The organism is Streptomyces sp. NPDC004051, assembly GCF_053604275.1.
Genome location: NZ_JBSGHG010000034.1, coordinates 1 through 53690, shown reverse-complemented (window position 1 = coordinate 53690; position 53690 = coordinate 1). Strand labels below are relative to the sequence as shown.

General features: G+C 70.9%; 60 protein-coding genes and 3 pseudogenes (1 of these 63 running past the window's edge). 24 read left to right on the top strand and 39 right to left on the bottom strand.

Features of this window, described 5'->3' with window-relative positions; translation table 11 throughout:
- Nucleotides 1–201, top strand: partial view of a tyrosine-type recombinase/integrase gene (locus ACWEQO_RS27460; protein ID WP_452985649.1) — the 3' end only. Its footprint begins 912 nt before the window's first position; 201 of the gene's 1113 nt are visible here — the last part of the coding sequence; the start codon falls outside the window, past its left edge; its stop codon occupies nucleotides 199–201.
- Between the two features lie 36 nt (nucleotides 202–237).
- On the opposite strand, the gene ACWEQO_RS27455 is transcribed toward ACWEQO_RS27460, so the two are convergent.
- The 4 genes and pseudogenes from ACWEQO_RS27455 to ACWEQO_RS27440 form a co-directional block, all read right to left on the bottom strand.
- Entirely contained in the window at nucleotides 238–1077 is an 840-nt protein-coding gene (locus ACWEQO_RS27455; protein WP_452985630.1) for an IS5 family transposase, read from the bottom strand.
- Nucleotides 1078–1310: 233 nt separating this feature from the next.
- On the bottom strand, nucleotides 1311–1715 hold the full coding sequence (locus ACWEQO_RS27450; protein WP_065000110.1) for a type IV toxin-antitoxin system AbiEi family antitoxin domain-containing protein: 405 nt from the start codon (nucleotides 1713–1715) through the stop codon (nucleotides 1311–1313).
- Nucleotides 1712–2571: pseudogene (locus tag ACWEQO_RS27445) on the bottom strand (IS5 family transposase). Before ACWEQO_RS27445 ends, ACWEQO_RS27450 begins: the two are co-directional and overlap by 4 nt.
- A 92-nt stretch (nucleotides 2572–2663) precedes the next feature.
- Nucleotides 2664–3566, bottom strand: coding sequence for a hypothetical protein (locus tag ACWEQO_RS27440; RefSeq protein ID WP_452985648.1), 903 nt, complete (start codon nucleotides 3564–3566; stop codon nucleotides 2664–2666).
- A gap of 180 nt (nucleotides 3567–3746) precedes the next feature.
- On the opposite strand from ACWEQO_RS27440, the gene ACWEQO_RS27435 reads away from it, so the two are divergent.
- A complete protein-coding gene (locus ACWEQO_RS27435) occupies nucleotides 3747–4025 on the top strand; it encodes a heavy-metal-associated domain-containing protein (RefSeq protein WP_384670026.1) in 279 nt (92 codons plus the stop codon).
- An 80-nt stretch (nucleotides 4026–4105) separates the two neighbouring features.
- Nucleotides 4106–6376 (top strand): heavy metal translocating P-type ATPase, encoded by a 2271-nt coding sequence (locus ACWEQO_RS27430; protein ID WP_384670028.1) that lies wholly within the window; start codon nucleotides 4106–4108, stop codon nucleotides 6374–6376.
- A gap of 461 nt (nucleotides 6377–6837) precedes the next feature.
- Here ACWEQO_RS27430 and ACWEQO_RS27425 read toward each other — a convergent pair whose 3' ends face one another.
- Nucleotides 6838–7479 (bottom strand): DUF2218 domain-containing protein, encoded by a 642-nt coding sequence (locus ACWEQO_RS27425; RefSeq protein ID WP_384670030.1) that lies wholly within the window; start codon nucleotides 7477–7479, stop codon nucleotides 6838–6840.
- Nucleotides 7480–7657: 178 nt separating this feature from the next.
- Here ACWEQO_RS27425 and ACWEQO_RS27420 point away from each other — a divergent pair, with 178 nt between their 5' ends.
- Complete coding sequence (locus tag ACWEQO_RS27420; protein WP_384670032.1) at nucleotides 7658–8326, top strand: TetR/AcrR family transcriptional regulator; 669 nt, start codon at nucleotides 7658–7660, stop codon at nucleotides 8324–8326.
- A gap of 187 nt (nucleotides 8327–8513) precedes the next feature.
- Here the strand turns inward: ACWEQO_RS27420 and ACWEQO_RS27415 are convergent.
- The 5 genes and pseudogenes from ACWEQO_RS27415 to ACWEQO_RS27395 all read right to left on the bottom strand — a co-directional run.
- Nucleotides 8514–8627: pseudogene (locus tag ACWEQO_RS27415) on the bottom strand (IS5/IS1182 family transposase); the annotation flags it as partial.
- Between the two features lie 197 nt (nucleotides 8628–8824).
- Nucleotides 8825–9580, bottom strand: coding sequence for a cytochrome c biogenesis CcdA family protein (locus ACWEQO_RS27410; protein WP_384670034.1), 756 nt, complete (start codon nucleotides 9578–9580; stop codon nucleotides 8825–8827).
- Nucleotides 9581–9583: 3 nt separating this feature from the next.
- A complete protein-coding gene (locus ACWEQO_RS27405; RefSeq protein ID WP_452985629.1) occupies nucleotides 9584–9724 on the bottom strand; it encodes a hypothetical protein in 141 nt (46 codons plus the stop codon).
- A 319-nt stretch (nucleotides 9725–10043) separates the two neighbouring features.
- Nucleotides 10044–11630, bottom strand: coding sequence for a multicopper oxidase family protein (locus ACWEQO_RS27400; RefSeq protein WP_452985628.1), 1587 nt, complete (start codon nucleotides 11628–11630; stop codon nucleotides 10044–10046).
- Nucleotides 11631–11712: 82 nt separating this feature from the next.
- On the bottom strand, nucleotides 11713–12120 hold the full coding sequence (locus tag ACWEQO_RS27395) for a hypothetical protein (protein ID WP_452985627.1): 408 nt from the start codon (nucleotides 12118–12120) through the stop codon (nucleotides 11713–11715).
- A gap of 829 nt (nucleotides 12121–12949) precedes the next feature.
- Between ACWEQO_RS27395 and ACWEQO_RS27390 the strand changes: the two genes are divergently transcribed.
- Nucleotides 12950–13360 carry a four-helix bundle copper-binding protein gene (locus tag ACWEQO_RS27390; protein WP_452985626.1) on the top strand — a complete coding sequence of 137 codons (411 nt, stop codon included), beginning with the start codon at nucleotides 12950–12952 and terminating at the stop codon, nucleotides 13358–13360.
- Nucleotides 13361–14097: 737 nt separating this feature from the next.
- Entirely contained in the window at nucleotides 14098–14976 is an 879-nt protein-coding gene (locus ACWEQO_RS27385) for a F510_1955 family glycosylhydrolase (RefSeq protein ID WP_452985625.1), read from the top strand.
- Between the two features lie 480 nt (nucleotides 14977–15456).
- Here the strand turns inward: ACWEQO_RS27385 and ltrA are convergent, their stop codons facing one another.
- Complete coding sequence (gene ltrA / locus ACWEQO_RS27380) at nucleotides 15457–16851, bottom strand: group II intron reverse transcriptase/maturase (RefSeq protein WP_452985624.1); 1395 nt, start codon at nucleotides 16849–16851, stop codon at nucleotides 15457–15459.
- 327 nt (nucleotides 16852–17178) lie between these two features.
- On the opposite strand from ltrA, the pseudogene ACWEQO_RS27375 reads away from it, so the two are divergent.
- A pseudogene (locus ACWEQO_RS27375) lies at nucleotides 17179–17688 on the top strand (DUF4158 domain-containing protein); the annotation flags it as partial.
- Nucleotides 17689–17832: 144 nt separating this feature from the next.
- Nucleotides 17833–19407 carry a transposase gene (locus tag ACWEQO_RS27370; protein WP_452985647.1) on the top strand — a complete coding sequence of 525 codons (1575 nt, stop codon included), beginning with the start codon at nucleotides 17833–17835 and terminating at the stop codon, nucleotides 19405–19407.
- Between the two features lie 38 nt (nucleotides 19408–19445).
- Here ACWEQO_RS27370 and merB read toward each other — a convergent pair whose 3' ends face one another.
- Nucleotides 19446–20093: an organomercurial lyase MerB gene (gene merB, locus ACWEQO_RS27365; RefSeq protein ID WP_452985623.1), complete on the bottom strand. Its 648-nt coding sequence runs from the start codon at nucleotides 20091–20093 to the stop codon at nucleotides 19446–19448.
- 28 nt (nucleotides 20094–20121) lie between these two features.
- Nucleotides 20122–21561, bottom strand: a complete 1440-nt coding sequence (gene merA / locus ACWEQO_RS27360; RefSeq protein ID WP_452985622.1) for a mercury(II) reductase — start codon at nucleotides 21559–21561, stop codon at nucleotides 20122–20124.
- 117 nt (nucleotides 21562–21678) lie between these two features.
- Between merA and ACWEQO_RS27355 the strand changes: the two genes are divergently transcribed.
- The gene (locus ACWEQO_RS27355) at nucleotides 21679–22056 is read left to right on the top strand and encodes an ArsR/SmtB family transcription factor (protein WP_452985621.1); all 378 of its coding nucleotides are present in this window, start codon (nucleotides 21679–21681) and stop codon (nucleotides 22054–22056) included.
- Between the two features lie 19 nt (nucleotides 22057–22075).
- Complete coding sequence (locus tag ACWEQO_RS27350; RefSeq protein WP_452985620.1) at nucleotides 22076–22384, top strand: mercury transporter; 309 nt, start codon at nucleotides 22076–22078, stop codon at nucleotides 22382–22384.
- A gap of 148 nt (nucleotides 22385–22532) precedes the next feature.
- Here ACWEQO_RS27350 and ACWEQO_RS27345 read toward each other — a convergent pair whose 3' ends face one another.
- Nucleotides 22533–22940: a MerR family DNA-binding protein gene (locus tag ACWEQO_RS27345; RefSeq protein WP_452985619.1), complete on the bottom strand. Its 408-nt coding sequence runs from the start codon at nucleotides 22938–22940 to the stop codon at nucleotides 22533–22535.
- A gap of 100 nt (nucleotides 22941–23040) precedes the next feature.
- On the opposite strand from ACWEQO_RS27345, the gene ACWEQO_RS27340 reads away from it, so the two are divergent.
- From ACWEQO_RS27340 to ACWEQO_RS27330, 3 genes are all read left to right on the top strand, one after another.
- The gene (locus ACWEQO_RS27340) at nucleotides 23041–23187 is read left to right on the top strand and encodes a hypothetical protein (RefSeq protein WP_452985618.1); all 147 of its coding nucleotides are present in this window, start codon (nucleotides 23041–23043) and stop codon (nucleotides 23185–23187) included.
- 252 nt (nucleotides 23188–23439) lie between these two features.
- On the top strand, nucleotides 23440–24456 hold the full coding sequence (locus tag ACWEQO_RS27335; RefSeq protein ID WP_452985617.1) for a recombinase family protein: 1017 nt from the start codon (nucleotides 23440–23442) through the stop codon (nucleotides 24454–24456).
- Complete coding sequence (locus tag ACWEQO_RS27330) at nucleotides 24449–24781, top strand: hypothetical protein (RefSeq protein WP_452985616.1); 333 nt, start codon at nucleotides 24449–24451, stop codon at nucleotides 24779–24781. The genes ACWEQO_RS27335 and ACWEQO_RS27330 overlap by 8 nt, the downstream gene beginning before the upstream one ends.
- A gap of 686 nt (nucleotides 24782–25467) precedes the next feature.
- On the opposite strand, the gene ACWEQO_RS27325 is transcribed toward ACWEQO_RS27330, so the two are convergent.
- Nucleotides 25468–25875 carry a MerR family transcriptional regulator gene (locus ACWEQO_RS27325; RefSeq protein ID WP_452985615.1) on the bottom strand — a complete coding sequence of 136 codons (408 nt, stop codon included), beginning with the start codon at nucleotides 25873–25875 and terminating at the stop codon, nucleotides 25468–25470.
- Nucleotides 25876–25975: 100 nt separating this feature from the next.
- Between ACWEQO_RS27325 and ACWEQO_RS27320 the strand changes: the two genes are divergently transcribed.
- Nucleotides 25976–26122, top strand: coding sequence for a hypothetical protein (locus tag ACWEQO_RS27320; protein ID WP_384669763.1), 147 nt, complete (start codon nucleotides 25976–25978; stop codon nucleotides 26120–26122).
- 239 nt (nucleotides 26123–26361) lie between these two features.
- Here the strand turns inward: ACWEQO_RS27320 and ACWEQO_RS27315 are convergent, their stop codons facing one another.
- The 5 genes from ACWEQO_RS27315 to ACWEQO_RS27295 form a co-directional block, all read right to left on the bottom strand.
- On the bottom strand, nucleotides 26362–26646 hold the full coding sequence (locus ACWEQO_RS27315) for a hypothetical protein (protein ID WP_452985614.1): 285 nt from the start codon (nucleotides 26644–26646) through the stop codon (nucleotides 26362–26364).
- 211 nt (nucleotides 26647–26857) lie between these two features.
- Complete coding sequence (locus ACWEQO_RS27310) at nucleotides 26858–28804, bottom strand: copper-translocating P-type ATPase (protein ID WP_452985613.1); 1947 nt, start codon at nucleotides 28802–28804, stop codon at nucleotides 26858–26860.
- 18 nt (nucleotides 28805–28822) lie between these two features.
- Nucleotides 28823–29431, bottom strand: coding sequence for a heavy-metal-associated domain-containing protein (locus tag ACWEQO_RS27305; RefSeq protein ID WP_452985612.1), 609 nt, complete (start codon nucleotides 29429–29431; stop codon nucleotides 28823–28825).
- Nucleotides 29432–29671: 240 nt separating this feature from the next.
- Complete coding sequence (locus ACWEQO_RS27300; RefSeq protein ID WP_452985611.1) at nucleotides 29672–30592, bottom strand: M56 family metallopeptidase; 921 nt, start codon at nucleotides 30590–30592, stop codon at nucleotides 29672–29674.
- Nucleotides 30589–30957 carry a BlaI/MecI/CopY family transcriptional regulator gene (locus ACWEQO_RS27295; RefSeq protein WP_384669769.1) on the bottom strand — a complete coding sequence of 123 codons (369 nt, stop codon included), beginning with the start codon at nucleotides 30955–30957 and terminating at the stop codon, nucleotides 30589–30591. Before ACWEQO_RS27295 ends, ACWEQO_RS27300 begins: the two co-directional genes overlap by 4 nt.
- 390 nt (nucleotides 30958–31347) lie before the next feature.
- Here ACWEQO_RS27295 and ACWEQO_RS27290 point away from each other — a divergent pair, with 390 nt between their 5' ends.
- Nucleotides 31348–32385, top strand: coding sequence for an NlpC/P60 family protein (locus tag ACWEQO_RS27290; RefSeq protein WP_452985610.1), 1038 nt, complete (start codon nucleotides 31348–31350; stop codon nucleotides 32383–32385).
- 70 nt (nucleotides 32386–32455) lie between these two features.
- On the opposite strand, the gene ACWEQO_RS27285 is transcribed toward ACWEQO_RS27290, so the two are convergent.
- Nucleotides 32456–32731: a hypothetical protein gene (locus tag ACWEQO_RS27285; RefSeq protein ID WP_452985651.1), complete on the bottom strand. Its 276-nt coding sequence runs from the start codon at nucleotides 32729–32731 to the stop codon at nucleotides 32456–32458.
- An 80-nt stretch (nucleotides 32732–32811) separates the two neighbouring features.
- Here ACWEQO_RS27285 and ACWEQO_RS27280 point away from each other — a divergent pair, with 80 nt between their 5' ends.
- A complete protein-coding gene (locus tag ACWEQO_RS27280) occupies nucleotides 32812–33129 on the top strand; it encodes a metal-sensitive transcriptional regulator (RefSeq protein WP_452985609.1) in 318 nt (105 codons plus the stop codon).
- Between the two features lie 144 nt (nucleotides 33130–33273).
- On the opposite strand, the gene ACWEQO_RS27275 is transcribed toward ACWEQO_RS27280, so the two are convergent.
- The 5 genes from ACWEQO_RS27275 to ACWEQO_RS27255 all read right to left on the bottom strand — a co-directional run bounded on the left by ACWEQO_RS27275 (nucleotide 33274) and on the right by ACWEQO_RS27255 (nucleotide 38043).
- Nucleotides 33274–34170, bottom strand: coding sequence for a F510_1955 family glycosylhydrolase (locus tag ACWEQO_RS27275; protein ID WP_452985608.1), 897 nt, complete (start codon nucleotides 34168–34170; stop codon nucleotides 33274–33276).
- 92 nt (nucleotides 34171–34262) lie between these two features.
- Nucleotides 34263–34901: a DUF305 domain-containing protein gene (locus ACWEQO_RS27270; RefSeq protein ID WP_452985607.1), complete on the bottom strand. Its 639-nt coding sequence runs from the start codon at nucleotides 34899–34901 to the stop codon at nucleotides 34263–34265.
- 124 nt (nucleotides 34902–35025) lie between these two features.
- Nucleotides 35026–35427, bottom strand: a complete 402-nt coding sequence (locus ACWEQO_RS27265; RefSeq protein ID WP_452985606.1) for a DUF6153 family protein — start codon at nucleotides 35425–35427, stop codon at nucleotides 35026–35028.
- Nucleotides 35428–35568: 141 nt separating this feature from the next.
- Complete coding sequence (locus tag ACWEQO_RS27260; protein WP_452985605.1) at nucleotides 35569–35709, bottom strand: hypothetical protein; 141 nt, start codon at nucleotides 35707–35709, stop codon at nucleotides 35569–35571.
- Between the two features lie 87 nt (nucleotides 35710–35796).
- Complete coding sequence (locus tag ACWEQO_RS27255; protein ID WP_452985604.1) at nucleotides 35797–38043, bottom strand: heavy metal translocating P-type ATPase; 2247 nt, start codon at nucleotides 38041–38043, stop codon at nucleotides 35797–35799.
- Between the two features lie 349 nt (nucleotides 38044–38392).
- Between ACWEQO_RS27255 and ACWEQO_RS27250 the strand changes: the two genes are divergently transcribed.
- The 4 genes from ACWEQO_RS27250 to ACWEQO_RS27235 all read left to right on the top strand — a co-directional run bounded on the left by ACWEQO_RS27250 (nucleotide 38393) and on the right by ACWEQO_RS27235 (nucleotide 41624).
- Nucleotides 38393–39601 carry an MFS transporter gene (locus ACWEQO_RS27250; protein ID WP_452985603.1) on the top strand — a complete coding sequence of 403 codons (1209 nt, stop codon included), beginning with the start codon at nucleotides 38393–38395 and terminating at the stop codon, nucleotides 39599–39601.
- Between the two features lie 113 nt (nucleotides 39602–39714).
- The gene (locus tag ACWEQO_RS27245) at nucleotides 39715–40164 is read left to right on the top strand and encodes a hypothetical protein (protein WP_452985602.1); all 450 of its coding nucleotides are present in this window, start codon (nucleotides 39715–39717) and stop codon (nucleotides 40162–40164) included.
- 117 nt (nucleotides 40165–40281) lie between these two features.
- Entirely contained in the window at nucleotides 40282–40938 is a 657-nt protein-coding gene (locus ACWEQO_RS27240) for a DUF3105 domain-containing protein (RefSeq protein ID WP_452985601.1), read from the top strand.
- Between the two features lie 11 nt (nucleotides 40939–40949).
- Nucleotides 40950–41624 carry a DUF305 domain-containing protein gene (locus tag ACWEQO_RS27235; RefSeq protein WP_452985600.1) on the top strand — a complete coding sequence of 225 codons (675 nt, stop codon included), beginning with the start codon at nucleotides 40950–40952 and terminating at the stop codon, nucleotides 41622–41624.
- Between the two features lie 95 nt (nucleotides 41625–41719).
- On the opposite strand, the gene ACWEQO_RS27230 is transcribed toward ACWEQO_RS27235, so the two are convergent.
- Genes ACWEQO_RS27230 through ACWEQO_RS27220 form a run of 3 tightly spaced genes read right to left on the bottom strand, consistent with a single transcriptional unit; the run spans nucleotide 41720 to nucleotide 44600 of the window.
- Nucleotides 41720–42244 carry a signal peptidase II gene (locus tag ACWEQO_RS27230; RefSeq protein ID WP_452985599.1) on the bottom strand — a complete coding sequence of 175 codons (525 nt, stop codon included), beginning with the start codon at nucleotides 42242–42244 and terminating at the stop codon, nucleotides 41720–41722.
- A complete protein-coding gene (locus ACWEQO_RS27225; protein ID WP_452985598.1) occupies nucleotides 42241–44202 on the bottom strand; it encodes a heavy metal translocating P-type ATPase in 1962 nt (653 codons plus the stop codon). Before ACWEQO_RS27225 ends, ACWEQO_RS27230 begins: the two co-directional genes overlap by 4 nt.
- Nucleotides 44199–44600 (bottom strand): ArsR/SmtB family transcription factor, encoded by a 402-nt coding sequence (locus tag ACWEQO_RS27220; RefSeq protein ID WP_452985597.1) that lies wholly within the window; start codon nucleotides 44598–44600, stop codon nucleotides 44199–44201. Before ACWEQO_RS27220 ends, ACWEQO_RS27225 begins: the two co-directional genes overlap by 4 nt.
- Nucleotides 44601–44606: 6 nt before the next feature.
- On the opposite strand from ACWEQO_RS27220, the gene ACWEQO_RS27215 reads away from it, so the two are divergent.
- Nucleotides 44607–45275, top strand: a complete 669-nt coding sequence (locus ACWEQO_RS27215; RefSeq protein ID WP_452985596.1) for a class I SAM-dependent methyltransferase — start codon at nucleotides 44607–44609, stop codon at nucleotides 45273–45275.
- Here ACWEQO_RS27215 and ACWEQO_RS27210 read toward each other — a convergent pair.
- The 9 genes from ACWEQO_RS27210 to ACWEQO_RS27170 all read right to left on the bottom strand — a co-directional run bounded on the left by ACWEQO_RS27210 (nucleotide 45233) and on the right by ACWEQO_RS27170 (nucleotide 49869).
- Entirely contained in the window at nucleotides 45233–45493 is a 261-nt protein-coding gene (locus ACWEQO_RS27210) for a hypothetical protein (RefSeq protein WP_452985595.1), read from the bottom strand. The genes ACWEQO_RS27215 and ACWEQO_RS27210 overlap by 43 nt on opposite strands.
- A complete protein-coding gene (locus ACWEQO_RS27205) occupies nucleotides 45486–45728 on the bottom strand; it encodes a helix-turn-helix domain-containing protein (RefSeq protein ID WP_452985594.1) in 243 nt (80 codons plus the stop codon). Before ACWEQO_RS27205 ends, ACWEQO_RS27210 begins: the two co-directional genes overlap by 8 nt.
- Complete coding sequence (locus ACWEQO_RS27200; RefSeq protein ID WP_452985593.1) at nucleotides 45725–45883, bottom strand: hypothetical protein; 159 nt, start codon at nucleotides 45881–45883, stop codon at nucleotides 45725–45727. The genes ACWEQO_RS27205 and ACWEQO_RS27200 overlap by 4 nt, the downstream gene beginning before the upstream one ends.
- A gap of 191 nt (nucleotides 45884–46074) precedes the next feature.
- Nucleotides 46075–46734: an SCO family protein gene (locus tag ACWEQO_RS27195; RefSeq protein WP_452985592.1), complete on the bottom strand. Its 660-nt coding sequence runs from the start codon at nucleotides 46732–46734 to the stop codon at nucleotides 46075–46077.
- Between the two features lie 5 nt (nucleotides 46735–46739).
- Nucleotides 46740–47129, bottom strand: a complete 390-nt coding sequence (locus ACWEQO_RS27190; RefSeq protein ID WP_452985591.1) for an ArsR/SmtB family transcription factor — start codon at nucleotides 47127–47129, stop codon at nucleotides 46740–46742.
- Nucleotides 47130–47168: 39 nt separating this feature from the next.
- Nucleotides 47169–47915: a cytochrome c biogenesis CcdA family protein gene (locus tag ACWEQO_RS27185; protein WP_452985646.1), complete on the bottom strand. Its 747-nt coding sequence runs from the start codon at nucleotides 47913–47915 to the stop codon at nucleotides 47169–47171.
- Nucleotides 47916–47924: 9 nt separating this feature from the next.
- On the bottom strand, nucleotides 47925–48518 hold the full coding sequence (locus ACWEQO_RS27180) for a TlpA family protein disulfide reductase (RefSeq protein ID WP_452985590.1): 594 nt from the start codon (nucleotides 48516–48518) through the stop codon (nucleotides 47925–47927).
- 41 nt (nucleotides 48519–48559) lie between these two features.
- Nucleotides 48560–49204 carry a vitamin K epoxide reductase family protein gene (locus tag ACWEQO_RS27175; protein WP_452985589.1) on the bottom strand — a complete coding sequence of 215 codons (645 nt, stop codon included), beginning with the start codon at nucleotides 49202–49204 and terminating at the stop codon, nucleotides 48560–48562.
- Nucleotides 49201–49869, bottom strand: coding sequence for a DsbA family protein (locus ACWEQO_RS27170; protein WP_452985588.1), 669 nt, complete (start codon nucleotides 49867–49869; stop codon nucleotides 49201–49203). The genes ACWEQO_RS27175 and ACWEQO_RS27170 overlap by 4 nt, the downstream gene beginning before the upstream one ends.
- Nucleotides 49870–49974: 105 nt before the next feature.
- On the opposite strand from ACWEQO_RS27170, the gene ACWEQO_RS27165 reads away from it, so the two are divergent.
- Complete coding sequence (locus ACWEQO_RS27165) at nucleotides 49975–50307, top strand: recombinase family protein (protein ID WP_452985587.1); 333 nt, start codon at nucleotides 49975–49977, stop codon at nucleotides 50305–50307.
- Between the two features lie 75 nt (nucleotides 50308–50382).
- On the opposite strand, the gene ACWEQO_RS27160 is transcribed toward ACWEQO_RS27165, so the two are convergent.
- Nucleotides 50383–50694 carry a hypothetical protein gene (locus tag ACWEQO_RS27160; RefSeq protein WP_452985586.1) on the bottom strand — a complete coding sequence of 104 codons (312 nt, stop codon included), beginning with the start codon at nucleotides 50692–50694 and terminating at the stop codon, nucleotides 50383–50385.
- A gap of 95 nt (nucleotides 50695–50789) precedes the next feature.
- Here ACWEQO_RS27160 and ACWEQO_RS27155 point away from each other — a divergent pair, with 95 nt between their 5' ends.
- Both ACWEQO_RS27155 and ACWEQO_RS27150 read left to right on the top strand, forming a co-directional pair.
- Nucleotides 50790–52223, top strand: a complete 1434-nt coding sequence (locus ACWEQO_RS27155) for an IS701 family transposase (protein ID WP_452985645.1) — start codon at nucleotides 50790–50792, stop codon at nucleotides 52221–52223.
- An 80-nt stretch (nucleotides 52224–52303) separates the two neighbouring features.
- Nucleotides 52304–53127, top strand: a protein-coding gene (locus ACWEQO_RS27150) for an IS5 family transposase (RefSeq protein WP_452985585.1) whose coding sequence is annotated in 2 segments (ribosomal slippage) — nucleotides 52304–52634 and nucleotides 52634–53127 — 825 coding nt in all. Because the reading frame shifts where the segments join, the coding sequence is not laid out codon by codon here.
- Nucleotides 53128–53690: the final 563 nt, after the last annotated feature.

The following is a 53690-nucleotide window of genomic DNA, read 5'->3' as shown; positions in this document are numbered from 1 at the left end:
GAGGACGGTGTCGGCATGTACGGCTTCCGGCACTACTTCGCCTCGAACGCGCTTGGGAACGGGATACCGATCACCGATGTGGCGGAATGGATGGGCCACAAGTCGATCGAGGAGACGTATCGCACCTACCGGCATCTGATGCCGGGGAGCATCACCAAGGCGGCGCGGGTGTTGGACGCTGGACTGTGGGGCGCGGCCTGAGTGGGCGTTTAATGTGACCGAGTTGCTACTTATGCCCTAGTAGGTTCCTCGCCAGGTTGGCGTGACCTCGTCCGTTATGCGCTTGGCGAGGTTGTCGATCGAAGCGATGTGGATCATGGCTTCAGAGCTGGCGGCGAGGGTCTCGTAGTCGCGGGCAAGTCGTCTGTGCATCATGATCCAACCGATGCTCCGCTCCACCACCCAACGTCTTTTCAGGACGTGAAAGCCGCGGGTTCCTGGGTTTTTGTCGACGATTTCGACATCGATCCCAAGTTTCGCCCCGTGTTCGACGACGGTCTTCTTGAAGCCGGTGTCGACCCAGCTCTTGGCGATGGTCGGATAGGTGTTTTTCGCCTGGTCGAGGAGGCGTATTCCCAGGGCGTTTTCGGAGAGGCCGGCGGCGGTGACGGTCACGGCGAGGATCAGGCCGATGGTGTCGGTGAGGATGCCGCGTTCCCGGCCGACGATCTTCTTCGCGGCATCGGTTCCCTGGCTGGTCACGGGCACGTTGGTGGAGGTCTTGACGCTCTGGGTGTCGATGACGGAGGCCGTCGGCTCGGGCTTCCGGCCTTCCTTGACTCGGGCCAGGGCGGTGAGGTCGTAGTTGAGCTGGGTGAAGATTCCCTCGTCGCGCCAGGTGGCGTAGTAGAAGTAGACGGTGCCGTGGCCGGGGAAGTCGTGCGGGAGGTATTTCCAGGGGATTCCGGTGCGGTTGAGGTAGAGGATCGCGTTGAACACGTCACGCAGGTCGACTTTCGCCGGCCGGCCGGTGGGGCGACGTTCGAGACGGGCATTGCGCCAGGCCGTCAACGTCGGTTCGATCAGGGCCCATCGGGCGTCCGACAGGTCGCTGGGGTACGGCTTGCGCTCACTCACAGCACAGCCTGAGCATGGGCATGCCGGAATTTCTCGTTCCGCTGATGGCTGGGAGGTTCTGCTGTATCTCTACGTCAGACGGGTTTCCGAACCCAGAAGCGGATGAGACGGGTGGCGAGGCTACCGCCCCGCCGGGCGATGTCCTTCGCGCATCGGGCCATCCGTGATGAAGCGGGACACTCACATAAGGCGCGTATGGCACTTGACCTGCATAAACGCCCTCTGAGAGGGCGTTAAGTCCGTTTTTTGTAGCGGCCGCGTCCGGGTTGTTCGAGGAGTCCCTGGCGGACGAGTCGTCCCAGGCGGGAGCGGGTGACGTTGATCGAGGGTTCGTCGGTGGGCAGGCCGAGGTGTTCGTGCAGATCGCGGACGCGGAACACCCTCCCGGGGTGCTCGTTGAACGTGGTCACGATGCGCTGGTAGACGGTGGCGGTGGCGGTCTCCGCGGGGGCCGTCGCGTGGTCGGGCGGGGTGAGGCCGTCGATGACCTTGCGGGTGGCGGCGAGCTCGGCCAGGCGGGCTGCGGTCTCCGCAAGGGCGGTGGTGAGCCGCTCGATCTGCTCGCGCAGGGTGTCGGCGCGGGCTGCGGTCTCATCGTGTTCGGTCTGCAGCAGCCGCAGGAGTTCGCTGACGTTCACGCGGCCAGCTCCACGTCGTCCCGCCAGGTGGGGGTGGGGGTGGGGGTGGTGAGGCGGCGGAGCATGCCGGCGGTGGAGGCCCAGTAGACCCGGGAGGCCGCGTTGTCGGGTCGGTGGTCGCAGTCGCGGGCGAGGCGCCGGTGCAGCATGAGGGTGCCGTTGGCCTGCTCGACCACCCACCGCTTCGGTTGCGGGACGAAGCCCTGGCCTTCGTCGTCGGGGTTGCGCCGGACCACCTCGACGGTGATGTCCTTCACCGCCCCGTGGATGATCACGGCGTCCTTGAAGCCCTGGTCGACCAGGACCTTTTCCAGGCGCATCCCGCATCGTTCGGCCGCCTGGTCCAGCAGGGCGATGCCGGCCTCGTTGTCGTGCGCGCTCGCGGCGAGGATCACCACACCGATGATCAGGCCCAGCACATCGACGACGAGTCCCCGCTTCCTGCCGGGCGTCTTCTTGTTCGCGTCCAGTCCCGTCGTCTCCTTCGGCACCCCGGCCGCCACGCGGACGGACTGGGTGTCGATGATCACCAGGGACGGGTCCTCTAACCGTCTGGACCGCTCCCGCACCTGGCAGCGCAGGATCTCCTGGATCCGCTGGTCAAGGCCGTCCTGGCGCCACAGGGTGAAGTAGTAGAACACCGCCGACCAGGCCGGGAGGTCGTGGGGCAGGAGCCGCCACCGACAGCCCGTCCGGTTCTGGTAGAGCAGCGCGTTCACGACCTCGCGCAGGTCGCAGGAGCCCGGGGCCCCGGTCGCCGACCGCGCCCCCGCTCCTGCTTCCACGCGGTGACCAGCGGCTCGATCAACGCCCACTGCTCGTCGGTCAAGTCGGTTGCGTACGGCATCCGTTCCATGCCCGCGACCCCATCATGCACACGACACGACGTGGGGGAGGAACCGCCCCATCACTCACGAACGGGCGACACCACATCATCAGGAACGGGACTTAACACCCTCTGATGGTGAAGGCTGCGGTGCGGACGGTGCCGTTGTGCTGGAAGTCGAGGAAGAGGCGGTAGGTGCCAGCGCTGGGCGCGGTGGCGGTGAAGGAGACATCGGGGCCGGGCTTGGTGGTGCCGTCGCCGGGTTCGCCGTTGGGGTGGACGTGGAGGTAGGCGAGGTCGCCGGAGCGCAGGGCGACCAGGTGACCGTAGGCGCCGAGGTAGGGCTGAAGGTCGGTGACCGGACGGCCGTCCCGGCTGACGGTGAGGGTGAGTTCGGCCGCCTTACCGGGGTGCAGGTCGCCGTCGAGGGTGACGGTGTAGCCGTCGACGGTGGTGGTGGCGGCGGGTTCGGGCAGGGCGGGGGCCTGGTAGGTGCCGGAGGCGGCGAGGTCGGCGCCCAGGGTGAGGTTGGTGGTGTCTTCGGTGGCTGGGGTGAAGTCGGCGAAGAGGCGGTAGGAGCCGGCGGCGGGCAGGGTGACGGGGGTGCTCCAGGTGCCGTCGGCGGCCCGGGTGGGGTGCAGGTGCCGGTAGGTGACCAGGTCGCGTGAGGCGAGGATGAGGTGCAGTTCCTTGCCGTGCTCGCGGCGGTAGGTGGTGACCTGTTGTCCCTCCTGGTCACGGATGGCGAAGCGGAGCTCGTTGTCCTCTCCCGCGGTGAGACGGGGGGTCTTCAGGTCGAGGGTGTATCCGGCCCGGGAGATCTGCAGGCCTGCGGGCGCTGTGTCCGCGTGGCCACTGTGTCCGCCGGCGCTGTGACCTGGGGATGCGGGCCGGTTGTGCCCGGCGTGGGCTGCCGGCTCCGGGTCGGAGGCGAGGGGGCCGGTGGCCGCGCCGACACCGTAGGCGGCGGCGAAGGTCGCCGCGAGGACGGCGGTGAAAGCAGTGATCTTGACGCCGGTGTTCATGACGGTCCCTTTCTCGGCGGTGTCGCCGCGTTCCTTGGCTGACACCCCTGACTATATACCCCCCAGGGGTATGCGTAGGAGACGCGGAGACGTTTGCCAAACATACCCCGAGGGGGTATACCTAATGGCGTCATCGGTACCCCCCGGGGGTACACCCGTGCTCATCTCTGGGAGGAACCCATGTCCTGCTGCACCTCCGACGGCAGCTGCTCCACCAACGCCGCCACGGCTGCGACCACCGAGGGCACCACCACCGTCTACAACGTCTCCGGGATGACGTGCGGGCACTGCAAGGCCACGCTCACCAAGGAGATCGGCGCCCTGGACGGCGTCCTGGCGGTCGACGTCGACCTGGAGAGCGGCCAGGTCGCTGTCACCAGCTCCGGCGAGCCCGAGGACGCGCTGCTGGCGAAGGTCGTCGACGACGCCGGCTACGAGCTCACCGGCCGCGCGGCCTGACGGCTCTGTTCGTCTGCCGGGCCCGCCCGCGGGCCCGGCCCCCTTTCTTCCCCTTGCCCCACCCAGTCCCAGGAGCAGCGATGGCTACCACGGTCCCCGACACAGCCGAGGTCGAACTCGCGATCGGCGGCATGACCTGCGCCTCGTGCGCCGCCCGGATCGAGAAGAAACTGAACCGGATGGAGGGGGTCACCGCCACCGTCAACTACGCCACCGAGAAGGCCAAGGTCGCCTTCCGCCCCGACCTCGACGTCGCAGACCTGATCGCCACGGTGGAGGCCACCGGCTACACCGCCCGCCGGCCGGAGCCGGACCCCGCGCCCGGCGCGGCCGGTGACGGTCAGGACGGCGCGCCGGGCCAGGAAACGGAAGGCGATGAGCTGCGACCGCTGCGGCAGCGGCTGGTCACGGCCGTGGTGCTCGCCGTCCCGGTGATCGCAATGGCGATGGTGCCGGCCTGGCAGTTCGAGTACTGGCAGTGGCTCTCGCTCACCCTGGCGGCGCCCGTGGTGACGTACGCCGCCTGGCCCTTCCACAAGGCCGCGTTCACCAACGCGCGGCACGGCGCGGCCACCATGGACACGCTGATCTCGGTCGGTACGTCGGCGGCGTTCCTGTGGTCGCTGTGGGCGCTGTTCTTCGGCACCGCCGGCACCCCCGGCATGACCCACCCCTTCGAGCTGACCATCGCCCGCACCGACGGCGCCGGGAACATCTACCTCGAGGCCGCCGCCGGCGTGACCGCCTTCATCCTGGCCGGCCGCTATTTCGAGGCCCGTTCCAAGCGCAAGGCCGGCGCCGCCCTGCGGGCGCTGCTCCAGCTGGGCGCGAAGGACGTCACCGTCCTGCGGGCCGGCCGGGAGGAGCAGATCCCGGTGGTCGAGCTGAAGGGCGGGGACCTGTTCCTGGTCCGGCCGGGCGAGAAGATCGCCACCGACGGCACGGTCGTCGAGGGCGCCTCGGCGGTCGACGCCTCCATGCTCACCGGCGAGTCCGTGCCGGTCGAGGTCGGCGCCGGGGACGCCGTCACCGGGGCGACCGTGAACGCCGGCGGCCGCCTGGTCGTGCAGGCCACCCGGGTCGGCGCCGACACCCAGCTCGCCCGCATGGCCAAGCTGGTCGAGGACGCGCAGAACGGCAAGGCCGCCGCCCAGCGGCTCGCCGACAAGATCTCAGCCGTCTTCGTCCCGGTCGTGATCGCGCTGGCGCTGGGCACCCTGGGCTTCTGGCTGGGCAACGGCGCCGGGCTGACGGCCGCGTTCACCGCCGCCGTCGCCGTCCTGATCATCGCCTGCCCCTGCGCCCTGGGCCTGGCCACCCCGACCGCGCTGATGGTCGGCACCGGGCGCGGCGCGCAGCTCGGCATCCTGATCAAGGGCCCGGAGGTGCTGGAGTCCACCCGCAAGGTCGACACCGTCGTCCTGGACAAGACCGGCACGGTGACCACCGGGAAGATGGCCCTGCTGGCCGTGCACACCGCCGACGGCACCGACGAGGCCGAGGTGCTGCGCCTGGCGGGCGCTCTGGAGCACGCCTCCGAGCACCCGATCGCCCGGGCGGTGGCCGCCCGCGCCGCCGAGCGGGTCGGCGCCCTGCCGGCACCGGAGGACTTCGCCAACGTGCCCGGCCTCGGCGTGCAGGGCGTGGTCGACGGTCACGCGGTCCTGGTGGGCCGGACCAAGCTGCTCGCCGAGTGGGCCATGGAACTGCCGGCCGACCTGGCGCGCGCCAAGGCGGACGCCGAGGCCGCGGGCCGCACCGCGATCGCGGTCGCCTGGGACGGCGAGGCACGGGCGGTCCTGGAGGTCGCCGACGCGGTCAAAACCACCAGCGCCGAGGCCATCACCCGGCTGCGCGCCCTGGGCCTGACCCCGATCCTGCTCACCGGGGACAACAAGGCCGTCGCCGAGGCGGTGGCCGCCGAGGTCGGCATCGATGAGGTGATCGCCGAGGTCATGCCAGAGGACAAGGTCGACGTCGTCAAGCGCCTGCAGAGCGAAGGCCGTTCGGTCGCCATGGTCGGCGACGGCGTCAACGACGCCGCAGCGCTCGCTCAGGCCGACCTCGGGCTGGCCATGGGCACCGGCACCGACGCCGCCATCGAGGCCGGCGACCTCACCCTGGTCCGCGGCGACCTGCGCGCCGCCGCCGACGCCATCCGCCTGGCCCGCAGAACCTTGGGCACCATCAAGTCCAACCTGTTCTGGGCTTTCGCCTACAACGTGGCCGCCCTTCCGCTCGCCGCGGCCGGACTGCTCAACCCGATGATCGCCGGAGCCGCCATGGCGTTCTCCTCGGTCTTCGTCGTCGGCAACAGCCTGCGCCTGCGCGGCTTCAAGGCCGCCAGCTGACACCGTGCCCCGCCGCAACCGATGAGGGGCGGGCTTCCGGGCCCGCCCCTCGTTCCGGCTGCGCCGTTGAAGAGGAGGGCAGACGGTGATGACACTCGAAGACTCTGACCGCGCAGACCGCCGGCCCTTACATCACCGCAGATGTCAGCACGCGCCCAAGGGGAGTTCACTCATGACTACACCGTCATGGACCAGCACCATGCGCCGGACAGCGGGACACCCGGTCGTCAGGGTGGCCGCCGCCGCACTGCTCAAGGCCCTGGCCTCCCACCTCACGCATCAGGGTGCTGACCGCCCGTTTTGCACGGAAGCGTGTAACCGCCCCTTCGCTCAGGCCGATCGCCCTTGAGTGTGCCCTGCGCGCACGCCCGCCCGGGACAGCCTCGACCTGCCCGGGCCGGATAGCAAAGCTGGTCCCACTCACCAGCCAGCCGCGTCACCAACCTGTCCGAGCAGCACACCTAGCGGCGCCTGGTGGCCCGGCCGCGGTGGAGGGCGAAGCCACCCACGACGGCTGCCTTCAGCAGGAAAGCCGCCAGGACAGCACCCACGGCCCCTCCGGCCGAGTGCCAGTTCGCCACCACGGCACCGCCCAGACCCAGGTGGGCGGCGAGGGCTAGCACCACGGCGGCGGCAAGGCCCAGCAGCTTCAGATTCCCGCTCCGGCCAGCGGCTGTCCTTCCTGACGCTCCGGCTGTTTCGGCTGCACCGGAGCTCTCGGGCTCGACAGCCGACGCGAGGCGCTGCCAGCTCACCTGCAGCCCGTCGCGCCGGCCGAACCGCTCCACGTGTTGGGTCACAAGGTCCTGCAGCCGCTGGAGGTTCTCCTCACCCGCGGCCTCGACCCGCAGCAGCAGTACACCTGGTGCGGTCCGCAGCGTGATCGTGCCCCACGGAAGGCTGACGCTGCCTTCGGTTTCGGACCAGTCGACCTGGGCCTGTTCCGCTGCGATCCGCATCGCGCTCAGTGTCTGCGCGTCGACGCCGAGGTGGGAGCGGGGACGGTGACTCAGATGCCGGCCCTTGCGGGAGAAGTGCTTGCAGAGCTGGATGAGGTACCGGCTCGGGCGGGCGGTCGCGACGTGGGCTTCGGTGCTCAGCATGGCGTTTCCTTCACGGTGGGCGGATTGGAGCAGGACAGGGACGCGACCCGTCGGGTGGGGTATGGCCGCCCCTTTCCGCCGCGACGCTGGCCGGCTTGCAGCCTCATCAGGTTTATCGAGACACTCTGTCTCTGTCAATGCATGATGTCACGCACGTGGCGGCCCGTATGCTGACGGTGTGCCGAAGCTGTGGACGGAGACGATCGACGCGCACCGCGCCGCCGTACGCGCCGCCGTGCTGGACGCCACCGCGGCACTGGTCGCAGAACGCGGACTCGCGTCGGTGACGATGTCGCAGATCGCCAAGGACTCCGGGATCGGGCGCGCCACGCTGTACAAGTACTTTCCCGATGTCGAGTCGATCCTGCTCGCCTGGCACGAGCGCCAGGTCGGCCACCACCTCGAGCACCTGGTCCAGGTCCGCGATCAGAGCGCGGACACCCGTGAACAGCTCGAGGCGGTACTGCGGGCCTTCGCCCTCACCACGCACGACACCAGAGGTCATCACGAAAGTGGTCTGGCGGCCTTCCTGCACCGCGACCCGCAGATCGTCCGGGCCCGGGGGCAGCTCCACAGCATGATCGAGGAGCTGCTGGCCGACGGCGTGCGCGACGGCAGTGTCCGCGACGACGTCCCGCCCGGCGAGCTCGCGAGCTACTGCCTGCATGCCCTCACCGCGGCCAGCGGCCTGTCGTCCCAGGCCGCGGCGCTCCGCCTCGTCACGGTCACCCTGGCCGGACTTCGTTCCCGCGCCGCCTCGGAACACGGGCCGCGCACGGACGCCTCCGCTCATCCGTCGCGCCGCTCCGGGCACCGGCATACCCCGGGCTCTTGCCGCCATGACTGAGAAGCGTCACGATCCGCTGGTGGGTGCGGCGTTGGCGTCTCCTTCGCCGCCGGGGCCTTGTATCCGCTGTGGGGACTGCGCCTGAGCCCGGTCATCGCCGCCGTTCAGAGGAACTTCGATTCGCATTGCGCAGGAGGCTGTCGGGAAATGGAGCCGGGCCTCCTGGTGGGCGAGGAGAGGGTCATCACCAGGAGGAACGCGGTGCACGCCTTCGTGCGTCGAGGAGCCAGGAGACGTGCTCGACCAGCTCGTGGGGGACGTCGAGCATGGCAGGGGACAAAACCGACAGGGCTCCTCTGATCGTCGGCGTGCTGGGAGAATCACCACGTCAACGATGAGAAGCTCTGCCTCGTCACCCGTCCTTGCAAACCGGTCCGTTCACTCCTGCCGCGCAGATGAAAGAGGCTCAGTCACCTTCACGATCCTTCACATCGATCACGGCCCTTCACGTCGATCGGGTGGGAGCGGCTGCGGTGGTACTTGCGCACCCGGCGGGGTTCAGATGCCGATGGTGTAGTCGGCTGTCCAGGACTGCATATAGCTGATGAAATAGCTCCAGATACCGGTGACCATCAGCACACCGGTGGCGACCATCATGCCGCCGCCAGCCCACATGACCCACCGGTAGTGGGCCTTGACCCAGGCAAAGACGCCCATCGCCTTGCGGAAGGCCAGCCCCGCCGCCAGAAACGGCACGCCCAGCCCCAAGCAGTACGCCACTGTCAAAAGCGCCCCGCGCTCGGCGCTCGCCTCGCTGAACGCCAAGGCCTGCACGGCGGCCAGGGTCGGGCCGATGCACGGGGTCCAGCCGATCCCGAACAGCACTCCCAGCATCGGCGCGCCCACCAGCCCGGCAGCCGGCCTGGTGTGAATGCGGAACTCGCGCCGGGTCAGCCACGGTATGACGCCCATGAAGGCCAGGCCCATCAGGATGGTCACCGCACCCAGCACCCGGATGAGAATGTCCTGGTGTTCCAGCAGGGCGTTCCCGGCGTAGCCGAAGGCGGCGCCGAAGGAGACGAACACGGCGGTGAACCCGGCCAGGAACAACAGCGTGCCGACCAGGATGCGGCCGCGCCGGGCCTCGGCGAGGTCTGCCCCGGTCATGCCGGTGACGTAGGACAGGTAGCCGGGCACCAGCGGCAGCACGCAGGGGGAGAAGAAGGACACCAGCCCGGCCAGCGCGGCGATCGGGATGGCCAGCAGCACCGAGCCGGTCAGCACGGTGCCGTTGAGATCGAGAGCCAGCAGCATGCCTCAGCCTTCCTTGAGGACCGGGTCGTGCAATGAGCCCCGCACGTTGGTTCCCAGGGGCTTGCCGCAGTGTTCGGGGTGACTGATCGGCTTGCCGGTCGGCGTCTCGCCCCGACGTTCCGGCACCACCGTGCGGTCTTCCACCGCCGGGTGCGTCAGGCGCTGGTTGTCGGGGGATGCGGCCGCCGGGGCGGCAACGGCGGTGCACCGTGGTATGCCGGAACGGCCGGAAACGAGTGGGAAATGCGGCATAACAGGCACCTCTGCAGATTCGGTGGGAGAGAAACCAGGAAGCGGACGGTCGCTACGGCAGGGTGGTCCGGTACAGCCAGAACCGTTGAAGGCCCGGCACGGCAGTCGCCACCCCGTGGTGGAGGGCTGCCACCGAGGTGGCGTGACGCAGCCGGGCCGGGGCGGGCCGGTGCCGGTGGGTGGGTGCGTGCAGATTCCGTCCGGGGCGTCGCTACCTTCGGTAGCCGAGGACGGTCATCATGCCTGCCTCGGCGTGGTAGACGTTGTGGCAGTGGACCATCCACAGGCCGGGGTTGTCCGCGTCGAAGTCGACGGTGAGGGTCTCGTCCGGCAGGACGATGGCGGTGTCCTTGCGGGGGCCGCCGCCTGCGAGGGCGAATGTGTGGCCGTGCAGGTGGACGGGGTGCCACATCGTCGTGGTGTTGGTGAAGACCAGGCGGACCCGCTCGCCGGCGCGAACCGGGTGGCGGTGTGAGGGATCGTACCTCTTGCCGTTGAAGCCCCAGTCGTACTTCGCCATGCCACCCGTCAGGCTCAGCTTCACCGTCCGGTCCGGCTTGCGCTCGGACAGGCGCACGCTTTCGTCGGCCTTGAGCCGGTCGGCCGTGAGCACCTTCCCGGACAGCTCGGCCGGGCGGACCGACGGCTCCGGTGCGGAGCCGCCGCCGGTGCGCAGCAGTGCCATCGCCGTCTTCTTCTTGCCCTCGGCGAGGGCGACCAGCGGGAAGACGCCGTCCTGGGCGGTGACCAGGACGTCGTAACGTTCGCCCATGCCGAGCAGCAGTGCGTCTGTCGTCGCGTGCTCGACCGGGAAGCCATCGGTGTGCGTCACGGTCATCTCGTGGCCGCCGAGCGCGACCCGGAACGCCGTGTCGCCGCCCGCGTTGACGATCCGGATCCGGATGCGGTCGCCGGGCTTGGCGCGGAAGCTCTCCGGAGCCTCGGCGGTACGGCCGTTGACCAGGTAGTACGGGTATGCGACATCACCCGCGTCCTCTCCCAGCAGATCGCTGTGCGAGCCCATCAGCATCCGAGACGGGCCGGAAGCCCCGGGGGACGGCGACTTCTCACCGGATGCCGACATACCGCTCATGCCGTGGTCACCATGGCCCATGTCCCCGTGGCCCATGTCGCCCATGCCCTGGCTGAGCTCGGCGAGCACGGCGTCCGGGGTGCTGCCGTCCACCCCGTCGACCCAGTCGTCCAGGACGACGACCCACTCCTTGTCGTACCGCAGCGGCTCCCTGGGGTCCTCCACGATCAGCGGCGCGTACAGCCCGCGGTCCTGCTGCACACCGGAGTGCGGGTGGAACCAGTGGGTGCCCGGATGCGGGACGGCGAAGCGGTACTCGAAGGAGGCCCCGGCCTTGATCGGCCGCTGGGTCAGGCCGGGTACGCCGTCCATGTCGTTGCGCAGCGCCAGCCCGTGCCAGTGCACGGAGGTCGGCTCGGGCAGGTGGTTGGCGAGGGTGAGGGCGAGGGTGTCCCCGGCGGTGACGCGGACCTCCCGCCCCGGCAGCCGGTCGCCGTAGGCCCAGGTGCTGACCGTGCGGCCGCCCAGGTCGAGCCGGGTGCGGGCCGCGGTGAGCTTCACCTTCCGTTCGGGGCCGGGGTTGCGCTTGGCCTCGGCGTCGGCGACCTCCCGGTCGTCCGGCGAGACGTAGTCGCCCCCGGCCGCGGACGAGGGCTTGGTGTCGCGGCCGGCGTGGTTGGAGGAGCCGGCGCAGGCGGTGAGCAGGCCGCTGCCGGCAATGGCGATTCCCGTGCCGAGCACGGCGCGGCGGGTGGTTGTGCGCATGGGTGAGTGCACCTCGTGTCGATGTCGCTGCGTGAGGAGGACGCGAAGACCGCCCCTTGATGGGGAGCGGCGGGGCGCGCTCCTACAGGCGCAGTACCGACAACCGGGCGAGGAGTATCCGGCCTCCGGGAGGAGGTACCGGCCACAGGGCGCGCAGGAGGCGCGTGCGGGCAGCGCCCAGACGGTCGGTGGCCCGGCGCGAGAGGCATGCGGCGGTCAGCAGGGCGGCGGTCCACACGACGAGCACGGCCAGGCACACCGACAGCGGGTCCAGCACCATGCCGGGGGACGGGTCACCCGCTGTCGGCATGCCGACAGCGGTGTTCGATGTCGTATGGGCGACGTGGCCGGCGGGGATGTCGGACGCCGGCTCGGCGGAAGACGCGGAGCTGTGCGAGGGGGTCTGCTGGGTGGGGTGGCCGAAGGAGTGCATCGTGACCACACCGAACAGGACGGCGGACAACAGGGCCAGACGGACGGCCCAGGCCACGCACCTCTGCCTCCCCGTCCTCACCACGCGCCTCCCTGTCTGCGGCCTTCTGCCCGGAGGATACCCCGGCGGGGTAATCCCGCCGGGGCCGGCCCTGGTCGTTCCGGGAGAAGTCGGGACCTGGCCCCCGGCCGCGAGCGGCATCACATGGTGTGTGGTGCCCGCGGACTCCCCGGCGGGATCGCGTCCACGCCTCCCGTCGGCGCCGGCGGGACAGGGGCCTGATCACCGAGTTGCACGACCGGCTGCGCGGCAAGGCCCGCCGCGTCGACGCCGCCCGCATCACCCGGGTGGGGCGGCGGGAAGAAGGTCCACGGCCGCAAGCGGCACATCACCGCCGCCACCCTGCGCCTGCTGCCGGCTGTGATGGTCGCCGCCGCGTCCGTCCCCGCCGGGAGGCGGGCAGGAGCCTGCTGGAAGGGCTGCGGACGCGTCGCTTCCGGCTGCCGCGGACACCGCCGGCCCTGATACGGAGGTCGTCGAGAACGCCCCCATGCTCGCCAAATCCCCGAGAGGGTGCAGCAGGCCCGGCCGGTCGGCTGTTCCGGGGCGTCCTGGCCTTCGCTCCGACTGCGCCCCTCATGCCCGCTGTGCGCCGGCCAACCGCTGTCCGATCGCCCACGGATGCGGCCATGCGGCCGTCCACGCCCATCACCACTGGCCCGTCCCGGTTCCCGGAGCCCGAGGACGGCCGCATCCGCCGCCGAAGCGGGGGCGGCCGTCGGTTTGCAGTGGCCCTGTCAGGGTCACCTGCCACCACTACGGCGCGGTCCTGGGCCCGCGCCGGCAGAGAAAGAGAAAGAGAAAACACACGGAGAGGATGATCACCATGACCACGACGGTCAGGGACATGCTGCGGACCTACCCGGCCGACCTCGACGGCGTCAATCGCGAGGCACTGGAGCGCTGCATCGCCGCGTGCTTCGACTGCGCGCAGGCCTGCACGGCCTGCGCGGACGCCTGCCTGTCCGAGGACAAAATCGCCGAGTTGCGCAAGTGCATCCGCACCGACCTGGACTGCTCGGACATCTGCGAGGCCACCGGCAAGATCCTCTCCCGGCACACCGGCTACGACGCCAACATCACCCGCGCCCAGCTCCAGGCCTGCGCCACGGTCTGCAAGTCCTGTGCGGAGGAGTGCGAGCGCCACGCCGACATGCACGAGCACTGCCGGATCTGCGCCGAGGCGTGCCGCCGCTGCGAGCAGGCGTGCAACGAACTCCTCGCCACTCTGGGCTGATCTCTTGCCGGCCCCCGGCTCGGCAATGGGGGCGGGCCGCCACGACGGAAGCGTTGCGGCGGCCCACCCCGTGGCCGTGCGGGAAACCGTCAAGACGAGCAGGCTCCTGCCGGGCAGGGGTTCGGGACGGGTGCTGCGCCCGGCGCGCCACGGCGGTGAACAGGCAGGCCAGTAGGCAGCGAGTGGCCGGATGGTTCGCCACGCGGCGCAGGTCGGCGGCGGTCAAAGCGGCCTTCACGGCGTCCCTCCCTTCCGTGGCTCTTCTGTTCGGCTCCGTTCGCGGTGGTGAGATGGTCGCGGAGCTGGTCGCCGATGGGCCCGACGAGGGCGGCGCCGCCGGCCGGGACGAGAGTGGGGACGCGGCGGGCGCCGCGGAAACTCGCCGAGGCGGATGAGACCCGGCTCCGGCCGAGCCCCGGTTACACCGGTGCTGCTCCGGATGCTCAGCGAGGCAGCGAGGGCCATCGGGGCAGCGGAGAACCACCAGGCGGTACGGGCCAAGGCCAAGGCCCTCGTCGCCGAACTGAACAGCTCGACCAGGGTAGGACACCGATTCGCGCGGTGACACCACGGCGGGACGGGTCCGGTGTCGGCGGGCCAGCAGGCCATCTGCGGCGCCCTCCGCACAGACCCGGACAACGAGCCGTTTAGGTTGGCCTCAGACGCGAACCCGCCCCGACCCGGCCGTACCGGCATACCTCGGCCGGTCTCACACCGCACCAACGCGAGGATCTTTGATGTCTGTCCGCTTCCGTTCCCCGATCGCCGCGGCGACCCTGCTGGCGGCCGTCCTGACCGGCTGCTCCACCGACTCGGACACCCCCGAAGGTTCCTCCACCGAGCAGTCCCCCACGTCCGGCATCGAGATCAGCCACGTCCACGGTCTGGGCATCAACCCCGGCGACAAGAAGCTCTACGTCGCCACCCACCACGGCGTCATCGCCGTGGACGGCAACGGATCGGCCAAACGCACGGGGGACACCGCCGACTACATGGGCTTCACCATCACCGGGACCGACACCTTCCTCGGCAGCGGCCACCCCGCCGCGGGCAGCGACGACCACGCCAACCGCGGCCTGATCAAGAGCACCGACGCCGGGAAGACCTGGCAGCCCCTCTCCCTCGCCGGCAAGGCCGACTTCCACGCCCTGGAACGGGCGCACGGCACCATCTATGGCTACGACAGCACCAATGGACTGCTGCGCGTCAGCAAGGACGGCAAGAACTGGAAGGACCGCGCCGAACTGGCCGCCCTGGACATCGCCGTCAGCCCCGAGGCCCCCGGCACCGTCCTGGCCACCACCGAGAACGGCGTCGCCAAGAGCACCGACGGCGGCAAGACCTTCACAGGCGGCGCCGGGCCGGTCATGGCCTACCTGTCCTGGGCCGAGCAGGGCGAGCTGTACGGGATCGACCTCGACGGCGCGCTGCACCGCAGCACTGACGGCGGCAAGAGCTGGACCAAGGCCGGCACCGTGCCCGGCGGGCAGCCCCAGGCCCTGACCGCGGTCGGCCCCGACCATGTTCTGGCCGCCACCGCCGGCGGCGTCTACGAGTCCAAGGACGACGGCAAGACCTTCACCCGACGCCTGGCGATGTCGGACGGCAGCCACTAGCCAGGGCGGGCCGCCCCCGTCACCCGGCACGCTCTACACGGCAGCCGTCTGCTCGGGACTCCACGGACAGCATCAGGGGGCGGCCCGGAACGAAAGGCGCCGGCCCACCCCCGTTTCCTCGCGGCCCGGTACGTCACCGCGCCTGTCCGGACAGCCAGGTGCGGAAGTCCGCGCTCTGCGCCTCCTGGCTGACAATCCCCGTAGTCGCCGCCACCTTCAGCTGGGTGGCTTCGTTCATCCCAAGGGGTTCTGGCACACATTCCGTGAGCGATCTTGAGTCCGGCCTCCCCGGACCCCAACGACGCGTGGTCCTCGCAGCTCGCGTAACGCGCGCGCCTCCTGCCGGCGAGAGCCAGCAGGATCTTTCGCTGAGTAGGCCCGGAGCGCGGTGCCGGGATCGCTCCCGGTCCGTTTCTCCGGACCTCTCGCCGAACCCGCCGTGCGCCTCTCAACGCAACGGGCTCTCCACGGTCTCTGCCGTCAGACGGGGTTAGCAGGCTGCCAGGGGTTGGGGATCGCGCCGGACCGGTATCGGTAACGGCTGACCGTGACCGACGCGATCCGGAACAGCTCGATCCCGTCCGCCGCAATGGGTCGCCACCGCCCGGTGGGGGTGGTGAACCGGCGGCGGACGTCGCCCCAACTCCACCGGTGACGCTCCCGCAGCATGCGGATCAGACGCCACCACACGAGAGCGTCGAGCCTGTCGAAGACATGCTTGGCGACCGCGTGCTTGAAGTAGTTGGCCCAACCGCGCATGATCCGAGTGAGTCTGATCAGCACGGCGGCGAGATCCTGCTGCGATGTCCTGCCTGTCAGGGCACGGATCTTCGCCTTCAGCGACCGGATGGGCCGGTCGGCGATGAAGGTGTAGACGTGCCATCTGGTCGTGCCTCCCTTGCGTTTCCACTGGAGGCGGAAGCCCAGGAAGTCGAAACCGTCGCTCATGTGCGTGATCCGGGTCTTGGCCTGCGACAGACGCAGGCCGAGGGGTTCGAGCACGTCGGCGACTTCCTCGCGCAGTGCCGCGGTGTCGGCCTCGGTGCCGTGCACCAGGACGACGAAGTCGTCCGCGTAGCGGACGACCCGCCACGTGGGCTGACCCTTACGGCGCCGGTAGGCGCGTTTGCCCTCGGTGGCCATCGTCCCGCCCGACTGCCATGGCCCGTGCAGGTGCTCGTCGAGCGCCGACAGGGCGATGTTCGCCAGCAGCGGGGACAGGATGCCGCCCTGCGGGGTGCCGGTCAGTGTCTCCCTGCTCTCGCCGAGTTCCGTGAGGACTCCGGCCTTGAGGAAGGCTTTGACCAGCGCCAGGACACGCTTGTCCTTCACCCGGCGACGCACTTGGTCCATCAGGGCCGTGTGGTCGATCGAGTCGAAGCACGCCTCGATGTCCGCATCCAGCACCCAGCGATAACCACGGGTGCCGAAATAGTGGATCTCGGCGATCGCGTCCTGGGCCCGCCGTCGGGGCCGGAACCCGTAGGAGACCGGCGTGAAGTCGGCCTCGAAGATCGGTTCCAGCACCAGCTTCAGCGCCGCCTGAACGACCCGGTCCGCGATCGTCGGAATCCCGAGCTTGCGGACCTTCCCCGAGCCTCCGGGCTTGGGAATGCTGCGTTCCCGCACCGGCAGCGGACGGAACGAGCCGTCTTTGAGGGCGGCCCGCAGGCCGTTCAGGAACCCGGGAACACCGATCGACTCCTCGACGTCTATCGCGGTCAGACCGTCGACGCCTGGGGTCCGGGCTCCCTGGTTGCCCGCGACCCGGTCGAACGCCACCAACAGCGTCGACGGGTCGTGCACGAGGTTGAACAGGTCATCGAACCGGCGGCCGGGATCGGCCACCGTCCAACGGTGAAGCTTGGTCTGCATCCCCAGTACCCGGGCCCGAGGACCCAAAGCTCCGCCATTCGGCGGGGCATCTTCCGGCATTGCAGCGTCCTTCCCTTCTCGATACCGCTGCCGCCCTTCCCCATGTGGCCGGCTCTCCCGGCCTCGGAGTACTACGGCGGCTCCGCCCCGTCCCCAACCGATCGGCGGTCGATGCGCCCAGCCCCGCCAGCCTCGGCCTTGGGGACCAACGGAACAGTCATTAGCGCTAAGCACTTGATCATGATCGTCTAGCACACATGATCGGCTCGTCGGGGGTGTTCGGCGGAAGATCCACGTTCGTTCGCCGCGGCTGGATACGTCCGCGATATGCCCGTGGAATTTTTGACTGATGAGCAGGCCACCGCGTTCGGATCGTTCGCGGATGAGCCGACGAGACCTGAGCTGGAGCGGTTCTTCTTCCTCGATGACGAGGACCGGAAGCTGATCGCGAAGCGGCGTGGTGACCACAATCGCCTCGGCTTCGCTCTCCAGATGTGCACGGTGAGGTACATCGGGCTGTTCCTGGAGGACCCCTTGGCCGTGCCGTGGCCGGTGGTGGAGCACCTGGCCGCGCAGCTGGAGGTCGAGGATGCCTCTCAGATCAAGCGGTACACCGAGCGGCAGATGACGGCGTACGAGCACGCGTGGGAGATACGCGAGGCGTACGGCTACCACCAGTACGAGGACCACGCTCAGGGCCGGAAGTTCCGATCGTTCCTGCACGGGCGGGCATGGACGGCGCACGCCGAGGGGCCGAAGGCCCTGTTCGATCATTCGGTGGGCTGGCTGCGCCGCAACCGGGTGCTGCTGCCGGGGGTGAGCGTGCTGGCCCGGCAGGTCGCCGAGGTCCGCAGAATCGCGGAGGAACGGCTGCACGCCACGGTCGCCAAGGAGGTCCGGCGGGCGGACGCGGCGCTGCCGGGGGATCTGGTGGCCACGCTGAAGACGCCGGAGGGCAAGCGGTATTCGGAGCTGGAGCGGATGCGCCGGCCGCCGACGCGGACCACGGGCACGGCGATGAAGGGCGCGTTGCAGCGGGTCGAGGACATCGCAGCCTTCCATCTGGGGCGGGTGAAGCTGGACAAGATCCCGCCGAACCGGCTGTCCGCGCTGGCCCGCTACGGGCTGGGCACGAAGGCGGCGAAGCTGGAGCGGGCCTCGGAGCCCAAGCGCACGGCGATGCTCACCGCGGTGATGCGTTACCTGGAGGCGAAGGCGATCGACGACGCGCTGGACCTGTTCGAGATCCTGATGGCCACCCGGTTGATCAGTGCCGCGAAGCGGTCCACGGACAAGCAGCGCCTGTCGACCCTGCCGCAGTTGGAGAAGGCATCGCGGCTGGTGGCGAGGGCGGCAGCGGTGTTCATCGAGGAGCTGGAGCTCATCGAGCAGACCGGCTGCGATGTCGACGTGGCCGCGCTGTGGGCGGCGCTGGAGGAGGTCGCACCGCGGGCCGCGCTGTCCAGTGCGGCCTACCTGCGGTCCGACACCATCGCCGCGGCGAACGCCGCCCTGATCGAGGCCCAGGGGCGGGTGCCGGTCGTGGAGTTCTGGGGCAAGGGCCTGCTGGCCTCCGTCGACGGCCTGCGCTTCGTCGTGCCCACGCGGACGATCAACGCCGCACCCTCGCCGAAGTACTTCGCGAAGAAGAAGGGCATCACCTGGCTGAACGCGATCAATGACCAGGTGATCGGTATCGGGCAGATGGTGGTGCCCGGCACGCCGCGTGACTCCCTGTTCATCCTCGACGCGCTGCTGAACCTGGACGGCGGGGTGAAGCCGGAGATGGTCGCCACCGACAACGCCTCGTACTCCGACATGGTGTTCGGCATCTTCAAGATGCTCGGCTACCGGTTCTCTCCACGCTTCAAGGATCTGGAGGACCAGCGGTTCTGGAAGGCCCAGATGCCCGGCGCCGAGGCGGCGGGCGGGTACGGGCCGCTGGAGGCCATCGCCCGCAACAAGGTGAACGTGAAGAAGGTGATCACGCACTGGCCGGACATGCTGCGGGTGGCCGGCTCCCTGGTCACCAACCAGGTCAGGGCGTATGACCTGCTGCGGATGTTCGGCCGTGGGGGCCACCCGACCCCGCTGGGGCAGGCGTTCGCCGAGTACGGGCGGATCGCGAAGACGCTGCACCTGCTCGCCGTAGTCGACCCCATGGACGACACCTACCGGCGGCAGATGCACAAGCAGCTCACCGTCCAGGAGTCCCGCCACAAGCTGGCCCGCGAGATCTGCCACGGCAAGAAGGGCACCATCCACCAGGCGTACCGGGACGGGATGGAAGACCAGCTCGGCTCGCTCGGCCTGGTCCTCAACGCCGTGGTGCTGTGGACCACGCGGTACATCGACGCCGCTGTCGCTCAGCTCCGCGCCGAGGGCCACGAGATCCGGGACGAGGACGTGGCGCGACTGTCCCCTCTGAAGCACAAGAACCTCAACGTCCTGGGCCGCTACAGCTTCACCGCCTCCACCCCGGCGGGCGGCGGTCTACGGCCGCTGCGCGACCCGGAAACGGTCGAGCTGGACGAGGACGACGACGGGCAGGAGTGAGCCCTGTGGTCGTCCTCGGGCTGTCCGGCAAGTGGGGGTCAGCGGCAGCATCCGGCCTGGTCCGGGTCCTGGAACGTGGTGGTGAGCGGGCGGCCGACGGCGAGGGCCTGCTCGACGGGTACGGCAGTGGCCTGGGGGTGCTGGGCAAGCCACGGGGCGGCGGCCTCGGCGGAGGCGAAGAAGTGGACCTGGTTGCAGAACGCCGAGCGCACGGACGTCACGTCGTCGGGGGTGACGAGGGAGAGGACCGCGGTGGCCGGCTCCAGGTCCTTGATCCGGTCGTCCTGCACGGTGAGCCGGACGGGCGTGCCGGTGGCGTGGCAGGGGGAGGTGACCTGGGCAGGGCGGCCCAGGACGGCGGGGAACATCAGGGTGTCCAGGGCGCACCAGGTGTACAGCCGGCGTCCGTCGACGGTGAAGCGGTGCGGGGTGGGGATGAGGGTGATGCCGCTGCCGACTACGCGCCCGGCCGGGTCGTATTCGGTGTCCGGCAGCGTGGCCAGTGCCTCGCGGATCTCCTCTTCGCTGCGGCCGGTGGCCTCGATGAGGTCGCCGGTGGTGACGGGCCGGCCCTGGCTGAGGAGTTTCAGCAGGGTGCGCCACAGCCACGGGCGGGCCTGTGCGCTGCTCGCGGCGCTGAAGGCTTGGGTGAGTCGGGCGGCGAGCCGGCCGGGATCGGTGTCCATGGTGTCGTGCCTTTCAGGGGGCAAGAGGTCAGGAGGCGCAGCAGGAGAGCTTGGTGACGTCGCGGGTGTAGGTCTGGGCGGCGAGCTTCAGGCCCTCGGCCATGGTCAGGTACGGGCACCACAGGTCGGCCATCTGCTGCACGGTCATCCCGCCCGCCAGGGCGTAGACGGCGGCGGCGATGACGTCACCGGCGCCGTCGGCCAGCACGTGCGCTCCGAGCAGGCGGCCGGTGGAGGCGTCGGCGACGAGCTTGATCAGGCCGCGGGTGTCGCGGTTGACCAGCGCACGCGGCACGTACTCCAATGGCAGGACGCGGCAGTCGCACGTGTAGCCCTGGGCGATGGCCTCGGCGTCGGTCAGGCCGGCGGAGGCGATGGCCGGGCTGGTGAAGGTGACCCGCGGCAGGTGGTGGTAGTCCACCGTGCGCCCGGCGCCGTCGAAGGCGTTGTCGACGGCGAGCGCGCCGTGGGCGGAGGCGACGTAGACGAACTGGGGATGCCCGGTGACGTCCCCGGCCGCCCAGATCCGCGGGTTCGCCGTGCGCAGCTGCTCGTCGACGACGACTTCACCGCGCTCGCCGGTTTCCACCCCGACCGCCTCCAGGCCCAGGTCATCGGTGACCGGACGGCGGCCGGTGGCCACCAGCAGATGTGTGGCGCGTAGCTGGAGTTCGCGGCCATCGCCGGTGCGGGCGGTCGCCACGATCCCGCCCGAGTCCCGGCGCACCGCGGTCAGGCGGGTGCGGGTGTGGACTGTGATGCCCTCGTCCGCGAAGACGTCCTGAAGGGCGGCGGAGATCTCGGGTTCCTCGCCGGAGGTCAGGCGGCTGCGGGCCACCACGGTCACCTTGGTGCCCAGGCGGGCGAACAGCTGGGCCTGCTCCAGCCCGACGTACCCCGCCCCCAGGACCAGCAGGCTTTCGGGCAGTACGTCCAGGTTCATCGCGGTGGTGGAGGTCAGGTAGCCGGCCTCCTGAAGCCCGTCGACGGGCGGCGCCCACGGGGTCGAGCCGGTGGCGATCAGATAGTGCGCGGCCTCGATCCGGCCGCTGCCGCCGCCGTCGGCCGGCGCCACTTCCAGGGCGGGATTGTCCCAGTCGCCGGTGAAGCGGGCGGTGCCCTCAAGGATGTCCCAGCCGTACTCGGCGGCCAGGTCCGTGTACTTCTGTGCCCGCATCTCCTGGACCAGCTTGTCCTTGCCGTCGATCAGCGCGTCGAAGTCCACCGGACCGGCCTCGGTCCGGATGCCGGGGAAACGCTGCCCCTCCAGCGCGCTGCGGCGGGCCTCGGCCGCGGCCAGCAGCGCCTTGGACGGCACGCAGCCGGTGTTCACACACGTGCCGCCGGTGGTGGCCCGCTCGACCATCACCACCGAGCGGCCCTTGCGCCGCGCGGCGATCGCGGCGGCGAACGCCCCACCGCCCGAACCGATGACCGCCAGATCGAAACCGTTGTCCGCTGCGCTCACCACAGCACCTCCTCGCCTGCGGCTCCGTGTGACCGGAACCGTTCTATGCGCTTTCCCGAATAGCCCTTGAGGCCATACTATGCGGTTAGGCGAATAGTTCTAGTTGTGGAGGCCCACATGAGCAACCGCGCCCCCGCCCCTCCTGTCCGAGAGGGTGTGCAGGAGCTGCCGTGTACCCATCTGGACACGGTGGCGAAGTTCTTCCGCGCCCTGGCCGACCCCACCCGCCTGAAGCTGCTGGAGTACATCCTTCGAGGCGAGCGCACCTCCGCCGACTGCGTCGCCCACGCCCGCATCTCCCAGCCGCGCGTCTCGGTGCACCTGTCCTGCCTCACCGACTGCGGCTACGTCACCGCCCGCCGCGACGGCAAGAAACTGCGCTACTCCGTCGGCGACCCGCGCGTCGCCGACCTGCTCGTGCTCGCCCGCTCCCTGGCCGCGGACAACACCGCCGCCCTGACCTGCTGCACCCGCATCCCCGAAAACCAGGACTGACCGCGAGGAGCGACCCGCCATGCCCATCACCGACCGCCCCCCAGGCCATGACAAGAAGAGCTCCGGCACCGGCACGATGGCGGCCGGGATCGGCGCCGCCGTCCTGATGGTCATCTGCTGTGCCGGGCCCGCCCTCGTCGCCGCCGGCGCCCTCGCCGGAATCGGCGGCCTCCTCGGCAACCCCTGGGTGATCGCCACTGCCGTCGTCGTCCTGGCGGCCGCGGCCGCGGCCCCTGCCGCCACCGTCGTCCGTCGCCGCCGTTCCGGCCGCGATGCCTGCTGTTCGCCGACACGCACCGAAGACAGCACCAAGGGTCACCGCCGCTGAGCTCCGCCCTGCCGCGCGGTGGCTTTGTTCCCGTTCTGCAGCAGCGTTTGGCTGGCAGTTTGAACAGCGGTGGCCGGGCGGCGGTCGGGCGGACGGTCACGAGACGACGTCACGCCGTCGGACCGGCGACAGCAGTCCACCCCAGAACTCAGGCGTCCTGGATGATCGAGCAGACGGTGGACGGCTCCCCGCATGGGCGGTCGTCGGCGGCCTGGCGAGTTTCGGTGAGCGTCTGCCGCAGGGCCAGGAGATCCTTGACGGTGGCGTCGATCTCGGCGATGCGCGCGTCGAGAAGGCTACGGACCGCATCGCATGGGGGCGTCCCGCCGCGACGGATCTCCAGCACCTCGCGGACGTCGTCGAGGTGGAGCCCCAGGGTGCGGGCCTGGCGGATGAACGTCAGGAGCTCGACGTCGTCGGGCGTGTAGAGCCGGTAGCTGGCCAGGGTCCGCTCCGCCTGCCGCAGCAGCCCTTTGCCCTCGTAGACCCGTACCGCCTTGCGGGTGAGCCCTGCGGCCCGAGCCGCCTGCCCGATGGTCAGTCCTTGCATCGCCATGATCGTTCCTCCTTGTCTCCCAGTCTTGACCTTGCCCCTGGGGCCAGGTTCTAGCGTCGCTCGTGACGGATCAGAACGCGAAAAGATGGAGGTGAGCGCGATGCCGTTCCGTGAGGGAGAGGTCTACCGCTGTCCCGATGAAAGCTGCGGGTGCGAGCTGACGGTGACCAAGGGCGCCCCGGCGACCTGCGGAGGCCAGCAGGCCCCGACGTGCTGCTGCGGCAAGACCATGGTCAAGGCGGAGTAGCCGGCCAGCGGAGCCCGCAGGTCTGCCCTCGTGACCACGCCGGGGCAGACCTGGCGGGTACTGGCGTGGCCAAGCACTCCCGTGCCGCCCACGACTCGTGAAGAGAGGGAGCGAGGCGAGGTCTCGCACAAATGACCATCTGTGAGAGTTCTGAGAACGGCCCCTCAGTGATCACATTTCCGCAGGTCGCTGTTCGCAAAAGTCCTCTCGAAACCGGCATGTTGTGCGAGGCACTTCTGAGAGACTGCGTCCATGGATTTGACGCCCGATCAGGCCGCACTTGCGGTAGAACGTCACGACTGCCCGAACTGTGACGCGCCCGCCGGCAGCGCCTGCCGCACCCGGGGCGGGAAGACCGCCGCGAAGTACCACACCCCGCGCTTCGTCCTCGTCCCCGCGCTCCGCGAGGAACTGGAGGTCCCCGTCCCCGCCGACCGGCTCCCCGGCCGCGCGTGGAAGCAGCAACCGGCGCTCGCCGTCGTGCCCGCGCCCCGCACCGAGCGACCGGTCAGGATCGGGTATGCGAGGACATCGACCGCCCGGCAGGAACTGGCGAGCCAGCTCGAAGCCCTCCACCGGGCCGAGTGCCACAAGGTCTTCAAGGAGCAGATCAGCACCAGGATCAAGGTGCGGCCCGAGCTGGAGAAGGCGCTCGCGCTGGCCCACCAGTTCAAGGAGGCCGCACCCGAGACGCCGGTCATCTTCACGGTGCACGAGCTGAAGCGTCTGGCCAGGAACGCGGCCGAGCTGATGACGCTGTCCGCCGAGCTCCAAGCCGGCGGCATCCAGCTCGAACTCCTCACCGGCCCCCTCACCGGGATCTACGACCCCAACGGCATGGGCGCCATGTTCTTCGCCGTGCTCGCCGTCGCCGGGCAGATCGAGCGCAACTACATCCGGGAGAAGACCCTCGAAGGCCAGGTCATCGCCGCGTCCAAGGGCAACCACGGCGGGCGGCCGAAGGTCATCGACGACGACATGCTCACCTTCGCCGTCGCCCTCAAGGACAAGGGCGTCCCCGTCCCCGAGATCGCGAAGAAGCTCACCATCAAGGTCGGGAAGAACGCGGGCAAGTCCCCCTCGGTCGCCTCGCTGTACCGGGCGCTCGCCGAGGCCGAGGCCACCGCGGCGGACGACGGCCTGCCGCTGCGGCCCAAGTCCGTCCGCATCCGCCAGGCCGGGGAACCGCTCACCGCCGAGGAGATCGACCTGCGCGAACGGCTCCAGGCCCAGCCCCACCCGAACGCCGCAGGCACCCGACGTGGATGACCTCCACGCCGTACGCGCGCAGGAATACGCGAAGGTCTACGACGAACTCCTCGCCGCCGCCACCCGGCTCGACATGCTGCGGCGCCTGGAAGGCGGGAGCATCGACGCTCACGCCACCGCGGCCATGCACGGGCTCCGGTTCGCCGCCACCATCCTGTGGCCCGCTGTCCCGGACACCCCTCCGCCCGGCTACCGCCAGGACAGCGAACGGCTGCTTCAGCTCGCCGCCAACTGGCGCGAGGCGGCGCTGGAACTCGGCGAGTTCGCCCCACAGCGCCCCGCCCTCAGGCTCGTCAGCGAGACGACAGCGGGAGATGAGGACTGAGGGCGGTGGCGCGCGGGCGACGGCCCAGGGACCAAGATCACCGGCTTAGCGCTAATGGCTGTTCCGATGGTCCCCAAGGCCGAGCCTGCTGGAGGCAGGTGGCAGGGCGAGGTTCGGGACGGTTCCCGTGTTCACTGTGGTTCGCTCGATGAAGGAGGAGCCCGGCTGTGTCCCTGCGGCATCGCCACGAGTACGCCGCAGGCTTTCCTCGTGGCCTCCCGGCCGGCTTTCGTAGACCGGCCCAAGAGTTGGCAGACCACCCGAAAGAGTGACCTGCATACGCACCGCTACCGGTCCTGATCCGCCAGGTTTGAGCCGGAGGCACTTTAAGAGACGTAAAACGCCGGTTTCTCGCGTACTCCTCTCCATCACGCTTGCCGGACCCGCCCCATCTGGCAGTACTGGTCGCGTCCCGGCGTTGTCAGGGCCGCTCTCGCCCTCCCCGGCATCACCCGGATCAGGCTGCCCTCAGCTTCAACCCGACTGCTGCGACAGCGAGTTGGTGCAGGCCTTCCACCTCCACTCGAACCAGCAGTGCCTCACGGCGCAAACGGAATGTGTGCCAGAACCCCCAAGGGACAGCGTTTGTCGACGGGTTCCGGAGTCGTCCAGCGATCAACTGGGTCGTGGATGTTGATGAGAAATGACGGCACTGGCGTGGGCGAGGGCCAGCGGCCCCGGCCCCCTCAGGCGTCTTCGATGATCGAGCAGACGGTAGAAGGCTCTCCGTAAGGGCGGTCGTCAGCTGCTCGCCGAGTGTCGGCGAGGTTCTCGCGGAGGGCGATGAGGTCGTTGACGGTGGCGTCGATCTCTGCAATGCGTGCGTCGAGCAGGTCGCGGACGGCGTCGCAGGGCGGTGTGCCGCCGCGGCGGATCTCGAGAACCTCGCGGACGTCTTCGAGGCGGAGTCCGAGGGTTCGAGCATGGCGGATGAAGGTCAGCAGTTCGACGTCGTCCTGGGTGTAGAGCCGGTAGCCGGCCGTGCTGCGCTCGGCCTTGGGCAGTAGCCCCTTGGCCTCGTAGACACGGACGGCCTTGCGGGTGAGCCCTGCGGTCTGCGCGGCCTGCCCGATAGTCAGTCCCTGCAACGCCATGATCGTTCCTCCTTCGCCGCCCAGTGTTGACCTTGACCCTGGGGCCAGGTTCTAGCGTCGCTCGTGACGGATCAGAACGCGAAAAGTGGAGGTGAGAGCGATGCCGTTCCGTGAGGGAGAGGTCTACCGCTGCCCCGATGAGAACTGCGGGTGCGAGCTGACGGTGACCAAGGGCGCCCCGTCGACGTGCGGCGGCCAGCAGAACCCGACGTGTTGCTGCGGCAAGACGATGGTCAAGGCTTCGTAGCCGCACTGAGGGTCTGGGCCACCCGGAATGGGTGGCCCAGACCCGATCGCCACGTACACCGTTGACCAGCACCTTCAGCAAGAGCATCCCGGCACTGCCTTGCAAGCGTGCAGGCGCCTCCCAAACTCGGGTTCTGGCACACATTCCGTGAAAGATCCTGCTGGCTCTCGCCGGCAGGAGGCGCGCGCGTTACGTGAGCTGCGAGGACCACGCGTCGTTGGGGTCCGGGGAGGCCGGACTCAAGATCGCTCACGGAATATGTGCCAGAACCACCACTCACGAACAAAACCAGCGGGGTGGTCGGCCCGTGGCTGCACCTTGATGAACTCGATGATCCCCGAGCTTGTGGTGGGAAATGATCCGCCGCGCGAACTCGATGTCGAACTGCTTCCCCGCGGCACCTCGCGCAGCTCGGCCATCGTGCGGCGCGACTCCTCCTCCATGGCCGCGATCTCCTGCCGCGCCTCCTCCGGAGCCTGCTGCAGGGCCTGCTCCGGGGTCAGGCCGCACCATGCGGCGTGCACCGTTCCCCTCGCCCCGCGGCCTATTCGCCCGGCAGCCCGCAGACCTCGAGCGCCCGGCGCGCCTCAGGGCGAGCGCGGCACGTCCGGGGCCGCTGGAAGGGGCCGGGGACTCGGCCCCACGCCGGCACTCGCCCGTCGCCACGGTGACAAGGGCGCAGCAGCCGCTGCGGCCCGGGGTGCAGACGGGCACTGCGGCCGGCGGCGCGGCGTCTCACCGTGCGCCGCCGGAGGGGCTCCCCGCGGTGACCGGGCGGGCCGGGGCCTTCTGCGGCGGCGCGGCGGGCGGGGGCGGGGCTTCGGGCAGGCGGAGGCGTTTGAGGGCGAGGGCGTTGAGGGCGACGATGACGCTGGAGCCGGACATCGACAGGGCGGCGATCTCGGGGCGGAGGACCAGGCCGAGGGCGGGTTCGAAGACGCCCGCGGCGATCGGCAGGGCGACGGCGTTGTAGCCGATGGCCCAGCCGAGGTTCTGCCGCATCTTGCGCAGCGTGCCGCGGCCGAGGCGCAGGGCGGTGGGGACGTCGAGGGGGTCGGAGCGCATCAGGACGAGGCCGGCGGTCTCGATGGCGACGTCGGTGCCGGCGCCGATGGCGATGCCCAGGTCGGCCCGGGCGAGTGCCGGGGCGTCGTTGACGCCGTCGCCGACCATGGCGACCCTGCGGCCGTCCCGCTGGAGTTCGGCGATCCTGGCCGCCTTGTCGCCGGGCAGGACCTCGGCGATGACGGTGTCGATGCCCAGCCGGGCGGCGGTGTGCTCGGCGGTGGCCCGGTTGTCGCCGGTGAGCATGACGGTCTCCACGCCCAGGGAGCGCAGTTCGGCCACCGCCTTGGCCGAGGTCTGGCGGGGTGCGTCGGCGAGGCCGATCAGGCCCGCCGCCCGGCCGTCGACGGCGGTGCGTCCGCCGGCGGCCAGCTCGTCCCGGCGGGCGGCCAGCGGGCCGAGGTCGACGCCCTCCCGCTCCATCAGGCGGCGGTTGCCGACCGCGACCCGGCGGCCGTCGACGGTGGCGGTCGCGCCGTGGCCGGGAATGTTGACGAACTCCTGGGCGCTCGCCGAGGCCATCGAGCGCGCCTGGGCGTGACGGACAATGGCTGCCGCCAGCGGGTGCTCGGACTCGCGTTCCACCGCGGCGACCAGCCGCAGCAGTTCGTCCTCCTGCCGGCCCCCGGCGGTGAGCACGTCGGTGACCTCGGGTTCGCCCCGGGTGAGGGTGCCGGTCTTGTCCATCACCACGGTGTGGATGCTTGCGGCGGTCTCCAGGGCGGCGGCGTTCTTGAACAGCACGCCCCGCTTGGCGTCCAGGCCGGTGCCCACCATGATCGCGGTCGGGGTGGCCAGGCCCAGCGCGTCCGGGCAGGTGATCACCACGACGGTGATGGCGAACAGCATCGCGGTGCCGAAGGAGCGGTCGGTGGCCAGCAGCCAGACGGCCAGCGTCGCCGCGCCGCCGACCAGGGCGACGAAGACCAGCCAGAAGGCGGCCCGGTCCGCCAGCCGCTGGCCTGGGGCCTTGGAGTTCTGGGCCTGCTGGACGAGTTTGACGATCTGCGCCAGCGCGGTGTCGGAGCCGACCCTGGTGGCGCGGACCCGCAGCGTGCCGTGGGTGTTGATGGTCGCGCCCACCACCTGGTCACCGGGTGCCTTGTGCACCGGCAGGCTCTCGCCGGTGACCATCGACTCGTCGACCTCGCTCTCGCCCTCCTCGACCACACCGTCGACGGCGACCTTGGCGCCGGGGCGGACCAGCAGCAGGTCGCCGGCGGCGATCTCGGCGGTGGGCACCTCCACCGGCTCCCCGTCGCGGATGACCAGCGCCTTGGGCGGGGCCAGGTCGAGCAGGGTGCGCACCGCGTCGTTGGCGCCGCCGCGGGCGCGCATCTCCACCCAGTGGCCGAGCAGCACGAAGGCGGCCAGGACGGTGGCCGCCTCGTAGAAGACCTCCCCGCCCCCGGTGAGGGTGATGACCAGGGAGTACAGCCAGCCGGCGCTGATGGCGACCGCGACCAGCACCATCATGTCCAGGGTGCGGTTGCGCAGGGCCCGCCCCGCGCCGTCGAAGAAGATCGTGCACGAGTAGAAGATCACCGGCAGGCTCAGCAGCAGCGCCCACACGTCCTGCCGCAGGCCGAAGGGCACCGGCACGTGCAGGCCCAGCACGTCCTCGCCGATCGGCGACTAGAGCACGATGGGGAGGGAGAAGACCAGCGCCACCAGGAAGCGGTTGCGCATGTCGGCCACCATCGCCGCCATGGACATCCCGCCGTGGCCGCCGTGGCCCATCGCCTCGTGCGGCGAGAGCTCTCCCTTTGGCCTGGCGTGGCCCTCGTGCTCCGCGTGCCGCTCATGCCGTTCGTGGTCGACGCGCTCGGCCGGCCCGGCCGTCCCGGCGCCGTGCCCGGCGTGTTCCGCCGGCCCGGGTGCCACGGCCGTCCCCGTGCCACGACTCGCATGTCCGGCGGGCTCGTCGGCCGGGTCGGGCTCCTCCATCGGGTCGCACAGGTGGGCGGGCACCGACTGGCCCGCGCAGTGGTAGCCGCACTCGGTCACCCACCGGCGCAGCTCGGCCAGCGAGGTGCGCCGCGGGTCGTAGACCACCGTGGCCGACTGCGCCACCGGGTTGGCCTCCACCTCCAGCACGCCCGGACGCCGGCCCAGCGCAGCGGCGACCGTGCTCTGCTGGGACGCCCGCACCATGCCGCGCACGTCCAGCACCGCCGTGCTGCGCTCCTTGTCCGCGGCGGCCAGGGGGTGCGGGGGGTGGTGGGCGTCCGCCGAGTGGGACACGGCCGTTCCTCCTCAGGCAGAAAAGCGCTGTGTGGAACGAGATGTCTTCAGTACCCACTCCCCCGGGGACACACACGGAAGCGCGGCTATAGGGGCACGGCGCCCGGACCGGCGGGTGGCCGGCGGGCGCACCGGGAGCCGCCGCCCGGGCCCCGCAGCGGCTCGAAGCCGGCCGGCTCCTGCCCGGTGCCCGTACGAGGGTGGGGCGGGATGAGCTGCGGCGACGGAACTCGGCCCCGGTCAGCCCACGAGCAGACCGCAGGCGATGAGCAGCGGCAGCAGGGGGGCGGCGACGGAGCAGCCGACGATCGCCAGCCGCGTCGCACGGTGCGGCGTGGCTTTCGGGGTGAGGAGGCGGTGCAGCCGGACGGCCGCGCTGGGCCCGCCTGCGCCGAAGGCCGCCCGGGGCGTCTGGCCTGCCGCGACCTCGCACATCGCGGTGGCCAGGGTCTCCCGGGAGTGGGAGCGCAGGGCCTGGTCGTCTGCGGCCATCTCCAGCAGCAGGGCGGTCTGCTCGCGGGCGTGCCGGGCGAGCGGCAGTTTCGGGAAGGCGTGTGCGAACGCCTCGGCGGCCGCGTGGCACAGGTGGTGCCGGCCGGTGATATGGGCTCGCTCGTGTGCAAGCACGGCCCGGAGTTGTTCGCGGGAGAGGGTCTTGATCGCTCCTTCGGTCACGACCACCTGGCGGGAGCGTCCGGGCAGGCAGTAGACGGCCGGGGTGTCATGGTCGACGACGACGGCATCGTGCTCGAAGGAGGGGCGGCCCACCATGGCGAGCATGGCCAGGTGGCGGCGCTGGGCGCGCCGGGTGCGCCAGACCGTGCGCAGAAACCAGCCGCCGGGGAGAAGCACGGCGAGGGTCGGCGGCAGCAGGGCGGCAGGGTCGGCGGCGGTGTGCGGTGCCGGGCCGAAGACTGCGGCGCCGGGGAGCAGGCCGCAGGCGGTGAGCAGGCCGAGCAGCCCGTCGTGGACGTGCGGCTCTCGCAGGGCGACGTGGTAGAGGATCAGTGCGACGGTGATGACGAACGTCGCCATCAGTCCGTGCCAGGTGAGGATCGCCAGCCGGGGGGCGTGGTGGGTCCACCGGGCCCGGGCCAGCGCGGTGGGGGCGACGGCACCGATCAGGAGGGCGTATCCGGCGAGCGCCAGGGCCGCTGTCACGTCTGGTTCCTCCGCTGTGCCGCCCGCAGGGCCGAGCGTAGCGCCTCCACCTCGTCCGGCGACATCCGCTCGACGAAGCTCAGGAGTGTGCCGGCGGGGTCGGGGTTGTCGCCCAGCGCGTCGCGCATCAGCGCCGCGGTGTACTGCTGGCGGGTGCAGGTGGGCTCGTACCGCCAGGCCCGCCCTTCCTTCTGCCGTCGGAGCATGCCCTTGCGGTACAGGATCTCGGCGACGGTCTTGACGGTGCTGTAGGCGAGGGGGCGGGTCCTGGTGAGGTCCGCGAGGAGATCTCGCGCGGTGGCCGGGCGCCCCCAGGCCCACAGGCGGGTCATGATCTCCGCCTCCAGCTCACCCAGTGGCCGCACGCGTGTTCCTCCGCCCCGGACTGCCGACGGTGCCGGACCGGCACGGGTTCATCGTAGTGGCCCGGCCGACCGTGGCCGTCGCTGTCCCGCAGGGTCCATGACTGGCACATGACAGCTAAGGAACCTAGCGATACAAGTGGGCCTGGGCACCTGCCTGACATGCCGATACACCTGAAGAGTTCCTTCTCTTACTTCGCCTGGTGCCCCAACAACCTCTGTGACCCACCAGATTGCAGCTAAGTTGTTTAGCTGACTAGTATCCGTCTCCGAGCCTTCGCACGGTCGGCCGCCCATCCGGGGTGGCGGCGGGGGTACCGCCGAGTCCGCGGAGGTCACGCGGAGCCGGGCCCCATGTCCGGCAGGCGGCCGAGGAAGAAGGAGCTCGCCCCCGTGGCGTCCCACCGTCGTCCCAAGCAGCCCACCCGCGCCCGTACGACCGTGCTCACTACCACCGCCGCGGCGGTAGTGGCCCTCACCGCACAGTCGGCTCAGGCCGATCCCCTGCCGGACCCCAACAAGAAAGGGGTGAAGGCGGAGGTCGACCGGCTCTACGAGCAGGCCACCCAGGCGACCGAGAAGTACAACGGCGCCAAAGAGAAGCACGACAAACTGCAGAAGCAGGTCACCAACCTGCAGGACACAGTGGCCCGCGGCCAGGACGAGCTCAACACACTGCGGGACGGCCTGGGGTCGCTGGCCACCGCGCAGTACCGCAGCGGCGGGGTGGACCCCTCCGTGCAGCTCTTCCTCTCCTCCGACCCCGACAGCTACCTGGACAAGGCCGCCGCCCTGGACCAACTCAGCAGTCGGCAGCTCAGCACACTCAAGAAGATCCAGGCCAAGCAGCGCACGCTCGCCCAGCAGCGCGAGGAGGCCTCACAGAAGCTCGCGGACCTCGGGAGCACCCGCAAGGAGCTGAAGGACAAGAAGCAGGAGATCCAGGGCAAGCTCGCCCAGGCCCAAAAGCTCCTCAACACGCTGTCCGCCAAGGAGCGCGCCAAGATCGCCGCCGAGGAGGAGCGGGCCAACCGTGCCAGCGAGCGGGTCGAGCTGGGTAACGAGGCCAGCGGCTCGCAGCGCGCGACCTCCGCCTTCGAGGCGGCCAAGTCCCGGGTCGGCATGCCCTACGTCTGGGGCGCCACCGGGCCGAACTCCTTCGACTGCTCCGGGCTGACCTCCTGGGCCTTCAACCAGGCGGGCATCTCCATCCCCCGCACCTCCCAGGCCCAGGCCAACATCGGCACCCGGATCAACTCCCTGAGCGATCTCAAGCCCGGTGACCTCATCCTCATGCGCACTGACCTGAGCCACGTCGGCTTCTACGCGGGCAACGGGCAGATCCTCCACGCCCCCAAGCCGGGCGCCGTCGTGCGCTATGAGCCGATCAGCACCAGCGGCATGCCGTTCATGTGGGGCGTACGGGTCTGAGCACCGCCTTGGCGACCGGGGACGCGCCCAGGGACCCGCTCCGGCACCGAGAAGGCGGTGCCGGAGCGGGTCAGCCGTGCGGAAGAACAGCCGCTTGAGGATGCCGGGCGGCGCGGAAGCGGCGCAGCCGCGGGCTGTCACCGACGACGAAGACCGACGAGAACGCCAGGGCAATGCCGGCGATCATCGGGTTGAGTACCCCCGTGGCGGCCGGCAAGAACCGCCGCGCCCGCCGTCCGCTCAGGCGCCGGCTGGGCAGTGCGCAGGGTTTCCTCGACGGCCAGGCGCGGCGGCGCGGCGTGCGGCTGGGCGTTTTCTTCGCCGTCGTCTCGCTCTCGTCGCCCACTGCGCCGCCGCCTTCGACGCCGACCCCGACCACTGCACCGCCCCCACGACCGGCGGCACACAGGAGGGAGGCGAAACCCGATGGCCACCGCTCCCGCCACCGCACGCCACGCCCACGGGCACACCCGGGCGCCCGGTCACGCCGACCGTCTGGCCCGCCTGAACAAGATCGAAGGCCAGAGACGCGGCATCGCCCGCATGGTCACCGACGACCGCTCCTGCATCGACGTCCTCACCCAGATCAGCGCCGCCGGCCGCGCCCCGCAGCAAGTCGCCCTCGGCCTCCTCGACGACCCCGTACGCGGCTGCGTCACCGACGCCGCCCGCACCGACCCCGCCCAGGCCGAGGAGAGGTACGCCGAACTCACCGACCCCCTGCGCCGCGCGCTGCGCCTGTGAGGGTTGCCGAACCGGCCGGTACGGGCAGCGTCATTGCGGCGCGCCCGGCGGCATGCATTGCGGACGCACCGCCCTGGCCCTGGGGGGTGAGCGCAGCTGCGGGCTCGGCGGGTCTCATGGGCAGACCATCTCGGCAGGTGCACTTTAGGGGCGTTCCGCTTGGCTGTACGGCCGGTGGAGCGCGGTCCAGGTGCGGCCACCATCGGTGGATTGGTAGATGGTGTCGGTGCTGTCGGCGGCCAGCAGATGCCGGGCGGTTGCGGCGGTGAGCACGGTGGGCTCGCCGCCGGTGGGCAGGCGGCCCTGTTCGGTCCATGTCTGGCCGCCGCGGCTGGTGACCACGCGGCCGTCCGCGGCCAGGGCGACCAGCAGCCCGGACTCCGGTTCGTCGACCGTCACCAGGGCCGGGGCGCCGGGGACGGCCCGGAAGCTGCGTGCGCCGTCGGTGCTGTGGACGAGGCCCTTGCCGGTGGCCGCCCACACCGTCGCGGGGCTGTCGGCGTGGGCGGCCAGGTCGAGCAGCGGCAGGCCGGCCCGGATGTCCCAGGTGCGGCCGCCGTCGGTGCTGGCCCACACCTTTGCGCTCTGGCTGTCGAAGCCGTAGAGGGTGTCGCCCGCCTGCTGGAGGGCGTGGAAGTCGGCCTCGCCCTCGGCGGAGAGGGTCCGCCACGTCCGGCCGGCGTCCGTGCTGCGGATCAGGCCCAGGTGGGGGGAGCGGGCGTCGGGGTCGGCCGGGGCGGGGTGGCCGCTGGCCAGGAACGTGGACGGGCCGGTGACGGTGAAGCCCATGGTGTCCTGGTAGCGGTCGGCGACGCGGACCGCCGTGCCGCCGCCGAGGCGGAAGACGCCGTGGTGGCCGGCGGCGTAGACGGCGCCGTCGGCCGGGTCGACACCCAGGCCGTGCAGGTGCCCGGTCCCCGGATCGGGCACGGCCGCGTGCTGATCCGTGGCGGGAGTGGAGCAGGCCGCCAGCAGCAGCCCCGTGGCGGCCAGGAAGTACGCGGCGCGCCGGGCGCGGCGCCGTATGCGGACGGAAGTCATGGTGGTGTCCAAGCGGGAGGAGAAAGGCGGTGGGCGCGGCGGGTGGGGCGGGCGCGCTTGCCTGGCGCCCGCCCCGTGCTGTCAGCCGCAGGTCAGTTCTTGCCGAGCAGCTCGTTCATCTGCTCGATCTCCGCGCTCTGCGAGGCGATGATCTCTTCGGCCATCTTCTTGGCGGGGGCGTAGGCGCCGTCGGCCTGCTCGGTCTTGGCCATCTCGACCGCGCCTTCGTGGTGCTTGATCATCATTTCCATGAAGGCGGTGTCGAACGCCTTGCCCGAGGCGTTCTCGAGCTCGGTCATCTCCTCGGCCGTCATCATTCCGTCCATGCCGTGCATGGAGTGGTCCATGGCGCCCTCGGCGGGCACCTCCTCGCCCCAGGAGGTCAGCCAGCCGGACAGCGTCTTGATCTCCGGGTCCTGGGCCTTCTTGATGTCGGCGGCGAGCTTCTTCACCTCGGCCGACTGAGCCCGGCCGGGGGCCAGGTCGGCCATCTCGACGGCCTGGCGGTGGTGGGGAATCATCCCCTTCGCGAAGGCGGCGTCGGCGGCGTTGTGCTGTCCCTGCGACGCGGGTGCCGAGGCGGACGAGGAAGCGGTGGCGTTGTGGTCGCCGTGCCCGGCGGCCGAGCTGCCGTCGGTGTCGTTGCCGCCGCAGGCGGCCAGGACGAGTGCTGCCGCACCGGCGGCGGCGACGGCGGCGGTGCGGCGGACGAGGGAACGCTTGCGGATCATGGTGGTGCAACTCCTTCACACGCGCCCACGACAGGGCGCGCGAGATGCGCGGATCGAAAGGGTGTGCGCGAGCGCGGCACCGTTTACCGGCGCATGCCGGGATGCCGGTGCCGAGCGGGCGGCCCTATATCCGCAGAAGTTGCAGCTCGGAAAGGTCGGGCGGCGCCCGACCGAGCTGGGGTGAGCCGGTGGCCGCCACGACGGGAGAAGAGGCGGCGGGCACGTCCAGTACCGCATCGGCCAGCGCCGGCGGCGTATACGCCGAAGCGGTCCCGGCGGCCGCACACGTCCCGTCGGCATGATCGAGGTGACCTGATCCGCCGTCCGTATGCGTGCATCCCCCGTCCGCGTGCGGCACGCCGTCCGCCGCGGCCGTCACCATTTCGTGGCCGGCCCCCGTCTGCGCTGCGAGCACCCCGCCGGGCGCCAGGCCGTGCATGCCCAGCACACCGGTCAGCACCGCGAGCACCAGCAGCACGAACAGCCGCCCGGCGGGGCGGCGGCCTGATCGGGTGCTTCCGGTCACGGCCCCATCGTACGGGCATCCCCTCACCGGCCACCGCCCCGTCGTCCGCCTGTCGCACTGCCTCGCCCCGGCCCGCCCGTCGGCGTCCGCGTGTCGTGGCGGTGCTCGCCTGCCCCGTAGAGCCTCAGGGGATCGCCGGTGTCATGCTCCCTCGCCGGCTTCCGGCACCGGCTTTCCCGGCAGGGTGAAGGCGGCCAGTACCGTGCCCGTGATGTGATCGGCGGCGCGGTCGGAGCTGAGGCCGCCGGTGCGGCTCTCCCCGGCGGCACTGTGCATCACCAAGTGCGGGACGTTGACCAGCCACGCGATCGGCAGATCCGTACGGAAGACCCTTTCCGTGCGGCCGCGAGCGCTCGACGACGCCCGGGCTCAGTGGTGCGCGAGGGCTGCCTCCTCCCGGTCGATTCGCTCGGCGCGCACGGGCGGGGCGCCGCGCACGGCGCTGACGCTGGCCTGAGGGCTGAGGTCGAGGCGCCGGAGCAGCTGGGCGTTCATCGCCACCACGACGGTGGACAGCGACATCAGCAGCGCGCCCACGGCCATGGGCATGACGAAACCGACCGGGGCGAGCACGCCGACGGCCAGCGGCACGGAGATGAGGTTGTACCCGGCGGCCCACCACAGGTTCTGCTTCATCTTGCGGTAGGCGGCGCGGGAGAGCTGGATGACCGACAGCACGGACCGCGGGTCGTCGGAGGCGAGGATGACCCCGGCGGAGGCGATCGCGACATCCGTGCCGGCGCCGATGGCGATGCCGACGTCGGCCTGGGCCAGTGCCGGGGCGTCGTTGACGCCGTCACCGACCATGGCCACGACCCGGCCCTGGCGCTGGAGCTCGGCGACCTTCTCGCTCTTGTGCTCGGGCCGGACCTGGGCGAAGACCTGGTCGATGCCGAGCTGGTCGGCCACGGTGCGGGCGACCGGTTCGGCGTCGCCGGTGATCATCACCACGTGCGCGCCAAGCCGGTGGAGGGCGTCGACGGCCTCGCGGGACTCGGGCCGGATCTCGTCGTCCAGGGCGAGTGCGCCGGCGACGTCGCCGTCGACGAGAACGTGCAGCACCGTGGCGCCGCGCGCGGACCATTCCCCGGTGGCCGCCAGCGCGTCCCGGCCGGAGCCGGTCAGCAGGGCGGGACCTCCCACGGCGACGGTGCGGCCGTCGACCGTGGCGCGCACGCCGACGGCGGCCGAGGCGTGGAAATCCGTGGCCGGCGCGACGGTGAGACCTCGCTCGGCTGCGGCCTCGCGGATGGCGCGGGCGAGCGGGTGCTCGCTGTCGGACTCGGCGGCGGCGGCCAGGGCCAGCAGTTCGTCCTCGCCGCGGGCTCCGGTCGTGGTGATGCCGGTGAGGGCCGGCTGGCCGGCGGTCAGGGTGCCGGTCTTGTCGAACAGGACGGCGTCGACGGTGCGCATCTGCTCCAGCGCCATGCGGTCCTTGACCAGCACCCCGCCCTTGGCGGCGCGCTCCGTGGCGATGGAGACCACCAGCGGGATCGCCAGACCCAGTGCGTGGGGGCAGGCGATGACCAGCACCGTGATCACGCGGATCCAGGCTTGCTCGGGCGTGCCCAGCAGCAGCCAGGCGGTCAGGGCGATCACGGCGGCACCCAGGGCGAACCAGAACAGCCAGCCGGCAGCCTTGTCGGCCAGGCGCTGGGCGCGGGTGGAGGAGGACTGCGCCTGGGCGACCAGGCGCTGGATGCCCGCCAGGGCGGTGTCCTCCCCGACGGCGGAGATCCGCACCCGCAGCGCGTTGTCGGTCGCGACCGTGCCGGCGACGACCTGGTCGCCGATCTCGCGCCGCACCGGCTTGGACTCACCGGTGATCATCGACTCGTCGACGTCGGCCCCGCCGTCGACCACCTCACCGTCGGCCGGGACACGGCCGCCGGGGCGGACGATGACGACGTCACCGAGCCGGAGTTCCGACGGGGCGACGGTGACGACGGTGTCACCGTCGACCCTCTCCGCCTCGTCGGGCAGGAGTGCGGCGAGGGAGTCCAGGGCGGAGGAGGTCTGGGCGAGGGAGCGCATCTCGATCCAGTGACCGAGCAGCATGATCACGACCAGGAGGGCGAGCTCCCACCAGAACTCGAGCTCGTGGGACAGCACGCCGAGCGTGGCGCCCCAGGATGCGAGGAAGGCCACCGTGATGGCCATGCCGATCAGCAGCATCATCCCGGGCTTGCGGGCCTTGAGTTCACTGACGGCTCCCGTCAGGAACGGCCGGCCGCCCCAGACGTAGATCACGGTGCCCAGGACCGGCGAGACCCAGGTGAGCCCGGCCACGTCCGGCAGGTCGTAGCCCAGGATCATTGCGAACATTGGGCTGAGCAGCACAGTGGGAACGGCGAGTGCGAGCATGATCCAGAAAAGCCGGCGGAACTGCCCGATGTGGTCACCGTGACCGCCGTGACCTGTGTGAGACGTGCCGTGGCCGGCGTGCGGGTCCTGACCCCCGTGTCCGCCATGGGCGTGGTCACGCAGGGCATCGGTGTCGACCCCGCCGTGCCGGTCGTGCTCGGGTACCGGGCCGTGCATGGCCTCCCGGGCGCGATCGTGCCCCTCGCCCTGCATGCCCGGGTCCGCTCCGTGCTCGTGATGGGGTGCGCTCATCGCTTCCTCTCCGGGCAGTCCCGTGAGTGGGACACCCTCACTAATACCCTAGGGGGGTATCAATGAAAACCGCGAGCGGGGCGTCGGTATTCCCGTCTGACCCCCAGGCTATGCGGTGAGCACTCCTGTCGGACTTCTGCATCTACACTGGTCAACGGCCTGGGGGAGTGCAGCGAGGGTGCGGCATGGGCGGGACAGTCTTGGACCGGCCACCCCACCAACGGGACGAGATCGCCCACCTCGGCGACCGAGTCGTCACCCGCTGGACCCGCTGCACCGACCTCACGAACCCTCTCACCGCGACCGGTCAGAAGCAGCCGATCGAGCAGGCCCTTGCGGGGACTGCCCGATGATGACCCTGTTGCGGCAGACCCGCTCCTTCTCGCCCGCAGCCCGGCACTACCTCGCCGCCCACCTGTCCGGCGGGCTCGGACTGGCGGCCTGGGCAGTTGGCCTCGTCCTGGGCGTGCGCAACTTCTCCCAGCAGGGCATGTTCCTGATCGGCGGCACCATCGCCGACCGCTTCGGCTACAAGGCTCCGATCATGGCGGGCTGCCTGCTGCGCACCGTCGGCTTCGGCCTGCTCGGCTGGGTCGACAGCCTGCCCGCCCGGATCGCCGCCGCGGCGGCCACCGGCTTCGCCGGCGCGCTGTTCAATCCGGTCGTCCGTACCTATCTCGCCGCCGAGGCCGGTGACCGGCGCGTGGACGCCTTCGCCACCTTCAACGTCTACTACCAGGCCGGCATGCTGCTCGGCCCGCTGGTCGAAATCGCCCTCCTGGCCGCCGACTTCCGCCTCGTGTGCACGGTGGCCGCTGCCGTCTTCGCCGTACTGACCGTGCTGCAGTGGCGGGCACTGCCCGTACGCCGCGGCGACACCGCCGATGCCACGGCCGCGCCGGAAGGGGTGCTCGCACAGTGGCGCATTGTCGTGGCCAACCGGCCCTTCCTGCTCTTCTCCACGGCGATGATCGGCTCGTACGTGCTGACCTTCCAGGTCTGCCTCGCCCTGCCCCTGGCCGCGCAGGGTGCGCTCGGCTCAAGGGGCACGTGGGCGGCCAGCGGACTGTTCGTGGTCTCCGCGGCCGTCGCGGTCGGCGGCCAGCTACGGCTGACCGGCTGGACGAAGAAGCGCTGGAGTCCCGCCCAGGCATTGGTACGCGGACTGGCCGCGATGGGCCTGGCCTTCCTGCCCCTGGCTCTCACTCCCTCAGGCGCCACAGCCGCCGTCCTGGCCGCCCTTGTGATGGCGATGGCACTGCTCGCGGCCGGCAGCTCGGTGCTCTACCCGTTCGAGATGGACACCGTCGTCACGCTCGTCGGCAACCGCCTCGTCGCCACGCACTACGGCCTGTACAACACCGTCTCCGGTGTGGGTATCACCCTGGGCAACCTCGCCACCGGCGCTCTCTGGGACTTCGCCGCAAGCCACGACGTCCTCTGGCTGACCTGGTGCGCCCTGACCGCCGCCGGGCTGGCGTGCGCGTCATCCGTCGCAGCGCTCGCCCGCAGCGGGCGCCTGGCCGTACACCAGGAGCCGCAACTCGCGCCCGCCTGACCTGTGGCTGGCTGCGGCGCCGTCTGGCCGGAGACCGTGTACGCGGCCCAGCTCAACGATGTTCTGGCCCGGACTGCCCCATCACCCCCAGGAACCGCTTAGCATCTCCCCTGATGAAGAGCCGGGCGCCGCTGGCGCAGCGCAACAACCGCGGAGCGTGGTGGACCACTCCTCCCGCGGCGCTCGGCCCTGCCCTGGCTTTGCTGCTCGCCGCGCTGGTCATGTGCCTGGGCTACGGGGCCCACGGCGGGGTCGGCGGCCACGCAAGCCCCATGACGGCCATGACCAGCGTTTCGTCCGGGCAGGCGCCGGCAGGCGGCTCGACCGGGCACCACACCATGTCGTCCGTGCAGCAGTACGACTGTCCTGCCGGTGACGTGTGCTGTGCTCCGGCCGTCCACATCGGCGGCGCAGTGTTCGCCACCCCCGTCCAGTCCGTGCCGGCAATCCTGCCCCGCACGCCGGGTCTTCCCCAACCACCGGACAGCCCCACACTCCTCGCCGCGCGCCCCCCGCCCGACGAGGCTCCTGATCTCCACGTCCTGCAGGTGCAGCGGACCTGATCGGATGCCTGGGCCCCGCACGCTCGCGCGTACCTGGGCACCGAGCACCATCCGCTCTCCCGTCGCACCCACCGCCGCCGCACGACCACACCAAGGCGGAGAAGAGGACACTCACTCATGAGCAAGACCAGCAAGAAGGCCGCCGCCGTCAGCCGGAAGGAACGCATCGAGGCGATGCGTCGCGCCGAGCGAGTCCGGGAGCGCCGCAGCCGCATCCTCACCATCACGCTCAGCACGGTCATCGTCGCCGGGCTGGTCGGATGGGGCGGGTACGCCCTCAACAGCGCCAACGAGAAGAGCGAGCAGCAGGCGGCCGAGGCGAAGAAGCCCGTCCAGGGTGAGAAGACCTGGGAGGCGAAGAAGCTCACCCGCAACCACGTCCCCGGCTCCGTGAAGTACGCGATGAGCCCGCCGGTCGGCGGCGACCACAGCCAGGCGTGGATGACCTGCGAGGGCACCGTCTACACCGAGGCGATACCGAACGAGAACGCCGTCCACTCCCTCGAGCACGGCGCGGTCTGGGTCACCTACAACGACAAGGCCCCCGACGCCGACATCAAGGCTCTCGGGGACAAGGTCGCCAAGACCCCGTACAGCCTGATGAGCCCGGTCCAGGGCCAGTCCGGGGCGATCACGCTGTCGGCCTGGGGGCGCCAGCTCACCGTGGACAAGGCATCCGATCCGCGGATCGACCGGTTCTTCACCAAGTACGTCCAGGGGCCCCAGACCCCCGAGCCGGGGGCCGCCTGCTCGGGCGGCCTGACGGCGTCATGACCGGCACGCTCATGACGGAACGAGCCACGGCGCCGGAAGGGGCACCCGGCCCACGGCCCGGCCTCACCCGCCGGCTGACCGTCGGCGCGGCGGCCCTCGTCGCCGTGGTCGTGGCCCTGTCGGTCCTGGTCACGGTGAGCAAGGAGGACGAGCGGGCGGCCGGCGTTCCGGCTGCGGACTCCGCCGACGCGGGGTTCGCCCGCGACATGGCCGTCCACCACCAGCAGGCGGTGGAGATGTCCTACATCGTCCGTGACCGCACGGCCGACGAGGACATCCGGCGTCTGGCGTACGACATCGCGCAGACGCAGGCCAACCAGCGCGGCATGCTGCTCGGCTGGCTCGATCTGTGGGAGCTGCCGAAGATCTCGCCCGATGGGTACATGGCGTGGATGCCCGGTGGCCACGAGGGCCACGAGCCGAAGGGCGGGGCCCTGATGCCGGGCATGGCCACGACCGCGGAACTCGGCCGGCTCGGCGAGCTCGAGGACGATCAGGCGGAGATTCTCTACCTCCAGCTCATGATCGACCACCACATCAGCGGCGTCGACATGGCCCGTGCCTGTGTCTCGCAGTGCGAGGTGGGCACCGAGCGGAAGCTGGCGCAGAGCATGGTCGAGGGCCAGCAGTCGGAGGTGGAGTTGATGACCGCCTTGCTGAAGGAGCGCGGGGCCGCGCCAAGGTAATCCTGCCGCAACTCGTGGGACCTTCCCTCCAAGCAGGCGGGAAGGTCCCCCACGGGCCCGTTCGATCAACGTCGGTCAGGACGCAGCCTCCGCTCTTACCGATCATGCGTCTCGTTGGCGGGCCCGGGATGGTCGGCGCGCCAGGACAGGGCGACGAGGAGCAGACCGCCGCAGACGATGAAGACGTCCGCGAGGTTGAAGGTGGGCCACCAGCCGGTGTGCAGGTAGTCGGTGACGACGCCGTCGGCGGCCCGGTCGAGGAGGTTGGCTGCGGCGCCGCCGAGGATGGCGGCGAGCGCGATCCCCCACAGCAGCCGCCCGGCGGGCGTGGTGCGCCACAGAGCGACGGCCACGCCCGAGGTGATCAGTGCGGTGACGGCGAGCACGATCCAGCCGGGCGCATTCGCTGCCAGGGAGAAGGCGACGCCGGGGTTGAAGGCGAGTTGCAGGTCCACCGGCCCGCCCTCGATTGGCCGGCCGTCGAGGGCGGTGGTGGCCCACGCCTTGAGGCCCAGGTCGGTTCCGGCGATCGCGGCGGCCGCCAGCAGCAGCCCCAGGCGGCGCCGGGTCCGCCCGGCAGCCACCGCTGCCGGGCGGGCCGTGGTGCGGCCGGGCGTCACGCCGCGACCCCGGCCGGCGCGGGCGCGCTCTCGCGGACCGGGGCGGGGGCCGGGGGCAGCGGCTTGGTGCGCCCGGCGCGGACGCCGTTGCCGATGATGACGATCTCGGCGATCTCGTGGACCGCGACGACGGCGGCGAGGCCGAGGACGCCGAGCAGGGCGAGCGGCATCAGGCCGATGATGATCGCCAGGGACAGGCCGACGTTCTGCAGCATGATGCGCCGCGCCCGGCGGGCGTGGTCCAGGGCCTGCGGGAGGTGGCGCAGATCTTCGCCCATCAATGCGACGTCGGCGGTCTCGATGGCGACGTCGGTGCCCATGGCCCCCATGGCGATGCCCAGGTCGGCGGTGGCCAGGGCGGGGGCGTCGTTGACGCCGTCGCCGACCATCGCGGTGGAGCGGGTGGTGCGGAGTTCGCCGATGATGCGGGCCTTGTCTTCGGGGCGCAGGTCCGCGTGGACGGTGTCGATGCCGGCCTCGGCGGCCAGCGCCTTGGCGGTGCGCTCGTTGTCGCCGGTGAGCATCGCCACCGTCAGCCCGCTGGCGTGGAGGCGGTCGATGACCTCACGGGCCTCCGGGCGCAGTTCGTCGCGCACGGCGATGGCGCCGATCACTTGTCCGTCGTCCTCGATCAGGACGGCCGTCGCTCCCGAGTTCTGCATGGCGGTGACGTCCCCGGCCAGCGGGCCGGGCTCGATCCAGCCGGGCCGGCCGAGCCGGACCGGGCGGCCGTTAAGGCGTCCGGTGAGGCCGGCGCCGGTGACCGCTTCGACCTCCGTGGCGGTGGGTACCTCGGGTGCGGCCGCCAGGATGGCCTTGGCGAGGGGGTGTTCGCTGCGGGCCTCCAGGGCGGCGGCCACGGCCAGCACGGTGTCGCGGCTGCGGCCGTCCAGGGTGGCGACCTGGACCACGGTGGGCTGGTTGCGGGTGAGCGTGCCGGTCTTGTCCAGCGCGACGGTGCGTACGGCGCCGAGGGCCTCCATGGCGGCGCCGCCCTTGACGAGGACGCCGAGCTTGCTGGCCGCGCCGACCGCGGCGACCACGGTGACGGGCACGGAGATCGCCAGCGCACACGGGGAGGCGGCGACCAGGACGACCAGAGCCCGCTCGATCCAGGTGGACGGGTCGCCCAGCAGGGAGCCGGCCAGGGCGATCAGGGCGGCGGCGACCATGATGCCGGGCACCAGCGGTTTGGCGATCTTGTCGGCGAGGCGCTGGCTGGCGCCCTTGCGGGCCTGCTCGGCCTCCACGATCTTCACGATCCGGGCGAGGGAGTTGTCCTCGGCCGTGCTGGTGACCTCGACCTCGAGCACGCCGGTGCCGTTGATCGCGCCCGCGTACACCTCACTGCCCGGCCCCGCCTCGACGGGGACGGACTCGCCGGTGATGGCGGAGACGTCCAGCGCGGTGCGGCCGGTGCGGACGGTGCCGTCGGTGGCGATCCGCTCGCCGGGCCGGACCACCATGGTGTCGCCGAGGCGCAGCCCGGCCGGGGCGATGGTCTGCTCGGTGCCGTCGCGCAGCACGGTCGCCTGCTCGGGCACCAGGTTCAGCAGGGCGCGCAGGCCGCGCCGGGCGCGGGCCAGGGAGTACTCCTCCAGGCCCTCGCTGATGGAGTACAGGAAGGCCAGCATGGCGGCCTCGCCGACCTCGCCGAGGATGACCGCGCCGACGGCGGCGATCGTCATCAGCGTGCCGACGCCGATCCTGCCCTTGGCCAGCCGGCGCAGGGTGGCGGGCACGAAGGTCCAGGCGCCGACCACGAGGGCGAGCACGTTCAGCGCCGTCACCACGGTGTCAAAGGCGCCGGCCCAGCCGGCTATCAGCCCCGCCAGCAGCAGGACGCCGGCCACGGCGGCGGCCCGCAGTTCGCTGACCTCCCACAGCTTCTCCGGCGCGCGCTCCTCCTCACCTTCGACGGTGTTCTTCTCGTCGCCGCAGCCGCACGCGTCGCTCATCGGTCGTCTCCGTCGTTCTTCAGGGCCGACGGCGCCGTCGAGGTGCCGTAGGTGGGGCACAGGTCAACCGCCTCGCCGGTCGCGGCGAGCAGCTGCTCGGCGGCGGCCAGCAGGTCCAGCAATTCCGGGCGGGCCAGGAAGTACAGGGAGGCCCGGCCCTGGGGGCGGGAGTCGACCAGGTTGCAGTCACGCAGGCAGGACAGGTGCGCCGAGACCGTGGACTGCGCCAGCCCCACGCAGCCGACCAGGTCCACGACCTTGGCCTCACCCTGGGCCAGGTGCATCAGGATCGCGAGGCGGGCCGGGTCGCCCAGCGAGCGGAACAGGGCCACCGCCGCCGACGGCGCCCCGCACGCGGTGGTGGCCGCCGGTGCGGCCTCCGTGCTATTCATCGCCATAGGGCGATGATAGCTGTCGTACTCGATGTCATCTATGGGGGTCGTGTCATGCTGATGAACCGGATCGAGAAGGCGGCGGTCGACAGTCCCGCCCGCCGGGCGCTGCAACGCTTCTACGAGGTCCCGGCTCTGCTGAGGCTGGCCGGCGGCCCGCTGCCGCCCGGCTCGAAGGCGGTGGAGATCGGCTGCGGCTCCGGCTACGGCACGCGGATGATCATCGACCGCTTCCGCGCCGCCCGCGTCGACGCGATCGACCTGGACGAGAGCATGGTGGCCAAGGCCCGGCGCCGTCTCGTGGACCGGCCGGGCCGGGTCCGCCTGGCGGTGGGCGACGCCACCGACCTCAGGGCCGCCTTCGGCGCGGAGGCCGATACGTACGACGCGGCGTTCGACTTCGCGATCATCCACCACATCCCCGACTGGCGCTCCGCCGTCGCAGAGATCGCCCGCGTGCTCAAGCCGGGCGGGGTGTTCGTCTTCGACGAGGTCACCGCGCACGCCCTGGCCCGCCCTTCCTACCGGCTGCTGTTCGAGCACCCCGAACACGACCGGTTCACGGCGCAGGACTTCCTCGCTGAACTCCCGCGCCACGGGCTCGACGTCCACGGGGCGCGCACGAAGATTCGTGGCGACTACCTGCTCGGCGCCGCCCGTAAGCACCCGGTCAGGGGGTGAGCACGATGGCGATCGCGGCCCTGGTCCTGTTCGCCGTGTTCCTCCTGTTGGATGGCGGGGTACGGATCGCCGTCCATCGGCGCCGCACCAGCCAGAGCGGGGTGCGGCGCCCGGTTGGCGCCTTCCACTGGGGCGCCCGGCCGGCCGGCGCGCTCGGCGGCCTCGCCACCGGCGTTGCAGCCCCGGTGGCGGATCTTCTCGACCTGGGCGTCAGCCATGGAGGGCCTCCTCGCTGCCCTCGTCGGCGGGGCAGGAGTAGTCGTCCGGGGCGCATACCCGGTCGGCAGGGCCCTCCTCGTCGACGAGCAGGACCAGGGCGGCCAGGTCCGCGAAGGCATCGGCGAGTTTGGGGTCGGCCAGTGCGTAGCGGACCCGCCGACCGACAGGGACGGTACACACCAGCCCGCAGCCGCGCAGACAGGACAGGTGGTTCGACACGTTCCCGCGGGTCATGCCCAGTGTGTCGGCGCGATCCGAGGGATAGGCGGGCGCTGCAGCAGAGCCAGCAGCAGCCGGCGCCGGTTCTCGTCGGCCAGCGCGGTGCCGACCCGGGCCAGCGCCGCGGCGTTCACGGCGACCGCAGGGCCGCCGAGGTGACTCGTCTCCACACCCGCAACAGTTCAGTCGAACCTGAATTAAGCCCAGCCTGAACCTGGATGAGGCTGTGGGCAGTGCGAGCGGGCTCGTGCACGGCAGTGGCACTGAACAGGCCGCCACGGGGATTCGTGGCGGCCCTTTGCGGTGCGGTATCCGCTGCGGGCCAGCAGGATTTCGGCGTACTTCTGCGGCGAGATGGCGGTCAGGGGGTGTTCTTGACCAGGAGGGGCAGGTCGTGGGCGTAGTCGTCGACCGTGGTGCCGTGGGTGTAGAGGACGCGGCCCTTGTTGTCGCCGGGGGTGAAGGCGACGACCTGGGTCCCGTGATCTGAGGTGACGGTGCCGTCGTGGTGCTTTGTGGGGTCTTCCACCGAGATGCCGACGCTGAGCGCGGCCTTCTTGACCTTGGTCAGGTCGCCGGACAGGCCGGTGAAGTTCGGCCCGAAGGACTTCAGCCAGGTGCCCAGGCTTTCGGGGGTGTCGCGTTCGGGGTCGGTGGTGACGAAGACGACCTGGACGTTGTCCCGCACGGCCTGGGGCTGCTGGGCCAGGGCGGCGGAGATGTCGCTCATGGTGGTGGGGCACACGTCGGGGCAGTTGGTGTAACCGAAGAAGACCAGCGTGGTCTCGCCGGCGGTCTGCTTGCGCAGGTCGAAGGGCTTGCCGGTGGTGCCGGTCAGCACCAGGTCCGGCTTGGCGAAGCCGGGATTCATCGCGGTGCCGCGGTAGGGGGAGTCGCTCGCGGCGGAGAGCGCGGCGGGCTTGTCGGTCTCGTGGTGGGCGCCGGATGTGCCGCAGCCGGCCAGGAGGGCCGCGGCGATGAGGGCGGTGGCGGACAGGCGAAGAGCGCGGGTGCGGTGCATGGGTGTCAGGTCCGATTCGTGGTGGGGCGTGCGGCGGGTGCGGGGGCGAGGACGGCGCGGATCAGGGCGCGGCCGCGGCCGGTGAGCGTGTACATCACCAGCCGTCCCTGGCGGCGTGAGGTGGCCAGGCCGGCCTGGCGCAGCTGGCGCAGGTGGTGGGAGACGAGGTTTTGGGCCTGGCCGACGACCCAGGCCAGGTCGCACACGCACAGCTCGCCGCCCTCGGCCAGGGCGGCGGCCACCGTCAGTCGGGTGGGGTCGGCCAGGGCCTTGGCGGCCTGGGAAGCCTTCTCCAGGTCGGGAAGGTGCGGCATGCCGCTGCGGATGGCCTCGGCGACCGGCAGGTCCAGGCACAGCAGATCGCAGGCATCCGCCTCTGGCCGTTCCGAACTCACGTGGATCCTTTCGTTCGCGTCGTGGGTGTGGCCGGGGCTTTAGATGCCGACGGTGAAGCCGGCGGACCAGGACTGCATGTGGCTGATCAGGTAGCTCCAGACGCCGGTGATCATCAGCAGGCCCATGGCGATCATCATGAGGCCGCCGATGCGCATGACCCACTGGTAGTGGGCCTTGACCCAGGTGAAGACGCCCATCGCCTTACGGAAGGCGAGCCCTGCCGCGAGGAACGGCAGGCCCAGTCCCGCGCAGTAGGCCACCGTCAGCACCGCGCCGCGTGAGGCGCTGGCCTCGCTGAAGGCGAGGGCCTGCACGGCGGCCAGGGTCGGGCCGATGCATGGCGTCCAGCCCAGCCCGAACAGCACCCCGAGCAGCGGGGCGCCGGCCAGGCCGGCCGCAGGGCGGCGGTGCAGCCGCCACTCCCGGCTCATCCCCGGCAGCACGCCCATGAACGACAGCCCCATGACGATGGTCAGTCCGCCCAGGACCCGGATGAGGAGGTCCTGGTGTTCCAGCAGCGTGTTGCCGGCGTAGCCGAAGGCGGCGCCGAAGGAGACGAACACGGCCGTGAACCCGGCCAGGAACAGCAGCGTGCCGGCCACGATGCGGCCACGCCGCGCTTCGGCCAGATCCGCGCCGGTCACCCCGGTGACATAGGAGAGGTAGCCGGGCACCAGCGGCAGCACGCACGGCGAGAAGAAGGACACCGCCCCGGCCAGCGCGGCGATCGGCAGCGCCAGCAGCAGCGACCCGGTCAGCACGGTGGACTCAACGCCCGCGGCCATCTGCACGGCTCAGCCCTCCTTCAGCACGGGGGCGAGCAGTTCGCGCAGTTCGGCCTCGTTGACGGCCTTCAGGGCGCGGGCGGCGATGCGGCCTTCGCGGTCGATGACGATCGTGCTGGGGATCGCCGAGGGGGAGACGATGCCCTTGAACTTCAGCATCTGCCGCCCGGCAGGGTCCCACAGGCTGGGGTAGGTGATGCCGTAGTCCTTCTCGAAGTTCCGCGCGTTCGTCTGCGTGGAGTCGCGGGTGTTGATGCCGAGGAAGACCACGCCCCGGTCCTTGGTGTCCTGGTGGACCTTCTGCAGGTGCGGCGCCTCGGCCCGGCATGGGTTGCACCACGAACCCCACACGTTCATCACGACGACCTTGCCGCGGTAGTCCGCCAGTGCGAGCTGCTCGCCGGTCAGGGTCTCGCCCCGCACGTCCGGCGCGGACTTGCGGTCGGCGGCGGCGATGGTGAGCAGCTGCCGCGGCGCCGCCGAACCGGACGAGTCGTCCTGAGCCCCGCCCTGGGAGCAGCCGGCCGCAGCCAGGGCAGCAAGCGGCAGCGCGAGCAGGGCGGTACGGCGCGCTATCCCCGCGCCGAGGGATGAAGTGGTCATCACAAGGGCTTTCTGGTGGTGCTCAACTGTGGGGTACGAGGTCAGAGGAGGGTGGTCCAGTACAGCCAGAACCGCTGAAGGATCAGCACCGCGACGGCCAGATACCAGCAGGTCAGCACCACGCCGTGGTAGCTGGCCAGCGCGCTTGCCGCGCGCCGCACCGAAGCGGGCACGGGCAGGTACCTGCGGGTGACGGCGTGGAGGGTGGTGTACCAGAAGACGGGGATCATCACCGCCCACACGACCATGCAGTACGGGCACAGGGCGCCGATCCGGTACAGGCTCTGGAAGATCAGCCAGTGGACGAAGACCACGCCGAAGACGACGCCGGCCTGCAGGCCCCACCACAGCCGGCGCGGCAGCACCGCACCGGTCAGCAGCAGCACGCCGATGGTGGTGACCACGGCGAAGCCGGCGATGCCCAGCAGCGGGTTGGGGAAGCCGAACACCTCCGCCTGCGGCGTGGTCATCACCGACCCGCAGCTGAGGACCGGGTTGATGCTGCACGACGGGCTGTAGGAAGGGTCCTTGAGCAGGGCGATCTTCTCGACCGTCAGTGTGAAGGCGGCCAGGAACCCGATCGCGCCCCCGGCCGTGAGCACCCACGCCACAAGGCGCCGTCCCACCGGCTCGCCGTCCCGGCTGCCAGGCACCCGGGCCCCGGTGGCGGGTGCGGCGGCGGTCACTTGGCCAGCTCCGCCTCGATGGCCGCCTTGAAGTCCTCCGCCGTCTGGATCTGCGGGCGCTGGCCGTTGATGAAGAAGGTCGGTGTGCCCTGCACCCCGAGCGCGAGGCCGTCCTGGCGGTCCTTCTCCACCCGCTTCGCGGTGGCCGGGTCCTTCCAGTCCGCCTCGAACTTCTTCATGTCCAGCCCGAGCTCCTTGGCGAAGCCGCGGAAGGTCTTCTCGTGCGAGACCTGCTGATCCCCCCAGCTCTCCTGGGTCTGGTACATCTTCTGGTACATCGCCTCGAGCCTGCCCTGTGCGGCGGCGGCCTCCACCGCCCGCGCGGCCAGCTCGGCGTTCTTGTGGCTGGGTATCGGGAAGTAGCGCATCACGAACGTCACCCGGCCCTCGTACTCCTCGCGCAGCTGCTCCACGACCGGGAAGGCCGCCCGGCACGACTCGCACTCCAGGTCCAGGAACTCCACCACGGTGACCTTGCCGTCCTTCGCCGTCGACAGCCGGTGGCTGTCCGGCCGGACCAGCACCGACGCCGGGGCGGCCTTGCCCTGATCGGCGTCCGTTTTGTCGGCGGACGCTTGGGGGGTGCGGTTGGCCGCCAGCAGTGCGGCGACGACCGCCAGGACGACGGCGACCAGCGCGAGGGAGACCTTGAGGTTTTTCGTCATGAGCCTTCAACCGATGGGGAGAGCGGGAACACGGACACGCGCGCCTCCCCCCAGCCCGGCACAACCTCCGCAACCGCCGACGACGCATCGACACCCTAACGGACGTTGATATCTCCGCCCGCGCCACCCCTCAAAGGACTCCGATGGACAACGCGGCCTTCAGGAAACCTTGGCGCACTCACCGCCGCCGGGTGCCGGAAGGTCTTCGCGGACAAGCAGTCCGGCGGGCACGCCCTCTGCCCCGAACTGACGGCGTGCCACGCCTTCCTCGACCCCGGCGACACCCTCGTCGTCCCCTCACTCGACCGCTACGGCCGGAGCCTCCAGGGCCTCATCCAGGTCAAGAGTCGCAGGGAACCGCCCGGGTCTTCCCCGGCGTTGCCCGACCGGACCCCTGCGCCGCCACTACGGCCCGCTCCGGCAGCCCGCGCCAGCTGACCCCGCAGGCGGAGGCGGGGATGCTCGTCACCCGCCATCGGCCGCAGTCTCTTGTCGCAGCCCCCGGGCCCGGCTTCAGGAGGACCGGCCCGTCAGCAGACCGTTCAGCACCCCGGCCCGGTACGACACCTGCGAGGTAAGGGGGCGCGCTAGGTGCCGCATCGACGCATCTGCCGGCCACTGGATGCGTCCGATGGGCAACTGCAGGACGAGCGGGGCGTCGGGGGCCAGGACATGGAAGTCGTTGGCCTCGTAGTACGGGGCCAGGTGCGGCTTGTGGGTGTGGATGCCGCCCAGCATCGCCTGGTAGCCCTGGCGGGTGTAGGAGCGGACCAGGTGGTCGACGAGTTGGTGACCGAGCCCCTGCCCGCGGGCGCTGTCGGCCACGGGCACCGCCTCTAGCGGTGATTTGTTGACTTGGGGCAGAGTCCGCAGTAGACCGGCAGGTGGGGGATTCCCGCAGGTCGGAGGTGGTCGTGATGGTGACCGCGAGGCGTCCGTGCCCGCCGGCCCCGGGACCGCTGGAGGACTATGCGACCCGGTTCGACGACCTCTTCTCCTCGCTGGCGCAGCGGCGTGGGTTCCGGGAGTACCTGGCCGGGCTGCTGCTGCCGCGGGATCGGAACAAGACGCTGACCTGCCTGGCCGGAGCGGAGCCGATCGTGGGGGCCCAGCACTCGGGGGTGCAGCGGCTGCAGTTCTTCCTCTCCGAGTCGACCTGGGACCCCGAGCGGGTCAACGCGCGGCGGCTGGAGCTGCTGCGGGCCGATCCGGCGACGGTCCCGCACGCCCATGGGGTGCTGGTCATCGACGACTCCGGGGACCGCAAGGACGGCACCGCGACCGCGCACGTCGGGCGGCAGTGGCTGGGCCGGTACGGCAAGACCGACAACGCCGTGGTCACCGTGACCACGCTGTGGGCGGACGAGCGCCTGTACTATCCGCTGCACGCGGTGCCCTACACCCCGGCCCACCACTTCCCGCAGGGGAAAAGTGATTCGGCCTTCCGCACCAAGTGGCGGATCGCCGCGGGGCTGGCCGGCCGGGCCCGGGCCGCCGGATTCCCCTTCCGGGCGGCGGTGGCCGACGGCGCCTACGGCGATCTGGACGACTTCCGCTGCGAACTGCACGCCGTAGGCGTGCCGTTCGTGATGGCCGTCAAGCGCCGCCGCGGCATCTGGGCCTACGGTGACCAGGCCCGTACCCCGGTGGACGCCGCCCGCGAGCTGGCCTGGGACGGCCCCGGGGAGCCCGGGGACTGGACCGCGGTGGTGCGCACCTTCCGCGACGGGCACACCGCCATCTGGTGGGCCGCCGACGCCACCTTGGGCTTTTGGGGACCGGACGGCCTGACGCGGCTGGTGGTGGCCACCGCCGACCCGGCCACCCTGCCGGAGCAGGCCACCTGGTACCTGGCCACCGACCTGCCCCGGCCCGGCTCGCCCCGCGCCGCCGAGTCCCCCTACCCGCCCGCGAACCTGGCCGAGATCGTGCGGATCTACGGCATCCGGAACTGGATCGAGCAGGGCTACAAGCAGGTCAAGGACGAGTTGGGCTGGGCCGACTTCCAGGTCCGCTCCGATGCCGCGATCCGCCGTCACCAGACCCTGGTCACCTGCGCGTTCACCTTCTGCTGGGAGGCGTGGTCCCCCGACCGGGAACCTGAGAACACGTCGGCGGAGGGCACCACTGCCGGAGAGAGGGGGGCCTGCACGGGCAGCTCCACCCCCACCACCGTGCTGGCCCAAGGCGATTCGCGCCGTCCGCAGCTGGCTGACCCCCGCGGTCGCGCTGCAACGCTGGTGGCGGGCCTGGTCCAACGCGCCCCCGCCGTCCGGGCTCCAGGCCCTGATCGACGCGGCCACCACCGGACAGGCCCTCAACCTTTACTCCCTGATTTAACAAACCACCGCTAGGGTCCGTCTTCAAAGATCAGCAGGTGATGGATCATGGCAGGGTGGTACGTCGTCATGAACTCACCGATCAGGAGTAGGAGTTGCTCGCTCCGCTGATACCGAGAGCCGCCACGGGCCGGCCACGCGTGGACGACCGGCAGGTCGTCAACGGCATGGTCTACAAGATCCGTACCGGGATCTCGTGGCGCGACCTGCCGCAACGCTACGGTCCGTGGCAGACGGTCTACACCCGCTTCCGCCGCTACGCCCTGGACGGCGTGTTCACCCGGGCCCTGCAGCAGATTCGGGCCCGGGCGGACGCGGTCGGGGACATCGACTGGCTGGTGCAGATCGACTCCACCATCGTCCGCGCCCACCAGCACGCCGCCGCGACCGGGCGAAAAGGGGGCGGCACCGGTCGGACGAACCGGACGATCACGCCCTCGGCCGATCCAGAGGCGGACTGACCACCAAGATCCACCTTGCCTGCGACGGCAAGGGCCGCCCGTTGGCCCTCCTCGTGACACCCGGCCAGCGTCACGACAGCACCTGCGCACAGACCCTGCTCGAACGTATCCGCGTCCCCCGCGCCGACCTCGGCCGGCCGCGCTGCAGACCCGACCAGGTCATCGCCGACAAGGCCTACAGCTCCCGCGGCCTCCGCGCCTACCTGCGCAAACGCGGCATCGCACACACCATCCCGGAGAAGGCCGACCAGCAGCGCCACCGGCTGAACCGCGGCCGCCGAGGCGGCAGACCACCCGGGTTCGACCGGCAGACCTACCGCCGCCGCAACACCGTCGAGCGCTGCTTCAACCAGCTCAAGGGCTTCCGCGGCATCGCGACCAGATACGACAAGACCGCCACCTCCTACGAAGCGGCGGTCTCTCTCGCATCGTTCCTGCTCTGGGCGAGATCCGTTTAAAGACGGACCCTAGTTCGACGAGCGCTCTCGACAACAGCAGGCACAGCGGTCGGCCGAGGCTGGCTTGCATCTCCATCAGCCACTGGACCGGCGGGATCGCGTGCGCCAGGCCGACGACCGGTCCGTCGGGCTGCCCCTGGGCGAGCAGCAGGGTTGCGGTGCCGAACTGGGGCGGCAGCCGCCATCCGGTGCGCATCCGGTCGATGATCTCCTCGGGCGTCGCGTCGTCGAGGAAGTCGACCGGCTTCAGCAGCGCGCACGGCCTCGGGGTCGTCGTCGGGGGTGGCCGGGCGGATCAGATAGCGGCCGTGCACCTGCGGTGCTTCGGCGCTGTCCGGCCGCGGTTCCCGTGGCGCGCTGCGGCACTCCGCCCGTCGTCGAGAGGCTCGTCCCATGCCCATCATCGTGCCTCAACCACACCAGGAGCCCGCCGCGTTGGTTTGAAAGGCATACGGCCGGGGCCGGCGGCTAGGGCCTGTTTTAGAAGTCGGTAGCCTGCCTGGTTGGCCGCCCGGGGTGACGGCGGGCGGCCAACCAGATGGTGAGGTCGAGGGCGATGGCGT

Excerpts from the sequence above, each read along its gene's own strand:
- ACWEQO_RS27325 (WP_452985615.1), bottom strand. The coding sequence starts at position 25,875 with ATGGCGTTGCAGGGACTGACTATCGGGCAGGCCGCGCAGACCGCAGGG.
- ACWEQO_RS27215 (WP_452985596.1), top strand. The coding sequence starts at position 44,607 with ATGATAGCTGTCGTACTCGATGTCATCTATGGGGGTCGTGTCATGCTG.
- ACWEQO_RS27255 (WP_452985604.1), bottom strand. The coding sequence starts at position 38,043 with ATGAGCGCACCCCATCACGAGCACGGAGCGGACCCGGGCATGCAGGGC.
- ACWEQO_RS27390 (WP_452985626.1), top strand. The coding sequence starts at position 12,950 with ATGACCACGACGGTCAGGGACATGCTGCGGACCTACCCGGCCGACCTC.
- ACWEQO_RS27400 (WP_452985628.1), bottom strand. The coding sequence starts at position 11,630 with ATGCGCACAACCACCCGCCGCGCCGTGCTCGGCACGGGAATCGCCATT.
- merB (WP_452985623.1), bottom strand. The coding sequence starts at position 20,093 with ATGGACACCGATCCCGGCCGGCTCGCCGCCCGACTCACCCAAGCCTTC.
- ACWEQO_RS27275 (WP_452985608.1), bottom strand. The coding sequence starts at position 34,170 with ATGACTTCCGTCCGCATACGGCGCCGCGCCCGGCGCGCCGCGTACTTC.
- ACWEQO_RS27385 (WP_452985625.1), top strand. The coding sequence starts at position 14,098 with ATGTCTGTCCGCTTCCGTTCCCCGATCGCCGCGGCGACCCTGCTGGCG.
- ACWEQO_RS27170 (WP_452985588.1), bottom strand. The coding sequence starts at position 49,869 with ATGACGAAAAACCTCAAGGTCTCCCTCGCGCTGGTCGCCGTCGTCCTG.
- ACWEQO_RS27430 (WP_384670028.1), top strand. The coding sequence starts at position 4,106 with ATGGCTACCACGGTCCCCGACACAGCCGAGGTCGAACTCGCGATCGGC.
- ACWEQO_RS27220 (WP_452985597.1), bottom strand. The coding sequence starts at position 44,600 with ATGGCGATGAATAGCACGGAGGCCGCACCGGCGGCCACCACCGCGTGC.
- ACWEQO_RS27370 (WP_452985647.1), top strand. The coding sequence starts at position 17,833 with ATGCGCCGGCCGCCGACGCGGACCACGGGCACGGCGATGAAGGGCGCG.
- ACWEQO_RS27435 (WP_384670026.1), top strand. The coding sequence starts at position 3,747 with ATGTCCTGCTGCACCTCCGACGGCAGCTGCTCCACCAACGCCGCCACG.
- ACWEQO_RS27245 (WP_452985602.1), top strand. The coding sequence starts at position 39,715 with ATGAAGAGCCGGGCGCCGCTGGCGCAGCGCAACAACCGCGGAGCGTGG.
- ACWEQO_RS27240 (WP_452985601.1), top strand. The coding sequence starts at position 40,282 with ATGAGCAAGACCAGCAAGAAGGCCGCCGCCGTCAGCCGGAAGGAACGC.
- ACWEQO_RS27425 (WP_384670030.1), bottom strand. The coding sequence starts at position 7,479 with ATGCTGAGCACCGAAGCCCACGTCGCGACCGCCCGCCCGAGCCGGTAC.
- ACWEQO_RS27250 (WP_452985603.1), top strand. The coding sequence starts at position 38,393 with ATGATGACCCTGTTGCGGCAGACCCGCTCCTTCTCGCCCGCAGCCCGG.
- ACWEQO_RS27210 (WP_452985595.1), bottom strand. The coding sequence starts at position 45,493 with ATGGCTGACGCCCAGGTCGAGAAGATCCGCCACCGGGGCTGCAACGCC.
- ACWEQO_RS27410 (WP_384670034.1), bottom strand. The coding sequence starts at position 9,580 with ATGCTGCTGGCTCTCGATCTCAACGGCACCGTGCTGACCGGCTCGGTG.
- ACWEQO_RS27195 (WP_452985592.1), bottom strand. The coding sequence starts at position 46,734 with ATGCACCGCACCCGCGCTCTTCGCCTGTCCGCCACCGCCCTCATCGCC.
- ACWEQO_RS27270 (WP_452985607.1), bottom strand. The coding sequence starts at position 34,901 with ATGATCCGCAAGCGTTCCCTCGTCCGCCGCACCGCCGCCGTCGCCGCC.
- ACWEQO_RS27180 (WP_452985590.1), bottom strand. The coding sequence starts at position 48,518 with ATGACCACTTCATCCCTCGGCGCGGGGATAGCGCGCCGTACCGCCCTG.
- ACWEQO_RS27350 (WP_452985620.1), top strand. The coding sequence starts at position 22,076 with ATGCCCATCACCGACCGCCCCCCAGGCCATGACAAGAAGAGCTCCGGC.
- ltrA (WP_452985624.1), bottom strand. The coding sequence starts at position 16,851 with ATGCAGACCAAGCTTCACCGTTGGACGGTGGCCGATCCCGGCCGCCGG.
- ACWEQO_RS27355 (WP_452985621.1), top strand. The coding sequence starts at position 21,679 with ATGAGCAACCGCGCCCCCGCCCCTCCTGTCCGAGAGGGTGTGCAGGAG.
- ACWEQO_RS27280 (WP_452985609.1), top strand. The coding sequence starts at position 32,812 with ATGGCCACCGCTCCCGCCACCGCACGCCACGCCCACGGGCACACCCGG.
- ACWEQO_RS27340 (WP_452985618.1), top strand. The coding sequence starts at position 23,041 with ATGCCGTTCCGTGAGGGAGAGGTCTACCGCTGTCCCGATGAAAGCTGC.
- ACWEQO_RS27440 (WP_452985648.1), bottom strand. The coding sequence starts at position 3,566 with ATGAACACCGGCGTCAAGATCACTGCTTTCACCGCCGTCCTCGCGGCG.
- ACWEQO_RS27225 (WP_452985598.1), bottom strand. The coding sequence starts at position 44,202 with ATGAGCGACGCGTGCGGCTGCGGCGACGAGAAGAACACCGTCGAAGGT.
- ACWEQO_RS27320 (WP_384669763.1), top strand. The coding sequence starts at position 25,976 with ATGCCGTTCCGTGAGGGAGAGGTCTACCGCTGCCCCGATGAGAACTGC.
- ACWEQO_RS27235 (WP_452985600.1), top strand. The coding sequence starts at position 40,950 with ATGACGGAACGAGCCACGGCGCCGGAAGGGGCACCCGGCCCACGGCCC.
- ACWEQO_RS27185 (WP_452985646.1), bottom strand. The coding sequence starts at position 47,915 with ATGGCCGCGGGCGTTGAGTCCACCGTGCTGACCGGGTCGCTGCTGCTG.
- ACWEQO_RS27345 (WP_452985619.1), bottom strand. The coding sequence starts at position 22,940 with ATGGCGATGCAAGGACTGACCATCGGGCAGGCGGCTCGGGCCGCAGGG.
- ACWEQO_RS27335 (WP_452985617.1), top strand. The coding sequence starts at position 23,440 with ATGGATTTGACGCCCGATCAGGCCGCACTTGCGGTAGAACGTCACGAC.
- ACWEQO_RS27205 (WP_452985594.1), bottom strand. The coding sequence starts at position 45,728 with ATGACCCGCGGGAACGTGTCGAACCACCTGTCCTGTCTGCGCGGCTGC.